At 65.2% G+C, this 55,039-nt stretch carries 60 protein-coding genes and 1 pseudogene (2 of these 61 running past the window's edge); 29 read left to right on the forward strand and 32 right to left on the reverse strand.

Annotated elements, in window-relative coordinates; translation table 11 throughout:
* Positions 1-733, forward strand: the final stretch of a protein-coding gene (gene purL / locus CO669_RS03955; RefSeq protein WP_097658182.1) for a phosphoribosylformylglycinamidine synthase subunit PurL. The gene continues 1,478 nt to the left of window position 1, outside the view; only the last 733 of its 2,211 coding nucleotides appear in the window; its start codon lies off the left edge, out of view; the stop codon is at positions 731-733.
* 116 nt (positions 734-849) lie between these two features.
* Here purL and CO669_RS03960 read toward each other — a convergent pair whose 3' ends face one another.
* Positions 850-2,037 carry an acyltransferase family protein gene (locus CO669_RS03960; RefSeq protein ID WP_097658184.1) on the reverse strand — a complete coding sequence of 396 codons (1,188 nt, stop codon included), beginning with the start codon at positions 2,035-2,037 and terminating at the stop codon, positions 850-852.
* 171 nt (positions 2,038-2,208) lie between these two features.
* Between CO669_RS03960 and CO669_RS03965 the strand changes: the two genes are divergently transcribed.
* Positions 2,209-2,382 (forward strand): DUF1328 domain-containing protein, encoded by a 174-nt coding sequence (locus CO669_RS03965; RefSeq protein WP_097658186.1) that lies wholly within the window; start codon positions 2,209-2,211, stop codon positions 2,380-2,382.
* 164 nt (positions 2,383-2,546) lie between these two features.
* On the opposite strand, the gene CO669_RS03970 is transcribed toward CO669_RS03965, so the two are convergent.
* Positions 2,547-2,906 (reverse strand): DUF427 domain-containing protein, encoded by a 360-nt coding sequence (locus tag CO669_RS03970; RefSeq protein WP_097658188.1) that lies wholly within the window; start codon positions 2,904-2,906, stop codon positions 2,547-2,549.
* A gap of 191 nt (positions 2,907-3,097) precedes the next feature.
* Here CO669_RS03970 and CO669_RS03975 point away from each other — a divergent pair, with 191 nt between their 5' ends.
* Genes CO669_RS03975 through CO669_RS03985 form a run of 3 tightly spaced genes read left to right on the forward strand, consistent with a single transcriptional unit; the run spans position 3,098 to position 4,946 of the window.
* On the forward strand, positions 3,098-3,334 hold the full coding sequence (locus tag CO669_RS03975; protein ID WP_011088461.1) for a BolA family protein: 237 nt from the start codon (positions 3,098-3,100) through the stop codon (positions 3,332-3,334).
* 42 nt (positions 3,335-3,376) lie between these two features.
* A complete protein-coding gene (locus tag CO669_RS03980; RefSeq protein WP_198963871.1) occupies positions 3,377-4,567 on the forward strand; it encodes a low temperature requirement protein A in 1,191 nt (396 codons plus the stop codon).
* Between the two features lie 7 nt (positions 4,568-4,574).
* The gene (locus CO669_RS03985) at positions 4,575-4,946 is read left to right on the forward strand and encodes a hypothetical protein (RefSeq protein ID WP_097658193.1); all 372 of its coding nucleotides are present in this window, start codon (positions 4,575-4,577) and stop codon (positions 4,944-4,946) included.
* 36 nt (positions 4,947-4,982) lie between these two features.
* On the opposite strand, the gene egtD is transcribed toward CO669_RS03985, so the two are convergent.
* Positions 4,983-5,954 carry an L-histidine N(alpha)-methyltransferase gene (egtD, locus tag CO669_RS03990; protein WP_198963819.1) on the reverse strand — a complete coding sequence of 324 codons (972 nt, stop codon included), beginning with the start codon at positions 5,952-5,954 and terminating at the stop codon, positions 4,983-4,985.
* Between the two features lie 51 nt (positions 5,955-6,005).
* Positions 6,006-7,301: an ergothioneine biosynthesis protein EgtB gene (egtB, locus tag CO669_RS03995; RefSeq protein WP_198963820.1), complete on the reverse strand. Its 1,296-nt coding sequence runs from the start codon at positions 7,299-7,301 to the stop codon at positions 6,006-6,008.
* A 240-nt stretch (positions 7,302-7,541) separates the two neighbouring features.
* Here egtB and grxD point away from each other — a divergent pair, with 240 nt between their 5' ends.
* The 4 genes and pseudogenes from grxD (at position 7,542) to CO669_RS04015 (ending at position 11,019) form a co-directional block, all read left to right on the forward strand.
* Positions 7,542-7,868, forward strand: a complete 327-nt coding sequence (gene grxD / locus CO669_RS04000) for a Grx4 family monothiol glutaredoxin (RefSeq protein ID WP_018316580.1) — start codon at positions 7,542-7,544, stop codon at positions 7,866-7,868.
* A 3-nt stretch (positions 7,869-7,871) separates the two neighbouring features.
* Positions 7,872-8,422: pseudogene (locus CO669_RS04005) on the forward strand (O-acetyl-ADP-ribose deacetylase).
* Positions 8,423-8,468: 46 nt separating this feature from the next.
* The gene (locus tag CO669_RS04010; RefSeq protein WP_198963821.1) at positions 8,469-9,755 is read left to right on the forward strand and encodes a serine hydrolase domain-containing protein; all 1,287 of its coding nucleotides are present in this window, start codon (positions 8,469-8,471) and stop codon (positions 9,753-9,755) included.
* Position 9,756: 1 nt separating this feature from the next.
* Positions 9,757-11,019, forward strand: coding sequence for a serine hydrolase domain-containing protein (locus tag CO669_RS04015; RefSeq protein ID WP_198963822.1), 1,263 nt, complete (start codon positions 9,757-9,759; stop codon positions 11,017-11,019).
* Between the two features lie 104 nt (positions 11,020-11,123).
* Here CO669_RS04015 and CO669_RS04020 read toward each other — a convergent pair whose 3' ends face one another.
* The 6 genes from CO669_RS04020 to murI form a co-directional block, all read right to left on the reverse strand.
* A complete protein-coding gene (locus tag CO669_RS04020) occupies positions 11,124-12,191 on the reverse strand; it encodes a threonine aldolase family protein (protein WP_097658201.1) in 1,068 nt (355 codons plus the stop codon).
* Positions 12,192-12,279: 88 nt separating this feature from the next.
* The gene (rpsD, locus tag CO669_RS04025; protein WP_063195345.1) at positions 12,280-12,897 is read right to left on the reverse strand and encodes a 30S ribosomal protein S4; all 618 of its coding nucleotides are present in this window, start codon (positions 12,895-12,897) and stop codon (positions 12,280-12,282) included.
* Between the two features lie 201 nt (positions 12,898-13,098).
* Positions 13,099-13,866, reverse strand: a complete 768-nt coding sequence (locus CO669_RS04030; RefSeq protein WP_097658202.1) for an acyltransferase — start codon at positions 13,864-13,866, stop codon at positions 13,099-13,101.
* A gap of 106 nt (positions 13,867-13,972) precedes the next feature.
* Positions 13,973-14,356 (reverse strand): cupin domain-containing protein, encoded by a 384-nt coding sequence (locus CO669_RS04035; protein ID WP_097658205.1) that lies wholly within the window; start codon positions 14,354-14,356, stop codon positions 13,973-13,975.
* A 67-nt stretch (positions 14,357-14,423) separates the two neighbouring features.
* Positions 14,424-15,197: an HpcH/HpaI aldolase family protein gene (locus CO669_RS04040; protein ID WP_097658207.1), complete on the reverse strand. Its 774-nt coding sequence runs from the start codon at positions 15,195-15,197 to the stop codon at positions 14,424-14,426.
* A 163-nt stretch (positions 15,198-15,360) separates the two neighbouring features.
* Positions 15,361-16,158 (reverse strand): glutamate racemase, encoded by a 798-nt coding sequence (murI, locus tag CO669_RS04045; RefSeq protein ID WP_097658208.1) that lies wholly within the window; start codon positions 16,156-16,158, stop codon positions 15,361-15,363.
* Between the two features lie 210 nt (positions 16,159-16,368).
* Between murI and CO669_RS04050 the strand changes: the two genes are divergently transcribed.
* The gene (locus CO669_RS04050; RefSeq protein WP_097658210.1) at positions 16,369-17,010 is read left to right on the forward strand and encodes a glutathione S-transferase family protein; all 642 of its coding nucleotides are present in this window, start codon (positions 16,369-16,371) and stop codon (positions 17,008-17,010) included.
* 7 nt (positions 17,011-17,017) lie between these two features.
* Here CO669_RS04050 and CO669_RS04055 read toward each other — a convergent pair whose 3' ends face one another.
* Together CO669_RS04055 and CO669_RS04060 are read right to left on the reverse strand one after the other, a co-directional pair.
* Positions 17,018-17,824 carry a Crp/Fnr family transcriptional regulator gene (locus CO669_RS04055; protein WP_198963823.1) on the reverse strand — a complete coding sequence of 269 codons (807 nt, stop codon included), beginning with the start codon at positions 17,822-17,824 and terminating at the stop codon, positions 17,018-17,020.
* 259 nt (positions 17,825-18,083) lie between these two features.
* On the reverse strand, positions 18,084-19,166 hold the full coding sequence (locus tag CO669_RS04060; RefSeq protein WP_097658944.1) for a SecDF P1 head subdomain-containing protein: 1,083 nt from the start codon (positions 19,164-19,166) through the stop codon (positions 18,084-18,086).
* 249 nt (positions 19,167-19,415) lie between these two features.
* On the opposite strand from CO669_RS04060, the gene CO669_RS04065 reads away from it, so the two are divergent.
* Entirely contained in the window at positions 19,416-21,323 is a 1,908-nt protein-coding gene (locus CO669_RS04065) for an acyl-CoA synthetase (RefSeq protein ID WP_097658214.1), read from the forward strand.
* A gap of 76 nt (positions 21,324-21,399) precedes the next feature.
* Entirely contained in the window at positions 21,400-22,725 is a 1,326-nt protein-coding gene (locus CO669_RS04070) for an LVIVD repeat-containing protein (RefSeq protein WP_097658216.1), read from the forward strand.
* Between the two features lie 150 nt (positions 22,726-22,875).
* On the opposite strand, the gene CO669_RS04075 is transcribed toward CO669_RS04070, so the two are convergent.
* Positions 22,876-24,045: a M20 aminoacylase family protein gene (locus tag CO669_RS04075; protein WP_097658218.1), complete on the reverse strand. Its 1,170-nt coding sequence runs from the start codon at positions 24,043-24,045 to the stop codon at positions 22,876-22,878.
* Between the two features lie 149 nt (positions 24,046-24,194).
* On the opposite strand from CO669_RS04075, the gene CO669_RS04080 reads away from it, so the two are divergent.
* Positions 24,195-24,689 carry a hypothetical protein gene (locus CO669_RS04080; RefSeq protein WP_097658220.1) on the forward strand — a complete coding sequence of 165 codons (495 nt, stop codon included), beginning with the start codon at positions 24,195-24,197 and terminating at the stop codon, positions 24,687-24,689.
* A 60-nt stretch (positions 24,690-24,749) separates the two neighbouring features.
* On the opposite strand, the gene purB is transcribed toward CO669_RS04080, so the two are convergent.
* Positions 24,750-26,057 (reverse strand): adenylosuccinate lyase, encoded by a 1,308-nt coding sequence (gene purB / locus CO669_RS04085; protein ID WP_097658222.1) that lies wholly within the window; start codon positions 26,055-26,057, stop codon positions 24,750-24,752.
* Between the two features lie 564 nt (positions 26,058-26,621).
* On the opposite strand from purB, the gene CO669_RS04090 reads away from it, so the two are divergent.
* A complete protein-coding gene (locus CO669_RS04090) occupies positions 26,622-27,209 on the forward strand; it encodes a TetR/AcrR family transcriptional regulator (RefSeq protein ID WP_198963824.1) in 588 nt (195 codons plus the stop codon).
* A gap of 32 nt (positions 27,210-27,241) precedes the next feature.
* On the opposite strand, the gene CO669_RS04095 is transcribed toward CO669_RS04090, so the two are convergent.
* The 3 genes from CO669_RS04095 to CO669_RS04105 all read right to left on the reverse strand — a co-directional run bounded on the left by CO669_RS04095 (position 27,242) and on the right by CO669_RS04105 (position 29,679).
* The gene (locus CO669_RS04095; protein WP_097658226.1) at positions 27,242-27,538 is read right to left on the reverse strand and encodes a hypothetical protein; all 297 of its coding nucleotides are present in this window, start codon (positions 27,536-27,538) and stop codon (positions 27,242-27,244) included.
* A gap of 112 nt (positions 27,539-27,650) precedes the next feature.
* Complete coding sequence (locus CO669_RS04100; RefSeq protein WP_097658227.1) at positions 27,651-28,301, reverse strand: response regulator; 651 nt, start codon at positions 28,299-28,301, stop codon at positions 27,651-27,653.
* Positions 28,302-28,308: 7 nt separating this feature from the next.
* A complete protein-coding gene (locus tag CO669_RS04105; RefSeq protein WP_097658229.1) occupies positions 28,309-29,679 on the reverse strand; it encodes a sensor histidine kinase in 1,371 nt (456 codons plus the stop codon).
* Positions 29,680-29,878: 199 nt separating this feature from the next.
* On the opposite strand from CO669_RS04105, the gene CO669_RS04110 reads away from it, so the two are divergent.
* The 5 genes from CO669_RS04110 (at position 29,879) to CO669_RS04130 (ending at position 34,232) form a co-directional block, all read left to right on the forward strand.
* Complete coding sequence (locus CO669_RS04110; RefSeq protein ID WP_097658232.1) at positions 29,879-30,649, forward strand: MotA/TolQ/ExbB proton channel family protein; 771 nt, start codon at positions 29,879-29,881, stop codon at positions 30,647-30,649.
* A complete protein-coding gene (locus CO669_RS04115; RefSeq protein WP_097658234.1) occupies positions 30,646-31,332 on the forward strand; it encodes a DUF2135 domain-containing protein in 687 nt (228 codons plus the stop codon). The genes CO669_RS04110 and CO669_RS04115 overlap by 4 nt, the downstream gene beginning before the upstream one ends.
* On the forward strand, positions 31,325-31,930 hold the full coding sequence (locus CO669_RS04120; protein WP_097658236.1) for a hypothetical protein: 606 nt from the start codon (positions 31,325-31,327) through the stop codon (positions 31,928-31,930). Before CO669_RS04115 ends, CO669_RS04120 begins: the two co-directional genes overlap by 8 nt.
* Positions 31,931-32,045: 115 nt before the next feature.
* On the forward strand, positions 32,046-32,786 hold the full coding sequence (locus tag CO669_RS04125) for a metallophosphoesterase family protein (protein ID WP_097658238.1): 741 nt from the start codon (positions 32,046-32,048) through the stop codon (positions 32,784-32,786).
* Positions 32,787-32,792: 6 nt separating this feature from the next.
* Complete coding sequence (locus tag CO669_RS04130) at positions 32,793-34,232, forward strand: serine/threonine protein kinase (protein ID WP_097658240.1); 1,440 nt, start codon at positions 32,793-32,795, stop codon at positions 34,230-34,232.
* Positions 34,233-34,257: 25 nt separating this feature from the next.
* On the opposite strand, the gene CO669_RS04135 is transcribed toward CO669_RS04130, so the two are convergent.
* The 4 genes from CO669_RS04135 to rpe form a co-directional block, all read right to left on the reverse strand.
* Positions 34,258-34,449: a hypothetical protein gene (locus CO669_RS04135; RefSeq protein WP_097658242.1), complete on the reverse strand. Its 192-nt coding sequence runs from the start codon at positions 34,447-34,449 to the stop codon at positions 34,258-34,260.
* A gap of 20 nt (positions 34,450-34,469) precedes the next feature.
* Complete coding sequence (locus CO669_RS04140; RefSeq protein WP_097658244.1) at positions 34,470-34,649, reverse strand: hypothetical protein; 180 nt, start codon at positions 34,647-34,649, stop codon at positions 34,470-34,472.
* A gap of 5 nt (positions 34,650-34,654) precedes the next feature.
* A complete protein-coding gene (locus CO669_RS35875; protein ID WP_198963825.1) occupies positions 34,655-34,798 on the reverse strand; it encodes a hypothetical protein in 144 nt (47 codons plus the stop codon).
* A gap of 165 nt (positions 34,799-34,963) precedes the next feature.
* The gene (gene rpe, locus CO669_RS04145) at positions 34,964-35,665 is read right to left on the reverse strand and encodes a ribulose-phosphate 3-epimerase (RefSeq protein WP_097658246.1); all 702 of its coding nucleotides are present in this window, start codon (positions 35,663-35,665) and stop codon (positions 34,964-34,966) included.
* 254 nt (positions 35,666-35,919) lie between these two features.
* On the opposite strand from rpe, the gene CO669_RS04150 reads away from it, so the two are divergent.
* Entirely contained in the window at positions 35,920-36,723 is an 804-nt protein-coding gene (locus CO669_RS04150; RefSeq protein WP_097658248.1) for an EF-hand domain-containing protein, read from the forward strand.
* A gap of 12 nt (positions 36,724-36,735) precedes the next feature.
* Here CO669_RS04150 and CO669_RS04155 read toward each other — a convergent pair whose 3' ends face one another.
* The 3 genes from CO669_RS04155 to CO669_RS04165 are packed head-to-tail and all read right to left on the reverse strand — an operon-like array spanning position 36,736 to position 40,860.
* Entirely contained in the window at positions 36,736-36,948 is a 213-nt protein-coding gene (locus CO669_RS04155; protein WP_097658250.1) for a KTSC domain-containing protein, read from the reverse strand.
* Positions 36,949-36,998: 50 nt separating this feature from the next.
* Complete coding sequence (locus tag CO669_RS04160; protein WP_097658252.1) at positions 36,999-37,994, reverse strand: P1 family peptidase; 996 nt, start codon at positions 37,992-37,994, stop codon at positions 36,999-37,001.
* A 58-nt stretch (positions 37,995-38,052) separates the two neighbouring features.
* A complete protein-coding gene (locus CO669_RS04165) occupies positions 38,053-40,860 on the reverse strand; it encodes a PAS domain S-box protein (protein WP_097658254.1) in 2,808 nt (935 codons plus the stop codon).
* 244 nt (positions 40,861-41,104) lie between these two features.
* Between CO669_RS04165 and CO669_RS04170 the strand changes: the two genes are divergently transcribed.
* Entirely contained in the window at positions 41,105-41,491 is a 387-nt protein-coding gene (locus CO669_RS04170) for a response regulator (RefSeq protein ID WP_198963826.1), read from the forward strand.
* A gap of 81 nt (positions 41,492-41,572) precedes the next feature.
* Here the strand turns inward: CO669_RS04170 and CO669_RS04175 are convergent, their stop codons facing one another.
* The 5 genes from CO669_RS04175 to CO669_RS04195 form a co-directional block, all read right to left on the reverse strand.
* A complete protein-coding gene (locus CO669_RS04175; RefSeq protein WP_097658256.1) occupies positions 41,573-42,691 on the reverse strand; it encodes a branched-chain amino acid ABC transporter substrate-binding protein in 1,119 nt (372 codons plus the stop codon).
* A 160-nt stretch (positions 42,692-42,851) separates the two neighbouring features.
* Positions 42,852-43,595 (reverse strand): ABC transporter ATP-binding protein, encoded by a 744-nt coding sequence (locus CO669_RS04180; protein WP_097658258.1) that lies wholly within the window; start codon positions 43,593-43,595, stop codon positions 42,852-42,854.
* Positions 43,592-44,437: an ABC transporter ATP-binding protein gene (locus CO669_RS04185; protein WP_097658260.1), complete on the reverse strand. Its 846-nt coding sequence runs from the start codon at positions 44,435-44,437 to the stop codon at positions 43,592-43,594. Before CO669_RS04185 ends, CO669_RS04180 begins: the two co-directional genes overlap by 4 nt.
* Positions 44,434-45,753: a high-affinity branched-chain amino acid ABC transporter permease LivM gene (livM, locus tag CO669_RS04190; protein WP_097658262.1), complete on the reverse strand. Its 1,320-nt coding sequence runs from the start codon at positions 45,751-45,753 to the stop codon at positions 44,434-44,436. Before livM ends, CO669_RS04185 begins: the two co-directional genes overlap by 4 nt.
* Positions 45,754-45,764: 11 nt before the next feature.
* Positions 45,765-46,682, reverse strand: a complete 918-nt coding sequence (locus CO669_RS04195) for an ABC transporter permease subunit (RefSeq protein ID WP_097658264.1) — start codon at positions 46,680-46,682, stop codon at positions 45,765-45,767.
* A gap of 281 nt (positions 46,683-46,963) precedes the next feature.
* On the opposite strand from CO669_RS04195, the gene CO669_RS35880 reads away from it, so the two are divergent.
* Positions 46,964-47,140, forward strand: coding sequence for a hypothetical protein (locus CO669_RS35880; protein WP_198963828.1), 177 nt, complete (start codon positions 46,964-46,966; stop codon positions 47,138-47,140).
* Between the two features lie 280 nt (positions 47,141-47,420).
* Positions 47,421-47,975: a hypothetical protein gene (locus CO669_RS04200; protein ID WP_097658266.1), complete on the forward strand. Its 555-nt coding sequence runs from the start codon at positions 47,421-47,423 to the stop codon at positions 47,973-47,975.
* Here CO669_RS04200 and CO669_RS04205 read toward each other — a convergent pair.
* The 3 genes from CO669_RS04205 to CO669_RS04215 form a co-directional block, all read right to left on the reverse strand.
* The gene (locus CO669_RS04205; RefSeq protein ID WP_097658268.1) at positions 47,937-48,329 is read right to left on the reverse strand and encodes a carboxymuconolactone decarboxylase family protein; all 393 of its coding nucleotides are present in this window, start codon (positions 48,327-48,329) and stop codon (positions 47,937-47,939) included. The genes CO669_RS04200 and CO669_RS04205 overlap by 39 nt on opposite strands.
* A gap of 127 nt (positions 48,330-48,456) precedes the next feature.
* Positions 48,457-49,239, reverse strand: a complete 783-nt coding sequence (gene pcaD / locus CO669_RS04210) for a 3-oxoadipate enol-lactonase (RefSeq protein ID WP_097658270.1) — start codon at positions 49,237-49,239, stop codon at positions 48,457-48,459.
* Positions 49,240-49,267: 28 nt separating this feature from the next.
* Positions 49,268-50,623 carry a 3-carboxy-cis,cis-muconate cycloisomerase gene (locus tag CO669_RS04215; protein WP_097658272.1) on the reverse strand — a complete coding sequence of 452 codons (1,356 nt, stop codon included), beginning with the start codon at positions 50,621-50,623 and terminating at the stop codon, positions 49,268-49,270.
* A gap of 172 nt (positions 50,624-50,795) precedes the next feature.
* Between CO669_RS04215 and CO669_RS04220 the strand changes: the two genes are divergently transcribed.
* The 6 genes from CO669_RS04220 to CO669_RS04245 form a co-directional block, all read left to right on the forward strand.
* Positions 50,796-51,242, forward strand: a complete 447-nt coding sequence (locus tag CO669_RS04220) for an SRPBCC family protein (protein ID WP_097658274.1) — start codon at positions 50,796-50,798, stop codon at positions 51,240-51,242.
* 149 nt (positions 51,243-51,391) lie between these two features.
* Positions 51,392-51,877, forward strand: coding sequence for a (2Fe-2S)-binding protein (locus CO669_RS04225; protein ID WP_097658276.1), 486 nt, complete (start codon positions 51,392-51,394; stop codon positions 51,875-51,877).
* A gap of 26 nt (positions 51,878-51,903) precedes the next feature.
* Positions 51,904-52,710: an FAD binding domain-containing protein gene (locus CO669_RS04230; protein WP_097658278.1), complete on the forward strand. Its 807-nt coding sequence runs from the start codon at positions 51,904-51,906 to the stop codon at positions 52,708-52,710.
* A gap of 60 nt (positions 52,711-52,770) precedes the next feature.
* On the forward strand, positions 52,771-53,679 hold the full coding sequence (locus tag CO669_RS04235; protein ID WP_097658280.1) for an AAA family ATPase: 909 nt from the start codon (positions 52,771-52,773) through the stop codon (positions 53,677-53,679).
* A gap of 113 nt (positions 53,680-53,792) precedes the next feature.
* On the forward strand, positions 53,793-54,995 hold the full coding sequence (locus CO669_RS04240) for a vWA domain-containing protein (protein ID WP_097658282.1): 1,203 nt from the start codon (positions 53,793-53,795) through the stop codon (positions 54,993-54,995).
* 10 nt (positions 54,996-55,005) lie between these two features.
* Positions 55,006-55,039, forward strand: partial view of an XdhC family protein gene (locus tag CO669_RS04245; protein WP_097658284.1) — the 5' end (the start) only. The gene runs 290 nt beyond the window's last position; 34 of the gene's 324 nt are visible here — the first part of the coding sequence; it begins with the start codon at positions 55,006-55,008; its stop codon lies off the right edge, out of view.

A 55,039-nucleotide genomic window follows, 5' to 3' on the forward strand; every position in this document is an offset into this window, starting at 1 on the left:
TCTCAATTTCGGCAACCCCGAGCGGCCCGAGATCATGGGCCAGTTCGTCGGCTGCCTGAAGGGCATCTCGGAAGCCTGCCGCACGCTCGACTTCCCGGTCGTCTCCGGCAACGTCTCGCTCTACAACGAGACCAACGGCCGCGCGATCCTCCCCACGCCCTCGATCGGCGGCGTCGGCCTGCTCGACGATTTCACCAAATCGGCGTCGCTCGCCTTCAAGGCCGAGGGCGAGGCGATCCTGCTGGTCGGCGAGACCCATGGCTGGCTCGGGCAGTCGGTGTACCTGCGCGACATCTGCGGTCGCGAGGAGGGGGCCCCGCCGCCGGTCGATCTCGCCGCCGAGAAGCGCAACGGCGACTGCGTGCGCGGCATGATCCATGCGGGCACCGCGACTGCGGTGCACGACCTCTCCGACGGTGGCTTGTTGATTGCGCTCGCCGAGATGGCGATGGCGGGCGGCATCGGCGCAAAGCTGCTGGCCGCGCCGACGTCGCTGGTCTCGCAGGCCTATTGGTTCGGCGAGGACCAGGCGCGCTATCTCGTCACCGTGCCGGAAACGGAAGCCGGCCGCGTGCTCGCCAAGATGCGCGGCTGCGAGGTGCCTTGCGTGCGCATCGGCACCACCGGCGGCGATGCGATTGCGATCGCGGGCGAGACGCCGGTCACGATCGATGCCCTGCGCAAGTCGCACGAGCGCTGGCTGCCGGACTATATGGGCGTCAAGGCGGCGTAAGGCGCCACACACTCAGAGTCGTACCCCGGATGGAGCGAAAGCGTAATCCGGGACCGCTGGCGCTTGTGGCAAGACCCCCGGATTTCGCTGCGCTCCATCCGGGCCACGGATCACGTTTACAACACGTGTGACGCGCCCGGAATCCGCCGCAACGCCGCCGTCAGGCCCCAGCTCAACATCACCGTGAGCACGAAGCCGATCGCGGCCTTCACGATCGCCGGCAGGCTGTAGTCGAACAGCGCATACTGGATCCACAGCGCGATCGGATAGTGCACCAGGAAGATGCCGTAGGCGTCCGCCTGCATGCGGTCGAGCAGGGTCGGCCCCGGCGCCTTCGAATGCAGGAAGAAGGCGAGGATCGCGAGCAGGATCGAGGCCGAGAACAGCACGAAGAACGTGCCGTAGAACAGATGGTACCAGTATGGCAGGTGATCGGGATTACCGAGGATCTCGCGCTTGATGTAGATCATGCACCACATCAGGCAGTACGGGACCAGGGTGATGATCACCCACGACCAGCGGCTCTTGGGCAACTGGCCGTCGGCGCCGAGGATGCCGCGGTCGAAATTCGCCGCACCGACGCTGGCGCCGATGAAGAAATAGCTGAAATAGAGCAGGATGCGGCTCGCCTGTACCGAGAACGGTCCAAACTCGAACCATTTGTTGGTCCCGAAATGGAGCAGCGCCGGCAGATAGACGATGACACTGACGGCGACGAGCATCAGCCAGAACAAGACCGGCTGCTCGAACCCGCGCAGCGACACGCGGTTGCCGGGATCGACCAGATGCGCCGACACGCGGTAGAGCAGGCTCGCCGTCAGGTCGAACGCCAGCAGCACCCACACGAACCAGATCGGGCCGCTCGGCCACGGGCCCGCCGTCACCGTCTTCCACCAGAACGCAGCGAAGGTCAGCTCGGGCTCGGCCCGCAGCGCGATGGCGTAATAGGCGAGCGGAATGACGGTGAGGGCCGCGATCGCGAACGGCAGCCCCAACCGCAGCAGGCGATCGCGCAGGAACACCGAGGGTGCCTTGCGCGCGATGCCGGGCCAGGTGAACAGGCCCGACAGGAAAAAGAACATCGCCATGAAGAAGCTGTCGGTGGCCAGCACGATCATGTCGAAGCCGGCAAACGACGTCGGATCTGTGTGGCCGAAATGGGTGTAGGGGATCACGGCATGATGCAGCAGCACGACAAGCGTCAGGAAGGTGCGGGCGCGGTCGAGCGACAGATTGCGCGCCTTGCTCTTGGGCGCGGCGTGCGCCTCTGCACCGATCGTCGCTGAATGTGACATCGTGGTCATGGCCGCCCCGCGCTCCTTCTCCCGGCGGGACTGTGCCGCCGGGAACCGGATTCAGCAAGGGTCGTTTCGGCGCCGGCAACCGGAGGAACCAGTTCCGCGCAGCAAAGTTAGCATTCGCGAAAAGGGCGTGGAGTGCCGCTGGGCGAGCGGCACTGACTTGCGGAGCTGGCGATGACGATTCTGAAATGGGCGCTGATCTTCCTGCTGATCTCGATCGTGGCCGGCGTGCTCGGCTTCACCGGCCTCTCGGCTGCCTCCGCCGATATCGCCCGCTTCCTGTTCTATGTCTTCGTCGTGATCTTCCTGGTGCTGCTGATATTGGGGCTCACGATCTTCAGGGCGTAGCGACTGCGCCGGCATATCGGTCGTCATGCCCGGCTTGTCCCGCCTGCGCGGCCGAAGCCGCTTCGGCGGCGAAGGCCCGGGCATTCACGAACTCAGTCTCCGCGTTTGGCCTGGGACGAGGATGGCCGGGTCATGCCCGGCCATGACGGAGCAGGGCGGGGAGCCTACCCCACTTCCTCGATCTTCACCTTGTCCGGATAGAAGGCGAGATGGCCGGAAATCTCGGTCATCGCGGGGAAGGGCGTTTCGTAGGTCCAGATGGCGTTGTCGAGCGTCCTGCCGTCGGCCTTGACGCTGTAATAGCTGGCATCGCCCTTGTAGGGGCAGTGGGTGGTGCGCTCGGTACGCTCCAGCAGGGCCATGTTGGTGTCCTCCCGCGGCACATATTGCACTGCCGGATATTTGGCCTCTTTCAGGGTCAGCGCCCTCGTGGTTTCGGCGATCACGATGTCGCCCGCCGTGACGCGGACGCGCCGGGGATTTTGGGTGATGGTGATGGGGTGGTCCGGCCCGGGAAGCTTCATGATTTCACGCCTTTTCGATCGATCTGCCGCGCGCGGCACTTTGTCGTGCCTTTATCCTGATGGGATCAGGGATATAGTGCCTGAGAGCGTGACGTAGAAGGCCGTTCACGCTAAGTTTGGCCATGGCCGGAGAGGGGACCCCGGCGCGTGATTCGATATGGCGATAAGCCGAGACTAGGAGCTAGACCCGAATGCCCATGGACGCCCACGATATCGAGGCGATGATCAAGGCGGCGATCCCCGATGCCGAGGTGACCATCCGTGACCTCGCCGGTGACGGCGATCACTATGCCGCGACCGTGATATCGGAATCCTTCCGCGGCAAGTCCCGCGTCCAGCAGCACCAGATCGTCTATCAGTCCCTGCGCGGCCAGATGGGCGGCGTCCTGCATGCGCTGGCGCTGCAGACCGGCGTACCCGGTACGTGACGAAGCTGCATCTGACCTGACCAGCGCAACGGGGGCACGATGATGGCTGCGGACAATCCGCGCGGCGCGATGTTTCGCGTCATCACGCCTAACCAGCACAGCCGCGTCACCAATGTCGAGTTGTTCTTCGACCTCGTCTTCGTCTTCGCGGTCACGCAGGTCTCGCACACGTTGCTGCACCATTTTACACCGCTCGGTGCCGTGCATGTCACGATGCTCTTCCTCGCGGTGTGGTGGGTGTGGGTCTACACCGCATGGGTCACCAATTGGCTCAATCCCGAACTGACGCCGGTCCGCATCCTGCTGTTTGCGATGATGCTGGGCGGCCTCGTGCTGTCGACGACGATCCCGACGGCTTTCGAGGGGCGCGGCCTGTGGTTCGCGATTGCCTATGCGACCATGCAAGTGGGGCGCACCGCGTTCTGGATGTTCGCAACGCCGCGGCACCGGACGGCGGTCCGGCACAATGCGATCCGCATCCTGGTCTGGCTCTGCATCTCCGCGGTGTTCTGGATCCTCGGCGGCCTCGCCCATGACGAGGCCCGGCTGTGGTTCTGGATCGTCGCCCTGACGATCGAATACATCTCGCCGGCGGTGCGCTTCTGGGTCCCCAGGCTCGGCTTCTCCTCAGTCGAGGCCTGGGCGGTCGAAGGCGGTCACATGGCGGAGCGCTGCTCGCTCTTCGTCATCATTGCGCTCGGCGAGGCCGTCGTCGTCAACGGAGCGACCTTTGCCGAGCTGGAATGGACCGCGGACAACATCCTCGCGTTCGTCTCGGCGCTGGTCGGTGCCATCGCGATGTGGTGGGTCTATTTCCACAAGGGCGCCGAGGCCGGCTCCGAGTGGATCTCGAAGTCCGCCGAGTCCGGCCGGCTGGCGCGGCTTGCCTACACCTACCTGCACCTGCCGATCGTCGCCGGCATCATCCTGACCGCGGTGTCGGACGAGCTGGTGCTGAAGCACCCCTCAGGCCATTCCGACATCCGCACCATCATCAGCACGATCGGCGGCCCGTTGGTGTTCCTGGTCGGCACCATCCTGTTCAAGCACTCGGTGCGCGGCTTCCTCCAGCTCTCGCACGGCATCGGCATCATCGCGCTCGCGGTGCTGTGGTGGTTCGCCGCCGATCTCTCGCCGCTCTGGCTGTCGGTCGCGACGAGCGCGATCATGGTCGTGGTGGCGGTGTGGGAGTCGGTATCGCTCGGGTCGAGGCCGGAAGCGGCTGAGGAGTAGTTGGCGCATGCGACGCCTCATCATCTTCGGCGCCGCTGTTGCAGCCATACTGCTCATCGAGGAAGCCACGAAGGGCTGGGTGCTTGGTCAAGGCCCGGCGGCCTGCCAGGCCATCGGTGGAAAGCCTGCGATTGGTCGCTGTGTGACGCCGGTGTGCTACTGGCAGGGCGATTGCGGGCAGTGGGCGAACCCGACGCAGTGGCTCGATCATATCAAGCCGGGCGACCCGGTCTCGAAGGTGGTGCTCTGGCTGGGCGAGCCGCTCAAGCGTGATGGTGAATCTTTTTCCTGGTCGTGCGGCAAGCCGCATACCGATCGTTTTCGCGCGATCATCCGGGATGAACGGCTGGTGGCGGTGGAGGCCTGCCAGCCCGATTGACGCCCGCCCGATGGCGAGCGTCAGGCGCGAGCATGCTTACTCCGCCACTTCCAGCGCATGCACCGAGAACATCTTCGCCGCATCCGTCCAGCTCTCGCGCACGCGCCAGCCCGCGCCTTGCGCCAGCGCGGCGAAACGCTCGATGCTGTATTTGTAGCTGTTCTCGGTGTGGATGCTCTCGCCGGTCCGGAACGAGAAGGTCGTACCCAAAAGGCGCACCGTCTGGTTCTTCTTGCTGAACAGGTGCATCTCGATGCGGTGCCGCTCGCGGTTATAGATCGCGCGATGGGTGAAGGCGGACAAGTCGAAATTGCCGCCGAGCTCGCGATTGATGCGCACGAGCACATTGAGGTTGAAGCGCGCGGTGACGCCGGCGGCGTCGTTATAGGCGTCGAACAGCACGCGCTCGTCCTTCTCGAGGTCGGCGCCGATGATCATCTGAGCACCCTTGCCAAGGATCTGGCGCGCGCTCTTCAGGAAGGCCTGCGCCTCATGCGGCTCGAAATTGCCGATGGTCGATCCCGGGAAGAAGCCGACCTTGGGCATCGACGCGACCGCCCTCGGCAGCTCGAACGGCGTCGTGAAGTCGGCGGCGACCGGGTAGATGCCGAGCGCGGGGAAGTCCCGCTTCAGGCCGTTGGCCTGCGCCTTCAGGAAGTCGCCGGAGATGTCGACGGGCACATAGGCTGCGAACTTGCATTGGCCCAGCAGCAGGCGGACCTTCGTGGTCGCGCCGGCGCCGAACTCGACCAGCGCCGCATGCTCCGGAATGAGTTTTGCTATCTCGCTGCCGCGCTCCTTCAGGATCGCCAGCTCGGTTCGCGTCGGATAATATTCCGGCAGCTTCGTGATCGCCTCGAACAGCTCCGATCCCGTCGCGTCATAGAAGTATTTCGGCGACAGCTTCTTCGGCTGCTGCGAGAGGTCGTCGATCGCCTCGCGGGCGAAAGCGGTGGTCTGCTCGTCGGGGAGATGGGCTTCGGCCAAAGCGCTGGCGTGCACATTCATGATACTCTCCTGAACGCGCTGTCCGGCGCGCATTTGTCGTCGGATGAGAATTTACGCGTAGTCGGCGAGCCGCAGCCCGGTGAACTGCCACCGGTGGTGCGGGTAGAAGAAGTTACGATAAGTGATACGGCTGTGGCCTTCCGGAGTTGCAAGCGAGGAGCCGCGCAAGACCAGTTGGTTGACCATGAACTTGCCGTTGTACTCGCCGAGCGCGCCTTCGACGGCGCGATAGCCCGGGTAGGGCGAGTAGGAGCTGCGGGTCCATTGCCAGACGATGCCGAAGGCGTCGTTGAGCTGACCTGCGCGCGCGGCGACCTCCCATTCCATTTCGGTCGGCAGGTGCTTTCCGGCCCAGCGTGCATAGGCGTCGGCCTCGTAATAGCTGACGTGGCAGACCGGCGCGGCGGGATCGACCGGCTTGAGGCCGGCCAGCGTCATCACCTGCCATGCGCCATCGACCTCGCGCCAATAGCCCGGGGCCTGCCAGTCCTCTTTGCTGGCTGCGGCAAAGCCGTCCATCAGCCAAAGCGTTGCTTTCGCGTAGCCGCCGTCGCGCATGAAGGCGAGCCACTCGCCGTTGGTGACGAGATTGCGTGCGATCTTGACCGGGCCGACCAGGGCGCGATGGGCCGGCCTCTCGTTGTCGAAATGAAAGCCGTCATCGGCATGACCGACCGTGTGGATGCCTTCGTTCAGCGCCAGCCAGTCCTCGCCGGCGCGCGTTGCCGAGGGGAAGCGCCAGTCCGGGTCGTAGGCCGGATAGACCGGGTTCTGCGCAAAGGCATGCAGGATGTCGGTGAACATCAATTCCTGATGCTGCTGCTCGTGGTTGAGCCCGACCTCGACCAGCGGCGCGATCTCGCGCAGCTTGTCCGCGGCGGCCTCGCCGAAGAATCTGACGACGGCCGCATCGACATAGCGGCGGTAGGCCCCGACCTGATCGGCGCTCGGACGGGTGATGTCGCCGCGATGATTGCGGGCATGGCGCGGGCCGGCGCTGACGTAATAGGAATTGAACAGGAATGCGAAATCGGGGTGGAAGGGCCGATAGCCAGCAACGTGCTCGCCGAGCAGGAATTGCTCCCAGAACCAGGTGGTATGGGCCCGATGCCATTTCGTCGGACTCGCATCCGGCATGGACTGGATCTGCTGGTCCTCCGGCGAGAGCGACGCGGCCCGGCGTTCGGTCTCATCGCGGACGGCGACAAAGGCGTCCCGAAGCCTCTGGGCAAGGCCGCCCTGACCGGACGGTGACGAAAGCGGGGCAGTGGCCGTGGCGGAGGCTTGTTTCGTCACGTTTTTCTCCAGACAGGACAAGAGAACGTTGTTGGCGTTGCCCGGTTCCAAAACCAGGGTTCGTCCTAGATAGGGGCTCCGTTACGGTATGAAAGTCCTCTCCTGCGATGATATTGATGTCATCAGCCTATGGACTTGGCTGGGGTCAAACCCGTTGCCGGGGACCCCGTCGCCGCCATTTTACTTTGGATGCACAACGGTTTGGGCTACATATATGGGCAGGTATCGGGTTAGATCGGCTGAGCCGGCCCGAGATGATTGGTGAGGGCTCCGCCCCGGAAGGACATCGAAATGAGCATTGAGGAATTCATCGCCAACGAAGTGAAGTCGAACGACGTGGTGCTGTTCATGAAGGGCACGCCGCAATTTCCGCAGTGCGGCTTCTCCGGCCAGGTCGTCCAGATCCTCGACCATATCGGCGTCGGTTATAAGGGCCTCAACGTGCTCGAATCCGCCGAACTGCGCAACGGCATCAAGACCTTCTCCAACTGGCCGACCATTCCGCAGCTCTATGTGAAGGGCGAGTTCGTGGGCGGCTGCGACATCGTCCGCGAGATGTTCCAGGCTGGCGAATTGCAGCAGCTCTTCACCGAGAAGGGCGTCGTCGTCGCGGCCTGATACGTGACCGTGCTGACGCGCCGGATTGGCGGCGCCGAGCTCGAGGTCATTGTCGCAGACATCACCACGCTGAGCGTTGACGCCATCGTCAACGCCGCCAACACGTCGCTCCTTGGCGGGGGCGGCGTGGACGGGCGATCCATCGGGCCGCCGGGCCCGATCTGGTCGCCGAGTGCCGCATGCTACACGGCTGCAAGACGGGCGACGCCAAGATCACCAAAGGCTACCGGCTCAAGGCCGCCCATGTGATCCACACCGTCGGACCGGTCTGGAACGGCGGCACACTGGGCGAGGACGATCTGCTCGCCTCCTGCTATCGCCGTTCGATGGAGCTGTGCGGGAAGCACGGACTGACCTCGGTGGCATTCCCTGCGATTTCGACCGGCATTTTCCGCTTCCCCGCCGACCGAGCCGCCGACATCGCCGTGCGCACGACGATCGAAGGGCTCTCCGCCGCGCCGTCCGTTACGCGCGTGGTGTTCTGCTGCTTCGCCGAGCCCAGCGCCAGGCTGCATGCCGAGGCGATGGAGCGATACAGCGGCCCTTGTGCCTGATCCAGCGGCCGGTACACTCGACCGGACCATGTTCCGGGGAGGGGATATGATTTTTCAGTTTGGACTGCGCTCATTTATGTGCGGTGCATTGCTATCGCTCAGCGCGATATCGCTGGCACGAGCGGAGGGCACTTACGAGATTCCAGCCGGCGCGCACTTCAATCAGGACAAGCTCGCCAAGGTGAGCGAGTTCTTCAAGAACGAGGTTGCGACCGGCAAGATCGCCGGTGCGACCGTGCTGATCCAGCAGCACGGCAAGCCGGTCTATCACGAAGCCTTCGGCGTACAGGACGTGGTCAGCAAGGCGCCGATCACGGACAAGACCATCTTCCGCCTGTTCTCGATGACCAAGGCCATCACCTCGGTGGTCGCAATGCAGTTGATCGAGGACGGCAAGATCAAGCTGGATGACCCCCTCTCGAAATACATTCCGTCCTTCGCCAATGTGAAGGTCGGCGTTGAGAAGAAGACCGAGGACGGCACCAAGGCGCTCGAGCTGGTGCCGCCGAACCGGCCGATCACGGTGCACGATCTGATGACGCACACCTCGGGCATCACCTATGGCTTCTATGGCGACAGCCTGGTCCGCAAGGCCTATCGCGAGGCCAACATCTATGCCGGCGATTTCGACCTCGCCGAGTTCGCCGAGCGCATCGCAAAACTGCCGCTTCACAACCAGCCGGGCGCGCTCTGGCAGTACGGTCATTCTACCGACGTGCTGGCGCGGGTGATGGAGATCGCGGCGGGCAAGCCGTTGATCGACATCATGCGCGAGAAGCTGCTCGATCCGCTCGGCATGGTCGACACCGGCTTTTTCGTCACCGCCCCCGAGAAACAGAAACTGCTGGCGCAGCCGGTTCCGAACGATGCGGATTTCCGGGTCGGCCGGATCAACGACCCCACCGTGGTCAAGAAGATCCAGTTCGCCAGCGGCGGCATGGTGACGACCATGGCGGATTACCAGCGCTTCGCGCAGATGCTGCTCAACGGCGGCAGCCTCGACGGCAAGACCATCCTCAAGCCCGAGACGTTCAAGCTGATGACGACCGATCAGATCGGACCGGGCTCGGGCGTCGACCGCGACTATTTCTATTTCCCCGGCGACGGTTTTGGCTTCGGTCTCGGCCTTGCCGTCCGCACCGATCCCGGCAATGCAAAACCGCCGCCGCCCGGCGATCTCGGCGAACTGAAATGGGACGGCGCTTCCGGCTGCTATTTCGTGATCGATCCCAAGCAGGACATGTTCTTCGTCCTGTTGGAGCAGACCCCGACCGAGCGCCAGCGCGTGCAGCGGACGCTGAAACTGCTGGTCTATGACGCCATGGAGAAGTGACATGAGCGGGCGCCGCGCGCTCATCTTGGTGCTCGTTCTTCTGCTCGGAGTGGCCGGCGCGAAGGCCGGCTCCGAAGCCCGCAGTGTCCGTACGCTCTCGGCCGATGGGCTGGCGAAGGTTGCCGACTACATCGGCAATGAGGTCGCGACCGGGAAGATTCCCGGGGCCATCCTGCTGCTCCAGCAGCACGGCAAGCTGGTCTATTATGCGAATTTCGGCGTCCGCGACGTCGCCACCGGGAAGCCGATGAGCGCGGACACGATCTTCCGCCTCTATTCGATGTCGAAGCCGATCACGTCAGCCATGGCGATGATGCTGGTCGAAGACGGCAAGCTTGCCCTCGACGATCCCGTCGCAAAGTACATTCCGGCCTTTGCCGATATGAAAGTTGCCGTCGAGAGGAGGGGCGAGGGAGGTAAGGTCACGCTCTCGCTGGAGCCGCAGCAGCGTCCCGTCACGATCAAGGACCTGTTGCGTCATACCGCGGGTCTGCCTTACGGCGCCACCGGCGGCAGGGGGGTGCGCGAGCTCTATGCTGCGGCCGATCTCTTCAACAGCGACCTGTCCAACGCCGACTTCGTCGCGAAGCTCGCAACGCTGCCGCTTGCCGAGCAGCCGGGCACCGTGTGGGATTACGGCTTTGCCACCGACGTGCTCGGCCGCGTCGTCGAGGTGATCTCGGGAAAGTCGCTGCTCCAGTTCGAAAAGGAAAGGCTGCTCGATCCCCTCGGCATGAGCGAGACGGCGTTCTTCGTCGCCGATCCCGCCAAGTTTCCGCGCATTGCCGAGCCGATGCCGGAGGACCGCAGCATCAGCACGACGACGCAGGTGCGTGACGTCAGGCGGCCCGTGAGATGGGAATCGGGCGGCGCCGGCATGGTCGGCACGGTCGGCGACTATGCCCGTTTCGCCCAGATGCTGCTGAACGGCGGCACCTATGAAGGACGCCGCTATCTCAAGCCCGAGACGGTTGCGCTGATGGCGTCGGATCATGTCGGGCCGGAAACCGGCATCGCACGTGACCAGACCTATTATCCGGGCGCAAGTTCCGGCTTCGGCCTCGGCTTCGCCGTGCGCACGTCAGTGCCGCCTGCGACCTCATGGCCGCTGGGTGAATATCGCTGGGACGGCGTCGGCGGCACGTTCTTCTTCATCGATCCCGAAGACGATCTGTTCGGGATCTTCATGGTGCAGACGCCCTCGCAGCGCGGGCGCATTCAGCTGGCGCTGAAGACGCTGATCTATCAGGCGATGGGGCGGTAGATGGCCGCGTTCGTAGCCTGAATGGAGCGAGGCGCAATCCGGGAAGATCTTTCCGCGAAGTGAGAGCCCCGGATTTCGCTTGCGCTCCTTCCGGGCTACGGGACTTACGCCCCGCGCACGATCTCTCTGACGTAGCCGATCGTCTCCTCGACCTGCGCTGCATTGACGTCGAGATGGGTGCAGGCGCGGATGCGGCCGTCCATCATCGCGAGCGTGACGCCGCGCTGGCGCAGCGCCGCGACCATCTTGTCGCCGGCAACGCCGGCGCCGTCGGGCTTGAAGAACACGAGGTTGGTCTCGGGCTCCTGCACCTCGATGCCTGCAATCTGCGACAGCCCGCGCGCCAAGGCGCGCGCATTGGCGTGGTCGTCGGCGAGGCGATCGACGTGATGGTCGAGCGCGTAGATGCAGGCGGCGGCGCAGACACCGGCCTGCCGCATCGAGCCGCCGAGGCGCTGCTTCCACTGCCAGACCGCGTCGATGAAGGCGCGCGAGCCCGCAAGCACGCCGCCGATCGGCGCGCCCAGGCCTTTGGAGAAATCGATCCAGGCCGAATCCCAGCCCGCGGTCATGTCGCGCGGGGAGATGCCGCTGGCGACGGTCGCATTGAGCAGGCGGGCGCCGTCCATGTGGGTGACGAGGCCGTGCTGCTTGGCGATCGCCACGATCTCGTCGAGGGCTGCCTTCTTCCAGATCGTGCCGCCGCCGATATTGGCGGTCTGCTCGACGCTGACGACGGTCTGCGGCGGCTGGTAGCGCGTGCGCGGGTGCAGCGCTTTGCGGAACGTCTCCGGCGTGAACTGGCCGTCGGGGCCTTTGAGCTGCGTCACCTGGAAACCGCCGATCGCAGCATGCGCACCGCCTTCGCGGGCGATGATATGCGCGGTCTCATGCGCCAAAATCTCGTCGCCGGGACGGCAATGCACCAGTGTCGCGGTCACGTTGCACATCGTGCCGGAGGGCATGTAGACAGCGGCCTCCTTGCCGAGCAGATCGGCCACGCGCTCGCACAGCGCATTCACGGTCGGATCGTCGCCGACCTGCTCGTCGCCGACCTCCGCCCGCGCCATCGCCTCGCGCATTGCTGCCGTCGGTTTCGTCTGCGTGTCCGAGAGCAGATTGATGCGCACCGGCGGCGCCTTGGAATCGATCGGGGGAGGGGTGTAGAGCATGCGACGGCTCCTAAAGCATTGCGGCCACTGAAATGTGGCTCTTAAGCAAAAAGGCCCCGGCGAACCGGGGCCTTTCGATATTCAGATCTTAGCGCGAATAGAATTCGACGACCAGATGCGGCTCCATCTGCACCGGGAACGGCACGTCGGAGAGGGCTGGGATGCGGATGTATTTCGCGGTCATCTTGCCATGGTCGACTTCGAGATAGTCGGGCGTGTCGCGCTCGGGGAGCTGGCTGGCTTCGAGCACGTGGGCGAGCTGCTTGGAGGCTTCCTTGACCTCGATCACGTCGCCGACCTTGAGCTGGTAGCTCGAGATGTTGACCTTGCGGCCGTTCACCTTGATGTGGCCGTGGTTGATGAACTGGCGCGCGGCGAAGATCGTCGAGACGAACTTGGCGCGGTACACGACCGCGTCGAGACGACGCTCGAGCAGGCCGATCAGGTTCTCGCCGGTGTCACCCTTGAGGCGGCTGGCCTCGACATAGATGCCGTGGAACTGGCGCTCGCTGATGTTGGCGTAGTAGCCCTTCAGCTTCTGCTTGGCGCGCAGCTGCACGCCGAAGTCGGAGAGCTTGCCCTTGCGGCGCTGGCCGTGCTGGCCGGGGCCGTATTCGCGGCGGTTCACGGGGCTCTTCGGGCGGCCCCAGATGTTCTGGCCCATACGGCGGTCGAGCTTGTACTTGGCTTCACTGCGCTTAGTCATCGCGTCCTCTGTGGGTTCACGGTTTGAGGAAACGCGCCCTCCTGTGTGACAGACCTTGAGGTCCGGCACCGACAGGTCCTATCCCCAAAGCATAGGGGGCGGGACCACGGGTCGCGAAACGCTTCGCGGGCCGAAATCGGCCCGCGAGCAGGCGGCTTTTAGGGGAGTTTGGGGTTCGCTGTCAATGCGGATGGCCCGCAATCAGGTCCCGACCGCGCGGATCGGCTTCGCGCCGGTCGCCCGCAATTCGGCAGCGATTTCAGTGTTCAGGACCTGTTCCAGCCGGGTCAGGACCCGGGCGATGGGGGCGGCGTCGGTGACCCGGTGATCCCACCGGATCACGACATGGATGGTCTGGTCGCCCTCGACCACCCCGTAGCTGACGATGAACGGGCCCGGTGTGACCGGGTGGAGTTCGCCACCGCCATAGGCGGCCACCGAACTCACCGCAAAGCTGCCGAACCAGTTGCCGCGTTGCCGGCCGAAATTGAGGCCAATCGCCCAGGACAGGCGCCGCAGCGGCCATGGCAGGCGGGTTGCCCGCATGATCTTGCGAAACATCGGGACGTCCTCGATCGGCGCGGTCTTGCCGCGCCGGATCTCGGCGTCGACCGCCGCCAGCGCCATGGTCTCGGGAGCCGCGATTCGCTGCGGCATGACGCATTCCTCCCCGTCCTCGACCCGGGCAATGGCCACCAGCGCCACGCTCCTCGGCAGCTCGTAGAGCGTGGGACGGGGCCATTTGGCGTAGACGGTGCGCAGGATCGGCTCGTCCCTGGCGACGAGGGCGAAAGCCTTGACGAACATCGCCGCCCAGCCGGCTGGCGCGGCCGCCGCGGCACGGGCCTCCAGCAGGGGGCGGATATGGAGCGAACGCGACAGCGACACGAACGGCACGTCCATCGACGCGCGCATGAGGTCGCAGATCAGGCGACGCGGCAACGAAATGGTTTTTGGCGTCCCGCGCATCGCTCGCTTGGTTCCCGCGGATGAAAAAATGTGCAGCGAGCGGGTTCCCGCTCGCCGCCTGCCTTTAGCACGAACCAACCCGCTTGGGGCCGGTCGGTTCGCCGTATCAGGGCGCTGGGGAGGCCAGCGGCTTGGTCTTGTCGACGACGTAAACTCCGAGCACTTTCATGGCCTTGTCGCCGTGCGCCTTGGCGTCGTGCACGACGCCGGCCGGGATCTGGTAGGAATCGCCGGCTTTCAGGGTCTTCTCGGGCTGGCCATCGATCAGGAGATTGAGCTCACCTTCGAGCACGTAGCCGGTCTCGATACCCGGATGGGTATGGCGTCCGGCGGCGCCGCCTGCCGGGACTTCCGCGATGGCGGTGATGGTATTATAGCCCTCCGGAAACTCGACTTTCTGAAGCGGGGTGCGTTTGATGCCGGGCTGCTGGGCGAAGGCGGCAACGGCAAGTCCTGCAAAGGACAGAGCGAGCAAAGTCTTCTTGAGCATGGTTGTTTTCCTCCCGGGAACGACCCTAGCAGCGCGCCAGTTCCCGGCAAGGTGGTCGTCGGCTCGTTTAGCGCCTGATCCCGTCGAACGCGGCCATGATGCCGCGCTGGAATAGCGACCAGTCGAAGCCGAGCGCGATCGCGCGGTAGCCGCGGTCGACGAGGGCGTTGGCTTGATCGGCGGTGCGGGCGACGCCGCCGATCGGCACGCCGCTTCTGAGGATGCCGGCCTCGGCCCGTGCGACCAGCTCCAGCAGCTCCGGATCGTCCATCTGGCCGCGCTTGTTGATGGACGTCGCGAGATCGCCGGGGCCGATCACCGCGACATCGATTCCGGGTGTGGCCATGATCTCGTCGATGCGGTTGACGGCCTCGATATGCTCGATGGTGACCATGCAGATCATCTCGTCATCGGCACCGGCCATGTAATCCGGCATCGACTGGCCCCAGCGGAACGGGGCGTGGAACGGACCCCAGAGACGATCGCCGCGCGGCGGATAGCGTACGCTGCGCACCGCCTTCTCCGCTTCAGCGCGGTTCGTGATCATCGGAAAGTTGATGCCGAAGGCGCCGATGTCCATCGGGGCCTTCGCGAGCCACGGCTCGTTGGCCGCGATCCGCACCAGGGGCGTGCACGGTGTGCCCGTCGTCGCGGCGATCATCGCATGCGCTTCGGTGAGACCGATCGGTCCGTGCTCGAGATCGACGATGATCCAGTCGAGCGAGCGCGCCATGATCTGCACCATCTGCACGCTCGGGATGGTCGCGATCGCGCCGAAGGCGGGACGGCCTTCGCGCCAGAGCTGGCGGAGACGGTTGAGCGGCGTGGACGGGACTGGCATCGGAAGGCCTGCGGCGAGGTGGCGACGGCGAAACCTAGAGCCTTTTCCGTTCCGATGGAATCGGAACGGGGCTCTCGACTCTTGTTTTGACGCGTTTTCTTGACGCGAACCGGGATCCACTTCGCTCGAAAACGCTCTAGCAGCGCGCCGTCGCAGCGCAAGCTCAGGCCAGCACGCGGCCGCCGAAGAACGGCGTCAGCGTGGCCGAAAGGCCGTGCACGCGGTTCGAGGTGAAGATCATCTCGGCGCCGGCCTGCGCGATGTCGCCGCTGCGCGCACCCAGCAGATCCGAGACGCGGCGGGCGATCGCCGGTGCCGGATCGATCCAGTCGACGGGCCAGGGTGCCAGCTTCTTCATCCGGTCGAGCAGCAGCGGATAATGGGTGCAGGCGAGCACGACCGTGTCGGTGCGCGCGCCGGCGTCTTCGGCATCGCCGACGAAGCAGGGAGCGAGCTCGGCAAGGATGTCGTTATCGCTGATCGGATTGCCGCCAAGCGCGGCTTCGGCGAGCGAGGCGAGCTCGGGCGAGCCGACCAGCGTCACCTCGCATCCTTGCGCGAAATCGCGGATCAGCGCCTTGGTGTACTCGCGCTTCACCGTGCCCTTGGTGCCGAGCACCGAGACGCGGCGGGTCCGCGACTGGGCGCAGGCCGGCTTGATCGCCGGCACGGTGCCGACGAAAGGCACCGAATAAGCGGCGCGCAGGTGAGACAGGACCAGGGTGGACGCCGTGTTGCAGGCGATGACGACGAGGTCGGGGTCATGCGTGCCGATCAGCTCCCCCATCAGCGGCACGACGCGGGCGATGATCTCGTCCTCGCTGTGGTGGCCGTAAGGGAAGAAGGCGTCGTCGGCGACGTAGACGAAATGGGCATCGGCGCGCGCCGCCACGACCTCGCGCAGCACCGTGAGCCCGCCAAGGCCGGAATCGAATACCAGGATCGTCGGAGAATTGGTCACACGGTCACCCTAGCCCTGCATGGTTACCATTCGGTTTTTGGGGCGGTTTTGCGGCGAGGGCACCCAGAACGCGTTGGGCCCGGTTGATTTCTTGCTTGGCCCGTCATATCCGCAAATTTCCGGGGGGACAGGGAGGCGCGCGCGCGCTTTCCTGGCGCGAGGCGGTAGGATGCCTTCCGGCTGGTCCGATTTGCGCGCACAGGAGGCGTCATGCTCACCGTCCATCATCTTGGCAGGTCGCAGTCCGAGCGCATCGTCTGGCTCTGCGAGGAGCTTGGAATTCCCTACGAGCTGAAGTGCTACGCTCGCGATCCCGCCACCATGCTTGCGCCGCCCGACTACAAGGCGCTGCATCCGATCGGGGCGGCGCCGGTGATCACCGACGGCGACCTGGTGCTCGCCGAGTCCGGTGCGATCGTCGACTACATCTTGGCCAGATACGGCAATGGCCGGCTCGTGCTCCGCCCCGACGATCCTGATTTCGCGCAATTTCTGTACTGGTTTCACTTCGCCAACGGCACGCTGCAGGCCGGCATGGGGCGCCTGATGATCCTGAGCCGGCTCAAGCTCGCCGAGGACAATCCGATGCTGGTCGCGACCAGGGGGCGCGTCGACCGCGCCTTCGACCTCGTCGATGCGCGCGTCCGCGATGCCGAATATCTCGCCGGCAGCACCTTCACCACCGCCGATATCATGATCGGGTTCTCGCTCACCACGATGCGCTACTTCCAGCCTTATGATCTGGCGCGCTGCCCCAACGTGGTGACATATCTCGGCCGCATCGGGGCGCGGCCGGCCTACCGGCGCGCGATGGAGAAGGCCGATCCTGGCATGGCGCTGCTCTTGAGCTGAGCCGCGGTCACGCGATCCGGTTCGTCGTGGCGGCCCGCGCTGCGTTCAGCTGGTTCTGCAGCCGATCGATGTTCTGCAGCAGGCGCTGGCTGGTCAGCACCAGGAAATAGTAACCGAACTGCGGATCCTGAAAATAGATCTCGAGCAGCCGGTCGTAGGTGATCGTGAGCACCTGTCCGTCCTCGATGCATTCGATCGTTCCGGTGCGCCGGTTGTCCGGCGTAAGGAAGCCGAGCTCCCCCATCAGCGCGCCAGGCCCGATCTCGACATTGATCTCCTTCACCAGGAACTTGCCGGTGACGGTGAGGAGCATTTCCTTGGCGGGATCGCCGAGCTTGAACAGCGTGTCGCCGCGGCGATATTTGCGTTCGGTCATGAACGGCTTGAGCCACTCGATCGACATGTCGCCCTCGGCCGCATGGCGCGCCTTCTTGACCAGCTTGAGCATCTGCCGCAGGCGCAGGGCGTTGATCGGGAGCATCAGGAGATAGAGCAGGAACGTCGCGACATTGGCGGAGAGCGCGCCGAAGATGGCAAAGAACGCGCAGCCGATCATGTTGGCGACGCGCAGCGGCACCATCGTCCGCATCAGGATGGTGGCGACGAAGAAGCCGGCCCCGACCGCGGCGAACATATTGGCGAGGGTGATGTTGTGGACGAAGATCTCCAGTAGCCGGTTGAAAATCGCATCCCAGGTGACGTCGTTGGGATCGAGCCCCATCTGGACCAGGATCTTCGCGATCCTGAGATTGTCCGTGGCCGCTTCGAGAATGCGGTCGAGGATCGAGGAAATGTCTGCGCTGCCGGACGGCATGGTACTAACCCCGCGTAAGGCCTTCAGTCCTGGTCCGTATTGGTATAGCCGAAATCGAATGACGACCGCTTGAATGACGCCTTCGGCCGTCATGCCGCAAGAGGCAAATTTTAGCCTGATCGGGCGTTTCGGCAATTGCCCGTTGGTTGTGCGTATGACCTTGCAACGCCCCGTGATTCGGAACTGGCGGCACCGGTTCGGGTCTTGAATGAACCTTGCATGCCCCCGGACGAGCCTGGGGCTTGGGCCGATCGTCGCCCTACGGCTTGACGGCAGGCTGCACGACCCGCTGTTCGACGAGGCCAAGGTGGCCGGGGAGCGAGCCGGCGCGCAGCAACATGGCGACGCTGCTCGCTTCCTCCAGGGTGAAGTTGCCGGAGATCTGACCCGAGCCGCCGGTGATGGGTTCGCGGATGACGGGGGCGGAAATGACCTTGTCGTCGAGCACGATGGCGAAGGGCCTTCCGACGTTCTCTGCGGTGACGTGGGCGAAGCGCCGCGTGCCGCGGCCGTTGAAACGGAACGAGGCGATCGGCTCCTTCGTGCCGGTCGCAAAGCCCGGGCCCGCATGGCTGATGTCGTCACCCTCGAGCGCGCTGTCCTTGGCGACGAGATAAGGCTTGTTGTCCTTGAAGCCGAACAGGACTTCGGTGCCTTCGGGTGGCGTGCCGGATCGCGCCTGCTCGCCCGGCATCGAAAGGTCGACGAGGCGGAAGCTGACCTTGACCTTCCGGGCAAAGATCGCAGTCGTCTGCTCCGGATTCATTTCGCCCGGCATGAAGATGCGGATTCGGTCGGCCCCGTCGGGCTGGACGCTGGCGAGCCTGATGCCCGAATCCTTGAGGCGTTGTTCGATCATGGCGACGGAATCGTCAACGAGATCGCGCAGCTGCGCCGCGGAAGCGGCCTCGGTCGGCGCCAGCCGGACCAGTCCGTCGCCGCCATCTGTCACGGTGAGCGCATGCGACGGCAATCCCTCCGCGGCTGAGGCGAGCTTGCGCGCGAACAGGTCGCGGGCCCTTGCGTCTGCGATCTTCAGCTCGACGCCGCCATCGCGGATCGCAAGTCCGGAGAAGGCAATCCTGTTCTCGCGCAGGGTTTTGTAGACGTCGTCGCGCAAATCCGAGATCACGCTCTCGCGCAGGCCGTCGGTATCGACCTTGTAGACGATGCGCGAGCCGCCGAGCTTTTCCATCTTGTCGCCGACGAAGGCTGCGATCTTGGCGCGCATCTTGTCGAGCTGACTGTCCTCGGCGAGCGCTGCCCGGGGCAGGGCGATCGCGGCCGCAGCGGCGAGCGCGACGATCAGCGCTGTCTTGCGGTTTCGCGGGGGCCTCGTCATGATCACCTCGAGTCTTGCGGCAGGACGCTGGCAGGCGAAGCTGATGCCTGTTCTTGGTCCCCAAACCGGGCGCGGAGGTTCAACGACCTCTCAGGCAAGTTTGATCGCCACGGCCGCTGGGCCATGGACGAACGCTCGATCATCCATCATTCTGTTCCCGCTCGACCGGCCATCGGTCGAGCCCTCGCCGAACCAAAATGTCAAAAGACAGGGCGGCCGGGGCATGCATCTGAGGGAGGACGGAATTCCATGGCGGGTATCCACGCGCTCGATCGGCTCATCGGCAACGACTATCCGGATCTGTTGACGGACGCGGAAGTCCGCGCTTTCGAGCAGGTCCCTTACGCGGAGCGCGTTGCGGCCGAGAGCACCTACGAGGCGATCACATTGGGTGCGGCGCGCAATCCTGACGGGGCGGCGATCCAGTTTCTGCAGAACGCCGATCCCGCCGACACGCCGCAGGTTGTCACATACCGCGATTTCATCGCGCGCGTCACGCAGGCCGCCAACATGTTTCACGCACTCGGCGTGGAGAAGGGCGACGTCATCAGCTTCATGCTGCCGCTGGTGCCCGACGCCTTCGTGACGCTGTTCGGCGCGGAGGCGGCGGGCATCGCCAATCCCGTCAATCCGCTGCTGGAGCCGCACCAGATCGCGGAGATCCTGGAGGCTGCGAACACCAGGATCCTGGTCGCGCTCGGGCCAATGCCCGGCACCGACATCTGGCAGAAGGTCGAGCAGATCCGTCCGCAATTGAAGCACCTCAAGGCAATCGTGCAGGTGTTCGGCGGCGGCGATCCGGACAAGGGCGTCTTCGCCTTCAATGACCTGATCAAGCAGCAGCCGTCGGACCGGCTTATCAGCGGGCGCAAGATTCTTGGCAGCGACATCGCCGCCTATTTCCACACCGGCGGCACCACCGGCACGCCGAAGCTGGTGCGGCATACTCACACCAATCAGGTTTACCAGGCCTGGGCGCTCAATCTGCTGCTGAAGTCCAAGCCCGGTTCGAACCTGCTGTTCGGCATGCCGCTGTTTCACGTCGGGGGATCGCTGACGCAGGTGCTGCTGACGCTGTCGAGCGGCGGCTCACTGGTTGTGCTGTCGCCGAGCGGCTGGCGCAATCCGAATGCGGTGAAGAACATCTGGAGGCTGGTCGAGCGCTTCAAGCCCGAGGCTCTGTCGAGCGTGCCGACGGTGCTGGCCGCGACGCTCGCGGTGCCGCCTGATAATGCCGACATCTCCAGCCTGAAATACGCCGCCGGCGGCGGCTCGGCGATCCCGGTCGCCGTCGGCTCCGCCATCCAGGACAAGTTGAAGCTGCCGGTGGTCGAGGTCTACGGCATGACCGAGACCTCGAGCGTACACACGCTGGCCTATCCGTCACGGCCGATCCGGCTCGGCTCGGTCGGCCTTCCCATGCCTTACGCGCGCGTGCGCATCGTGCAGCTCGATGCCGACGGCCGCCTGATCCGCGACTGCAAGCCGGACGAAATCGGCGTCGTCATCATGGCCGGGCCCGGCGTGTTCAGCGGCTACCTCAACGACGAGCACAACAAGGGTGCCTTCGTCGACGACGTCTGGGTCAATTCCGGCGATCTCGGCCGCCTCGATGCCGACGGCTATCTCTGGATCACCGGCCGCGCCAAGGACCTTGTGATCCGCGGCGGCCACAACATCGACCCGGCGCCGATCGAGGAGATCATGTTCCGCCACCCCGCGGTCGGCTTCGCGGCCGTGGTCGGCCAGCCCGACGCCTATGCCGGCGAACTGCCGGTTGGTTACGTGCAGTTGAAACCCGGCGCGACCGTCGAGCCGGGCGAATTGGAGGCGTGGGTGCGCGAGCGTACGCCGGAGCGCGCCGCTGTTCCGGTGCAGGTCATTCCGATCGACCCGATGCCGGTGACGGGCGTCGGCAAGGTGTTCAAGCCGCAGCTGCGCTGGGATGCGGCCGAGCGCGTGTTCACCAAGGTGCTCACGCCGCTGGTCGAGCGCGGCATCGATTGCAAGGTGAAGGTCGGTGCTCACGGCAGCCACGGGTCGATCGCGACAGTGACGCTTGCGGGCTTGCCGCCGGAGCAGCGCGATGCGGTTGCCGGCGAGGTGCACACGCTGCTCGCACCCTTCGTGATGCGGCACGAGGTGGTGCAGGCGTAAGGCGAGGGCGGCGACGCGCGGCTTGCATGCCTCGCGGCAAGCGCGCATCATCTCTCAAAAAAACAGGGGGAAATCGATGCGTCATGTCTCTCGCCGTCGTCACCTTCAACACTTGTCGGCCGCGCTGGGCTCGGCCGCATTGTCGGGATGGTCGAGGTCCGCATCGGCTGCAGATGCCGACATTCCGCCGGAAGGCATCGGCAAGGGCATCAAGCACGTCTCCTATAACGATATCGGAGGCCGGCCCGACAGCGTGCAGGTGATGTTCAACCGCCAGCACGTTTATGTCGGACACATGTTCAGCGACGGCGTGACGATCCTGGACGCGTCCGATCCGCGCGTGCTGAAGCCGGTCAATTTCTTCACCGCAGGGCAATACACCCGCACCCACCATCTGCAGGTGGCGGAAGACATGCTGCTGCTCGCCAACGGCGCCAATATCGTTGCGATGCAGTCATATGACAGTATGCGCGGCTATTTCGAGAACACGCTGGCCGACAGCATTACCAAGGCGAAGAAATTCCGCTCCGGCCTCTCGATCCACGACATCTCGAAGCCCGGCGAGATGCGCGAGATCGCGTTTCTCGAGATGCCGGGTTTCGGCATCAACCGGCTGTGGTGGCCGGGCGGTCGCTATGCCTATGTGTCGGCGCATTTCGACGGCTTCACCGACCACATTCTCTGCGTGGTCGATCTGAACACCATCACCAAGCCGGAGATCGTTGCGAAATGGTGGCTGCCGGGCATGAACCGTGCAGCCGGCGAGCCGGCCACGCCGAAAGGCAAGCGCTTTGCGCTCCACCACATGATCACGGCGGGCGATCGCGGCTATGCCGCCTGGCGCGATGGCGGCTTCACCGTCCACGACATCAGCGATCCCGCCAATCCAAAGCTGCTCTCGCACATCAATTGGTCACCGCCCTTCGCCGGCGGCACGCACACGCCACTGCCGCTCCCGAAGAGGCAACTTGCGATCGTCGCGGACGAGGCGAATGCCGATCAATGTGCCAAAGGCCTGTTCCACACCTTCGTGCTCGACGTGCGCGCGCCGGAAAATCCGGTGCCGATCGCGACGTTGCCGACGCCTCGCGATCGCGATTTCTGCACGAGGGGCACGTTCGGGCCGCATAATCTGCACGAGAACCGTCCCGGCTCGTTCCAGAGCGAGGAGACGATCTTTGCCACCTACAACAATGCCGGCGTCAGGGTGTTCGACGTCAGGGACGCCTTCGCGCCCAAGGAGATCGCCTATTGGGTGCCGCCGACACCGAAGAAGCTGATCGATCCCCGCCCGAACGTCGCGCTCGCAGCCAAGACCTGTGATGCCTATGTGCGGCCCGACGGGCTGATGTTCGTCTCCGACTGGAACGCCGGCATGCACGTGCTGCAGTACGAGGGGTAAGTGCGGCACAGGTGACGCTGCCGTACGGCGGGCAAAGGCGCAAAGCGCCGTGCCCGCCATTGGCAAGGTGGGCACGCTTCCGCCTGCGCTCCTTGAGCTAGGGCGGACGAGTCGCCTTGTCCACCCCGCGGGTCGCAATTGCTGTGTCGGTTACGCCGGCATCCGGGTCTCGACAAGGCGCGCCCAGAACGAGGCGCCGTGACCCAGGATGTTGTCGTTGAAGACGTAGGCCGGGTGATGGCACTCGTTGCCGTCGCCCATGCCGACCAGCACCATCGCGCCGGGGCGTGCTTCCAGCATGAAGGAGAAATCCTCGGCGCCCATCATCGGGATGAACTTGTCGTTGACGCGCTCAGTGCCGACGATGTCGCGGGCGACGTCGGCGGCAAGGCCGGCCTCACGTGCATGGTTCATCGTCACCGGATACATCCGCGTGTACTTCGTCTCGGCGGAGCCGCCATAGGCGCGGGCCACGCTCTCGGCGACTTCGCCGATGCGGCGCTCGACGAGATCGCGCACCTCAGGATCGAGCGTGCGCACGGTGCCGCCGAGCTCGGCGACTTCAGGGATGATGTTGAAGGCCGTGCCGGAGTGGAATTGCGTGATCGAGATCACCGCCGACTTCAGCGGATCGACGTTGCGCGCCACGATCGATTGCAACGCATTCACGATCTGCGAGCCGATCAGCACGCTGTCGACGGATTTGTGCGGGCCCGCGCCGGCGTGGCCGCCCTTGCCGTGGACCGTGATCTGGATGTTATCGGAGGAGGCGAGCATCGCGCCGGGCGTGGTTGCGAAATGACCTTCGGGCAGGCCGGGCATGTTGTGCATGCCGTAGACCTCCTGGATGTTCCAGCGCGTCATCAACCCGTCCTCGACCATCGCCTTGCCACCGCCGCCGCCTTCCTCGGCGGGCTGGAAGATCATGATCGCCGTGCCGTCGAAATTGCGGGTCTCGGCGAGATATTTGGCCGCGCCCAGCAGCATCGCGGTGTGGCCGTCATGGCCGCAGGCGTGCATCTTGCCGGGGACTTTCGAGGCGTAAGGCACGCCCGACGTCTCCATGATCGGCAGCGCGTCCATGTCGGCGCGGAGCCCGATGGTCTTGCCGGAGGCGGATTTACGGCCGCGGATCACCCCGACCACGCCGGTCTTGCCGATGCCCGTCACCACCTCGTCGCAGCCGAACTCGCGCAACTTGTCGGCGACGATGCCGGCAGTGCGGTGGACTTCGTAGAGCAATTCCGGATTCTCGTGGAAGTCATGGCGCCAGGCGGCCATTTCGTCGGAGAGGGCGGCAACGCGGTTGACGATGGGCATGGGAAGGGTCCGTTTCTTCTGTGTTTGCAGGGGGCGACGACGGCAAGCGTACTCCGCGGCATCGCAGTCCGCAAATGGTCGCAGGGCTTTCATCGTGACGTTCGGCGACTATAAGATGAGGCCGCAATCGGCGGGGGACGGGGCAAGCCATGAAGTTTGGACGCGATAGTCTCGTGCTGGCGGCCTGCCTTGCGATCATGACCAGCCCGGCCTTCGCCTGCGATATCGGCTCCGCCGCGGCGGCGATCGCATCGATCGGTCAGAAGATCCAGGCAGGCCAGATCAAGCGGATCGATCTTCTGAAAATCTCCGATCGTCTGCTCGCCAGCATTCCGATCTCGCCGGAGCATTTTTCGAGCTACGCCAGCGAACGCAAGACGCTGGTTCTGACCGAACGCGACGCGACCGAACTTGCGGCGGCCGTCAAAGCGCTGGCGCCGGCCCAATTGTCCTACCAGCCCGATCTGCGCTGGCAGCTCGTTTTCATCGATGACGCCGGAAACAAGCCGCACGCCTTCTTCTTCAGCAAGCGCTACGTGCAGGGGCGCGGCCGCGCGGGCTATGTCGACGGCAACATGTGCGCCTTCGGCACTGCCGCCATCGGCAGCCCCGCGCTGGTGAAATGGCTGCAGAAGCGACTATAGACCGCCATCGCGCGTGCCCCGGCGGCCGCATGCGCGGCGCCCGGGCGACGCAAGCGCTGCTCAGCTCTCGCCGAACACGCGCTTGAAGATCGTGTCGACGTGCTTGAGGTGATAGCCGAGGTCGAACAGCTCCTCGAGTTCGGCATCCGAGAGATACTTCTTCACCTCGGCGTCCTTCTTCAGGAGCTGGAGGAAGTCGCCTTCGCCGCGCCAGACGGGCATCGCGTTGCGCTGCACGAGCTTGTAGGAATCCTCGCGGCTCGCGCCCTTCTGCGTCAGCGCCAGCAGCACGCGCTGGGAGTGCACGAGGCCGCCGAGGCGGTCGAGGTTCTTCTGCATGTTGGCGGGGTACACCAGCAGCTTGTCGATCAGGCCGGCCAGGCGCACCAGCGCGAAGTCGAGCGTCACGGTCGCGTCCGGGCCCATCATGCGCTCGGCCGAGGAGTGCGAGATGTCGCGCTCGTGCCAGAGCACGACGTTCTCCAGCGCCGGCGTCACATAGGCGCGCACCATGCGGGAGAGGCCGGTGAGGTTTTCCGACAGCACCGGATTGCGCTTGTGCGGCATGGCGGAGGAGCCCTTCTGGCCCTCCGAGAAGAACTCTTCGGCCTCCAGCACCTCGGTGCGCTGCATGTGGCGGATTTCCACCGCGATGCGCTCGACCGAGGAGGCGATCACGCCCAGCGTCGAGAAATACATGGCGTGGCGGTCGCGCGGGATCACCTGGGTCGAGATCGGCTCGGGAACGAGGCCCATGGCTTTCGCCACGTGCTCTTCGACGCGCGGATCGATCTGGGCAAAGGTGCCGACGGCGCCGGATATGGCGCAGGTCGCGACTTCCTTCCGCGCTGCGATCAGGCGCTCCTTGGCGCGCGTGAACTCCGCATAGGCATAAGCGAGCTTGAGACCGAAGGTGACGGGCTCGGCATGGATGCCGTGGCTGCGGCCGATGGTCGGCGTCATCTTGTGCTCGAAGGCGCGCTTTTTCAGGGCGGCCAGCACCTTGTCGAGGTCGGCCAGCAGCAGGTCGGCAGCGCGGGTGAGCTGGACGTTGAGGCAGGTATCGAGCACGTCGGAGGAGGTCATTCCCTGGTGCACGAAACGCGCCTCGGGACCGACGATCTCGGCGAGGTGGGTGAGGAAGGCGATGACGTCATGCTTGGTCTCGCGCTCGATCTCGTCGATGCGGGCGACGTCGAAGGTGGCGTCCTTGGCCTTGGCCCAGACCGTCTTGGCGGCCTCCTTGGGGATGGTCCCGAGCTCGGCGAGGGCGTCCGCCGCATGCGCCTCGATCTCGAACCAGATCTTGAACCGGGTCTGCGGCTCCCAGATCGAGGCCATTTCCGGGCGAGTATAGCGGGGAATCATCTGACGGCTCCAGGAAGGTGGGCGGGCGGTCCGAAAGGGGGCAGCGCCGGCCAAAATGCTTTTTACGCCGTGATTTAACAGAGCGGACAGGGCGAAACAAACGGTCTGGGCCCCGGGAGAGGAGGATCGCCGAGCTATCCACCGGCCGGCTGGCAAGGGAGGCATGGGCCGGCCGCAAATATTAACTGTCAATCACGGATCATTGACTGACAGATATTGAAATCTGTCAGCGAGACGTGTATATCCGTTCTCGGACGCTTCGATTGGGCGTCCCGCGACAAGCCCCGGGGAGCCCGACATCCGAGCCAAGCTCGGATCGACGGGCGGAGTGAAGAACGGGGACCCGCGGACGAATGGAGACTTAAGACGATGACGACCGAAATCCTCAATTTGACCGGCGTGATTGGGCATTGGCTCAATTTGCTGGTGGCGCGCCAGATCGCGTCGCAGGCTGCAAAACTGCCTCATTAAGGCATAGGCTTTCCGAACCGGCCGGCTACGGGCGCTTCGGAAGCAGCCCTACTGCCGGAGTAACTGAGCCCTGAACGGGAACATGGTGCTGGCATGAATGAAGCCGTTGTCTTGACGCCGGAGCGGATCCTCGAAGTGACCGAGGACGTGCTGAGGCGCTTTGGGCTTGCCAAGGCCACCGTGGTCGACGTGGCCCGTGCGCTCGATGTCAGCCACGGCAGCGTCTATCGCCATTTCCCGAGCAAGGCCTCGCTGCGCGAGGCCGTTGCCAAACGCTGGCTGGACCGCATCGACGCGCCGCTGCGCCAGATTGCCGAGGAGAAGGGCCCGGCGCCGGCGAGGCTGGAGCGCTGGCTGCGCACGCTGTTCGCGGCCAAGCGGTCGCGCGTGCTCGACGACCCCGAGATGTTCGAGACCTATCTGACGCTGGCGCGCGAGGCCTGCGCGGCCGTCAAATGCCACAAGGATACCCTGACCGACCAGGTGGTGGCGATCCTGTCCGACGGTGTGGCGCAGGGCGTCTTCGCCATGGACGACGTCAAGGCCACCGCGCGCGCGATCTACGATGCCACCAGCCGCTTCCACCATCCGGCGCATGCCGACGAGTGGAAGGATGCCGATCTTCCCGCACGCGTCGATGCGACGCTCACGCTGCTGCTGCGCGGGTTGAAGACCTCTTAAGCCGCCGCTGCTGTCCAATACGGCGCGACGGATCAGCCTCTCGCCTTGTGGAGAAGTGCGCCATTGCCAAGCGATGGCGACGACGATCGCGTGCGGAAAGCGCCGTCGGATGACGGTAGGACCGGCGATCTCTCCGGATAGACATTGATCGCGATCTCGACGTCGTCCTTCGACCGCTTTCGAAGACGCTCGAAAGCCAGCTCCTGACCGAGCATGGAGCAGCGGAAATGGACGATCGCGGTATCCGGCAGGCGGCAGAGTTGATCGATGAGCTCGCCGACGGTGATGATCGAGGGAGCCGCAACGACCTTGTGGTGACCCTTACTCATGACCTTCTACTCCTTCACTCCGCTGCTAACCGGAACGGAACAGACTCTGTTCCAATCCGCTCGGCAGAATGAGAAATTTCACGTCATTCGAGGCAATGCGGCTGTCCCGCTGCTAAATCCTCGTCAGCCCGCAGGTCGCGGCGAGCCGCACCAGTTGCGCATCGGTGCGCGCGCCGGTCTTGGTCTTGATCAGGTAGTGATAGTTCTGCACCGTCTTCACACTGAGATTGAGGTGCGCTGCGATCTGCTCGGTGGTGGCGCCGCCTGCGAACTGGCGCAGAATTTCGATTTCGCGTTCGCCCAACTGGTCCAGCGCTGAGCCCGCCGACAAACTGTCCTCGGCCAGAATATGCGCGATGTCGTCGCTCATGGCGCGCTCGCCGCGCGCGACGGCGCGGATGGCGCCGACCACGGCGGACGGCTCGCTGCTCTTGGTGACGAAGCCGCTGGCGCCGGCGCTGAACGCGGCCTTCACCAGCACGGCCTCGTTGTGCATGGTGAAGACGAGGATCCGCGCCCGCGGGCTGCGCGCGCGGATGTTGCGGATCGCCTCCAGCCCGCTCGCGCCGGGCATCGAAATATCGAGCACGACGACGTCAGGATCATGCGCCTTGAAGGCGCCGTAGGCGTCCGCGGCATTGTCGGCTTCCGCCACGACATGGAGGTCGCCCTGGCTCTCCAGCACGCGGCGATAGCCCTGCCTGACGATCGGATGGTCGTCGACCAGCAGCACGGAGATGCCTGTTGCTGCCACCTCGCTCATGCCGGCCTCATGCGGCGAGCGGGATGGTGGCGGCGACGCTGAGGCCGCCGCGGGCCGGCAGGATCGATAGCGATCCGCCGACGGCCGCGACGCGCTCGCGGATGCCGGTAAGGCCGAACCCGGCCGACTGTGCGACGCGTTCCGCATCGCCGCCGCCGTCGTCCTCGACCCGGATCAGCAGCGCGTCGTCCTCGCCGGCGCAGCGCTCGACGCGCAAGGAGATCTCGCGCGCCGAACTGTGGCGCAGCGCATTGGTCAGGCATTCCTGGGCGACGCGATAAGCGGTGGTGGCGGCCGGCCCGCTGATGTCGGTGAGATCGCCCCTGAGGTCGAGCTGGATGGTCGGCTGCGCCGCGCTCTGCGAGCGCCAGCTGTCGACGAGATTGACGAGGCTGGCCTCGAGCCCGAGTTCCTCGGGCAGGGGATTGCGCAGCCGCTTCAGCGCATCGCGCAGCGAGGCCATCAGGTGATGGGTGGCTTGCGAGATCATGCGGGCATCCTGAGCGATGTCATCGTCCTTGCCGTCCTTCGCGCTCGCGGTCTCGATCGTGTTGGCGAAAGCGAGGATGGCCGACAGATTTTGCCCGAATTCGTCGTGCAGCTCGCGGGCGAGGGCACGACGCTCGTCGTCGCGGATCTCGATCAGGCGCCGCGTCAGCGCGGCGCGCTGCTCGGTGGCTTCCTCCAGCCGGCCGCCGAGCTCGCCGACGGCGTTGCCGATCATTGCCAGCTCCATCGAACGGAACTTTGGCAGCTTGCTGCGATAATGGCCGCGCGCCATGCGCTGCAGGGCGGTCACGATCGCCCGCGCCGGTGCCAGCGCATGCGCGATCGCCAGCGAAGCCAGCAGCGCGATGGCCGCCGCCATCAACAGCGCGACGTCGATCACGTTCAGGATGTACTCCCAGGCGAGCGAAATCGCGGCCGCGGCGTCCGGCGTTGCGACCACAGTTCCGGCCGAGGCGGCGCGGGGGCTGACCGGCCGCACCACTTCGGCGTGGCTGCCGAGGAAGATCGGTACGATCGACGCGAACCAGCGCGGCGGGGGCTTGCCCAGCCCCTCGCTCTGGCCGCAGAGCGGCTTTTCAAATGCGATGGCCGGCTGGAACTCGACGCAGACGCCCGGGGAAATCAGCTTCATCGTCTCCAGCGTGCGCCATTCCGGAACCGGCAAGAGCTGCTCGCGCGTTCTGCTGCTGCGCAGCAAGAACTCATGCCAATACAAGGCCTGCAGCGCCTGCGTGACCCGCTGCGCGGAGGCTGCGGTCGCCCGGTCGACGCTGCGATAGGCGTCGAAGGTGGCCCATACGGTCGCAGCTCCCAGGCACAGAGCCACGATGAGCAGCAGACGGGCGACAAGCTGAAGCACGAGGCGCATGCGATCACCCTCAACGTTTGATAGGCTCAGCCTAACAACGCCGCCGCGCCTTGCCAATTGCGGGGTTTGGCAGGATTGCAGCTCGGGCAAATTTCCCAAGCCGGATTGGGCATGGGTCTTTGGACCGGGCGCGATGGCTTTGATCTAATTGGGCAGGAATCTTGATAGGCTAAACGTTGCGAGCGAGGAGCGGTGCAGCATGAGTTCGATGACGATTGGACCGATCGCGCCTGTAACGACCGACCCGTCCGAGCGCAGCGCGCTGCTGTTCTGGATGATCTTCACCGGTCTGTCGATCTTCGCCGCCGTGCTGCTGTGGCGGTTCGGCTTGATTCACCTGATGCTGACCTCGGACCGGACCTACATCTCGAGCGTCATCGCCGTGCTCTACGTCCTGACCTGCGGCCACTGCTTCCTGCGCACCCGGGCGATCGCGCGGGAGGGGGCCGCGGCGCGGCGCTGCCGGGCGGCGCTCGCCGCGCCTGACGGCGGCAAGGTGCTCGACGCGCGTGCGACGGCGCTGCCGCGCGGCCTGGTGCGCGATCACATCGAGAGCCTGGTGACCAAGGCTGCCGCGCAGGATTATCGTCCGGTCAACCAGACCCTGCTGCTGCGCACGCTTGCCGATCGTCTGCGCGGCTCCAACGGGTTCGGCGCCTTCGTCTCGGATACGCTGATGAAGCTCGGGCTGCTCGGCACCATCGTCGGCTTCATCATCATGCTGGCGCCGATCGCGGGGCTGGATGCCGCCGACAAGGTGGCGATGCGCTCCTCGATGGGGCTGATGAGCGACGGCATGGCGGTCGCGATGTACACGACCCTCGCCGGTCTCGTCGGCTCGATCCTGGTCCGCATCCAGTATTACATGCTGGATGCCGCGACCCAGCGGGTGTTCTCGGATGCGGTGGTGCTGACCGAGACCTATGTGACGCCGGTGCTGGAGCGCAAGGGCGCCGGGACCTCGTCATGATGGATGATTTCGGTCTCTATCCGCGCGAGGAGCCGTTCGATCCGCTGGGCGTGATGCTGTTCAAGGCGCTCCAGGTGATCGCGTTCCTGTTCTTCCTGGCGCTGCTCGCGGTCTCCCCGGACGCCAAGGAAGGCAAGATCGACTCCAAGGCCGAGTTCATCATCACGCTGGACTGGCCGGACAACCACCCCGACGATCTCGACCTGTTCGTGCAGGATCCCGCCGGAAACATCGCCTGGTATCGCCACCGCGAGGCCGGCTTCCTCACCCTCGACCGCGACGATCGCGGCGGAGCCAACGACTTCATCATGGTCGCCGGCAAGAAGATCGCCTCGCCCATCCGTGAGGAGATCGTCACGCTGCGCGGCATCGTCCCCGGCGAATACACGGTGAACGTCTCCCATTTCGTCGCCACGACCGGCGAGCCGGTGACGGCAAATGTGAAGGTTCAGAAGCTCAATCCGACCGCGCAGGTGGTCTTCGACAACAAGTTCACGCTCGACCACTCCGGCGACGAGAAGACGGCCGTGCGGTTCCGGCTCGACGCCGAGGGCAAGGTCGTCAATGTCGACCAGCGGCCGAAATCGCTGCTCGAGACGTTCCGCAGCAGCTGGCGCAACGGCGCCGATCTCGACCCGAGGACCGGTGTGAGCAAGAACCCCGTGAGGATACGCCGTGATTAACCTGCAGACGGTCATCCTCACGCTGTCGGTGGCCTACGCTGTGATCGGGGCACTGCTGCTGGTGGTGCTGGTCTATGCGCGGTTGCACTGGTCGCTGAAGGCGGTCGCGGTGGTCGTGACCAGCGCCTTCTATGTCGTCAGCTTCTCCGAGATGCGCGGCCTGCTCGGCTGGGCCAGTTCCGACCGGCTGCCGACCACCTTCAAGCTGCTGAAGTCCCGTATCGTCGAGCCGCATTCGCTTCAGGGCGACCCCGGCTCGATCTATCTGTGGGTCGAGCAGCTCGACGAGGACAATCGTCCGAGCGGTATCCCGCGGGCGTTCCGCGTGCCCTACAACGATGCACTCGCTGACAAGACCCATGCCGCGGAGAACGAGATCGCCCTGGGACATCCGCAAGGCGGCCGCGCGGCGGATTTCGGCGGCGGCGACGGCAGCCTGATCGACATGGTCCGCGAATATGTGACGCCCAAGACGATCATGGAGACGACCGGCGGCGATTCCTCGACCGGCGAGTTCATGGCCCCACCGGCCGGCGCGCAAGGCGCCGTGTTCACGCCGATACCGCCGCCCCGGATGCCCCCGAAAGACGAGCAATAGGCTCTGCACCATCGTGCCGCCGGCGCTGGTCAACTGCCCGGCGCTGGCGCATCTTGTTGACATCCCTCAATTTGGCCTTATCGGCCTTCAATAAGAATTGGAGGGTGGAGGGTGCGTGCTTCTCGCTGTCTTTTCAGATATCCACGGCAACCGGCAAGCCTTCGAGGCCTGCCTGAAGGTCGCCCGTGCGAAGGGCGCGGAGCGGTTTGTCCTGCTCGGTGATTTCGTCGGTTATGGCGCCGATCCCGAATGGGTGGTGGATACCGCGATGGAGCTCGTCGCGAAGGGGGCGATCGCCGTGCGCGGCAATCACGATCAGGCGGTCAATTCATCGGCGGAGACGATGAACGCCGAGGCCCAGGTCGCGATCGAATGGACCCGTGGCCGCCTCGACACCGCGCAGCGCCGGTTCCTGAGCGAATTGCCGATGCTGGTCGAGGACAGCGATCGCCTCTTCGTGCATTCGGAAGCGTCGAGCCCCCAGCGCTGGCACTATGTCCGCTCGACGGTGGACGCTGCCAAGAGCCTGATCGCAACACCCGCCCATGTCACGTTCTGCGGCCATATCCATCGTCCCGCACTCTATTCGATGTCGGTGACGGCGAAGATGACGAGCTTCGTACCGAAGACCGACGTCCCGGTGCAGCTGCTGCGCGGACGGCAATGGCTCGCGGTCATGGGCTCGGTCGGCCAGCCCCGCGACGGCGATCCCTCGGCAGCCTTCGTGTTGTTCGACACCGAATCGTGCCAGATCATCTATTGCCGTGCGCCCTATGACATCGCGGCCGCGGCGGATAGGATCCGCGACAATGGCCTGCCGCATTGGCTCGCCGACCGGCTGTCGCAGGGGCGCTAGGGGCCGATGCCGAAATCACTGGTCAAATCCGGTGCGGTGATCGACGGTTACACCATCGGCGAATGCGTCCACGCCGGCGGCATGGCGACGCTGTGGACGGTCACCCATCCCGGCATCGACGTGCCCCTGCTGATGAAGATACCGCGGGTGTCGGAGGGTGAGGACCCCGCCGCGATCGTCTCCTTCGAGATGGAGATGATGATCCTGCCGCGACTGGCAGGGCCGCACGTCCCGACCTGTTTTGGCACCGGCGATTTCGCGCACCAGGCCTATGTCGTGATCGAGCGGATCTCCGGGACCACGCTCTACAAGCGGCTGTCTGATCTGCCGCTGCCGTATGACGAGGCGCGGCAGCTCGTGGCCAGGATCGCGACCGCGCTCGCCGATCTGCACCGGCAGAACGTGATCCATCACGACATCAAGCCGAGCAGCATCATGTTCCGCGAAAGCGGCGAGGCGGTGCTGATCGACTACGGTCTGTCGCATCACAACCATTTGCCTGATCTGTTGCAGGAGGAGTTCCGCCTGCCTTACGGCACCGCGCCTTACATGGCGCCCGAGCGGCTGTCGGGGGTGCGCGATGATCCGCGCAGCGATCTGTTTTCGCTTGGCGTGCTGCTCTACTTCTTCACGACCGGCGAGCGGCCGTTCGGCGAGGGCGAGACGCTGCGCGCGATGCGGCGCCGGCTGTGGCGCGATCCGCATCCGCCGCGAAGCCTGCGCGCCGACTACCCGACCTGGCTTCAGGAAATAGTCTTGCGTTGTCTCGAGATCGAGCCGGTGTGGCGCTATCCGACGGCGTCCCAGCTCGCCTTCGATCTCGCCCATCCGGATCAGGTCAAGCTCACCAAACGTGCGGAGCGGGTGAAGCGCGATCCGCTCAGCGTCGCCTGGCGCCGCCGCTTCAATCTGGGCGTCATGGCGCCGCGCGCGAAATCGGATGTCGCGGCCCAGATCGCGTCGAGCCCGATCCTCGCTGTCGCACTCGATACCGTGGAAGGTGCAGCCGAGCTGAACGAGGCGTTGCGCGTGACCACCGAGCGCATCCTCGCCACCTTGCCGTCAGCGCGGCTTGCCTGCGTCAACGTGCTCAAGCTCAACCGCATCGCGATCGACCGGACCCTGGACGAGCAGGGCTCCAACAAGCATATCGACCGCCTCGTCGCGCTCAGGCATTGGGCGACGCCGCTCAAGCTGGATGAGAGTCGGCTGTCGGTTCACGTGCTGGAAGCCGTCGATCCCGCCGCCGCGCTGCTGGAGTTTGCCGAGGTCAACCACGTCGACCATGTCATCATCGGCGCGCGGCAGAGCTCGTTCCGCCGCACGCTGCTCGGCAGCGTCTCGGCCAAGGTGGCCTCGGAGGCAAGCTGCACGGTCACCGTGGTACGGCCGCCGCGGATGGCTGGGGATGCGGACGAGGCCGATACCGGCAAGGCGTCGGAATAGGCTGCCGGGCGGCCTCGAAGCGGGATCAGGCGGCGTGAGCGCTGTGGGCGACGCGCTTGCGGCGGATCGGCCAGGAGAATTGCGGACCGGGCTCGCCGTGATCCGCGCCGCCGCCGAAATACTGGATGATCTCGCGGCAGGGCTCGCAATTGAACAGGTTACGCGAGGCGGACGCCTTGGTCATTTCCTTCAGGCAGTTCGGGCAGTGCGGTTTCATGGGCGGTCCGGAAAGTAATCTTAGTGTCGGCGTTGTGAGGGAAAGGTTTGGTCGAGGTCCGTCGTGTCGAGCCCCGCATCGTCCTCTACCCTGCCATCGGTGCGCTCGAGGCGGCCGAAGAAGTAATCGAGGCCCGGATGCGGGCGGCGCGGAATGCGGCACCTGCGTTTCGGCTGACGTTTCACGAGAGCGATCTGCATGATGCTCAGCCCCGGCGGCGATGAAGGTGGACGATGCGGGCGGAGGCCGCGATCTTCACCGGTTGCGCCACGTAGAGGCTGCGCGCTGCAACCGCCACATTGAACCCGAGCCACAACGCCACGCCAGTCCAAATCAGGGTCGTTGCCATGAGGTGCTCCCGTCAAAGCAGGCAGGAGTCACTTGCGGTGATTTGCGCGAATCAGTGAAGTCCGGATGAGTACGGATCAAGGTTGCAATTTTAGGCATTGCGCGTCGCAACACCCGTAAAAGCCGCGACAAAACTCCTGTCGTTCGCGAGCGCGTTTGATCCAGGTCAAATCGCTTCGCCGCGCGCTCCCAGCGCCGCGTTGCGGATCGCGGCGATGTTGGTCTTGTACGCATCCAGCGTGCCGCCTCTGAACACGGACGTGCCGGCGACGAAGGCGTTGGCGCCCGCCGCCGCGAGCGCGCCCGCAACATCGGGGCCGACACCGCCGTCGACCTCGATGTCGATCGGGCGGCCCGCCGTCATCGCGCGGATGTCGCGGATCTTGGAGATCGCGGAGGGGATGAAGGCCTGACCGCCGAAGCCGGGATTGACCGACATCACCAGCACGAGGTCGACGAGATCGAGGACGTATTCGAGCACGCTGATCGGCGTGCCCGGGTTGAGCGAGACGCCGGCCTTCTTGCCGAGCGCGCGGATCGCCTGGAGCGATCGGTGCAAATGCGGACCGGCCTCCGCATGCACGGTGATGTGGTCGCAGCCGGCTTTCGCGAAGGCCTCGAGATAGGGATCGCAAGGCGAGATCATCAGATGCGCATCGAACACCTTCTTGGTGTGCGGGCGCATCGCCTTGATCACGTCGGGGCCGTAGGAAATGTTGGGAACGAAGTGGCCGTCCATCACGTCGAGATGGATCCAGTCGGCGCCGGCGGCGTCGACGCTGCGCACCTCCTCGCCGAGCCTGGAGAAATCCGAGGCCAGGATCGAGGGTGCGATGGCCAGGGGGCGGGGGGCGAAGGCTTGGGTCATGGCGCGGTTTCCCGGAAGGCAGCCGTGAAAGATGGGCCTCGCCTAACATGGGCCTCCGTGGTGGGCAATGCAGGGAGGGCGTGCTTTCTGTGGGCGGAAATTTCTGCCGCGACCGGCACGAATTGCCGAGGTTTCCGGACCATCCAAGGCGCGGCAGCGGCGGATTTCATTGAGCTTTTCGCGCTGGCACGACGCTTGCTGACATCACCTGCAGAACATTGACCGCGGCATGCCGCATGGGTTGGAGTTGTGCAATGTTGTTCGCCCTTGGTGCCGTCTCGAGCGCCCTCGATGCGATCCAGTCGCTGACGAACTCGAAATCGTCCTCCTCGACGCACAAGACGGGGGCCGCGCAGGGCGCGACCAATCCGTTTGCGATCAATGGCGGCGGCAGCAGCACGACCAGCGCTGCGACATCCTCCGTCAACTCGGGCAATTGCGCACAGATTTCGCCGGAAACGATGAGCGCGCTGATCGCCGCGCAGAGCCAATCGTCTGATGGCGCCAGCAGTGCGGCGACCTCGACCTCTGCGAGCTCGACCTCCTCGACGTCGAAGAGCCGGGATGCCGCCCTCAAGGACCTGTTCTCGCAGATCGATGCGGACGGCGACGGCAGCATCACCAAATCCGAGTTCGAGGACGCGCTGGGCGCCGGCGGGACCAACCTCGCGCAGGCTGACGACGTGTTCTCCAAGCTGGACTCGAATGCGGACGGCAATGTGAGCCTCGACGAGATGTCGAAGGCGCTGAAGAGCGGGCACCACGGCCACCATGCCCATGGCGCGAGCGGCTCGGGCGATGCGTCCGGCAGCGGCTCGGATTCCTCCTCGTCGTCGTCGAGCGGCGGTTCGACCTCGACCACGACGACGGCCGCGGACGGCTCGACCACCACCACCGTCACCTATGCAGACGGCTTCAAGATGTCGACGACGGTGCCGGGCGCGAACACTCCCCGTAGTTCGGCTTACGATCTGTTCGCGCAGTTGATGCAGCAGCAAGGCGGGCAGGGCCAGGGCGCGTCGGCGGCTGCCGGCTCGTCCATGTCGATGAGCGTGTGAGCGGCATCTGAATTAGCCGGCATGCTCGTGCGTGATGTCACGACAGGCATAGCGGTCGCGGATCTCGTGATTGAAGAACACGCCCTTTGAGCGTGCCTCCCTGAACGCGGCGGCCACCTCGGACGGGACGTCCTCGTAGACATAGAGGCGTCCGTTGACGAAGGTCACCTTCAGCTCGCGCGTGTCGGGCGCATAGCGAAAGAAGCGGATCACCGAAGACGGCATGGTGTTACACCCTGGTCCGCCAAGGTAACGCTGTGCTCGCCGTTTCGTTTCTAGCCGAAGCTGTCCTTCCACGCCGCTTGCGCACCTGTAAACGGCAGCGCGGTTGCGTTGTAAACGCCCCGCGCAATGGCGCGCGCGACCACGTTGGCGGCGACGGTGCCGAGCTCGGTGAGGCCGACCAGCGGCTCGATCGGCTTTTCACCGGTCGCAGCCGCGAACAGCACGTCGCCGTCGGTCGGGGCATGCACCGGATAGATCGCGCGAGCCATTCCGGTATGCGCGATCATCGCGAGCCGCTTGGCCTGGGCCTTGGTCAGTGTCGCATCGGTGACGACCGCACCGATCGTGGTGTTCTCGCGCGCGCTCGCGGCGGGGCCGCCCTTGATGCGCATCGCCAGCATGTCCGGCGTGAATTTGGGCGGCAGGCCGCGCCCGCCGAACTCGCCGTTCTCCTCGAACGGCGCCGCCCAGAACCAGGGCCCTTCGCCGACGGTTGTGCTGCCGACCGCGTTGACGACCATGATCGCGGCGACCTTGATGCCGTTGGCGAGAACCGCCGAAGCCGAACCGAGCCCGCCCTTGAAGGTCGCGGTGGTGGCTCCCAGGCCCGCGCCGGCGCTGCCGAGTGCGAAGTCGTCACCTGCGGCCGCCGCCGCGGCGTAGCCGAGATCGCGATACGGCGCGAAGCGGCCCCAGGACTTGTTGCCGCCGTTGAGCAGGTCGAACATGATCGCACCCGGCACCAGCGGGATCACCGCACCGCGCACATTGAGACCGCGGCCCTGCTCGGCGAGCCAGGCCTGCACGCCGCCGCCGGCCTCGATCCCGAAGGCAGAGCCGCCGGACAGCGCGATCGCATCGACGCGTTCCTGCGTGCTGGCAAGATCGAGCAGCGCATCCTCCCGCGTGCCGGGGGCTCCGCCGCGCACATCGATGGCGGCGACCGCCGGCTGGTCGAAGATGATCGCGGTCGTGCCGGAAGCGACCTTGGGATCCTCGGCATGGCCGACGCGGACGCCGGCGATATCGGTGAGAAGGTTCTTCAAGGCGGCTCCGTCGGCTGAAGGCGTTGCGCTTCAGCGATAGCGCAGGGATGCCGCAGGCTCAACTGGCGAGGGCGGTCCTCAGCATCTTGGCGAGCTCGGACTTGCGGTAGGGCTTGGCCAGCAGCAGCACGCCGGAATCGAGCCGGCCGTGATGGACGATGGCATTCTCGGTATAGCCCGAGGTGAACAGCGTCTTGAGGTCGGGGCGGCGCCGGGCGGCTTCGTCGGCCAGCTGACGACCGTTCATGTTGCCCGGCATGATGATGTCGGTGAAGAGCAGGTCGATGGTCTTGTCGCCGTCGATGATGGTGAGGGCCTCCGCGCCGTTGGCGGCCTCGAGCGCGGTATAGCCGAGGCTCCTGACCTGGGTCACCACATATTGCCGCACCAACGCATCGTCTTCGACGATCAGGATCTTCTCGTTGCCGCCGGTGATGGGCGCGTTCTGCAGCGCCTCCATCTCGGTCTCCTGCACGCCGCTCGAGCGCGGCAGGTAGATCTTCACGCTCGTGCCGTGGCCCTGCTCGCTGTAGATCTTAATGTGCCCGCCGGACTGCTTGACGAAGCCGAACACCATGCTGAGTCCGAGCCCGGTGCCCTTGCCGACCTCCTTGGTGGTGAAGAAGGGGTCGAACACGCGGTCGATCAGCTCCGGCGGGATTCCGGAGCCGGTGTCGCTGACGGCGATCATCACGTAATTGCCGGCAACGACGTCCGGGTTCATGCTGGCATAGCCGTCGTCGAGGAATATGTTGCGGGTCTCCAGCACCAGGGTGCCGCCCTCGGGCATGGCGTCCCGGGCGTTCAGCGCGAGATTGAGGATCGCCGTGGAAAGCTGGCCGGGGTCGACCAGCGTCGGCCATGCATCCTCGGTGAGCTGCGGCACGATGGTGATCTGCTCGCCCAGGGTGGGGTGCAGCAGCTTGGCCGCTTCGAGCGCCAGCGCGTTGACGTCGATCTCGCGCGGCTGGAGCGGTTGCTTGCGGGCGAAGGCGAGCAGATGCTTGGTCAGCTGCGCGCCGCGCTCGGCGGCATCGTCGATCAGCTTGGTGATGGCAGCGAGCTCGGGGCGGTCGGCGACGGCGTCGGCCAGGATGCCGATCGTGCCGGTGATGACGGTCAGCACGTTGTTGAAGTCGTGAGCGACACCGCCGGTCAACTGGCCGATGGAGTCCATCTTCTGCACCTGGCGGAACTGGGCCTCGGCGGCCTGCTTCTCCGTCAGATCTCGTCCGATGAAGAAATGACGCTTCACGGGCTCCGACCAGGTGCCCATCCAGTTCAGCGTGACCTCGTGACCGTCGTAGTGATAGTAGCGCGCCTCGAAGCTGCGCTTGACCGCACCGCGCCGCGCCGCGCGCATTTCCTCCCGCGTCTTGTCGAGATCGTCGGGGTGGATGAACTCGGTTGCGCTGTGCCCGATCAGGTCTTCCGGGCTGAAGCCGAGGATGGTCTTCACGCTCGGGCTGACCTGGACGAAATTGCCGAAGCTGTCGGTGACCAGGATCAGGTCCTGCGAGGTCTCGAAGATGCGCTGGCGCTCCTCGATCTCCCGGCGAAGCTTTTCCCTGGATTGCTTCTCCTCGGTGATGTCGTGGGCAATCTTGGAGGCGCCGATGATTTGCCCATTCTCCGCCCTCAGTGGCGAGACATTGAGGACGACCTCGATCTCGCGACCGTCTTTTCTGATTCGGACCGTCTCGTGCTGGGCGATCGATTCGTTGCCGCTGATGCGGTTGAGAATGCTCCTGATTTCCGACTTGCGATCGTTCGGTACGATGATGTCGATCGGCTTGCCGATGGCCTCCGCCGCGGAATAGCCGAACAGGTGCTCGGCGGCGCGGTTCCAGCCGGTGACCTCGCCGTTGAGCGACTGGGTGATGATGGCATCGTTGGAGGATTCGACGACGGCGCCATAGAGCGCCAGCCGCTTACCGTAGAAGTCCCGATCCGATGCCGATTGCTCGCGCAGTCTGCCGACGAGACCCACCGTCCGGGCCTGAAGGCGAACGTTCTCGATCAGCAGCACCGCGAGCACGAAGCTCGACGCGCCGAGGCCGTAGAGACGGCCGGCGTAGAAACCGAGATCGAAACGCGCGACGTTGACGATCGCGGACAGCGCGATGTCGAACAGCCATACGCACATCACGACCATGAGCCAGATGTCGATCACCGAATGCGGTCGCCGGAACCACAGCGAAACCAGGGCGGCAAAGCTCAGCGACCACACGAAGGACACGACCCCGATCATGGTCGCCGTGTAACGGCCGTCGCGGAGCAGCACCGGCAACAGATCGTGCTGGCTGGTGACGATCCAGGTGAAGACCCCCATGGCCGCGACCACGCCGAGCACGATGGCGTAAATCGCGTTGCGCGGCGCGCCTCTGACCCTGGGGCCACCGTCCCTTTCCTTCAGCCAGGCATAGCCGAGGACGAAGAGCGGAAAGCCGCCATGCCAGATCATGTAAAGCCAGACGGTGGTTTGGCTGCCCGCACCAAACAGCCCGGTCGGCGTGAACAGGCCGGGGAAGGTGAGGGCGTGCACCAGCGCCGCCGCGGCAGTGAACAGGTAGCCGGTCGACAGCCACAACAGCGCGCGGGTCCGCAACACCGAAAACTGCGACAGCAGCAGCACGGCGGTGACGATGTCGCTGACCGCCAGGGCCGATTGATAACTCGCGACGAAAGCCGGGACTGGGAGTAACGGGGTACCCGCGAACGGAACGGCCAGGGCGAACAGAACCGAGGAAATGCCGACGATCCATAAGGCCGCGGTTCGATCGGCCGACGTGGCCGGCAGGGTTGAAAGGAAGGTGCTTCGGTCGATCGCAGGCGCATTCATCTCGTGCAGACCCGTTTTGAGCATCTCCGCAGTCCAAGATACGGCAGTCTTGACCTCCACGACCCCCAAGGTAGCCCGTTCCGGGCGCCTGTCGTGAACTGTTGCAGCGACGACTCAACCGAAGGTTACAGCTTACTTAATTTGGGTGGGAACGCGGAATAGGGATCAGGTAAGATGCGCTTTACTGGGCGGTGTCATAATGCCCTGCCAGTGTGCCGGGTTCCAGGTTTGAATCATATCATTTGATCGATCCGCGGGAGTTGTTCCCATGCCTCGTATTCTCATCATCGACGACCAGAAGGACGTGCGCGCCATGGTCGCGATCGTGCTCCGGGTCAATCATTACGAGGTTGCCGAGGCCGACAGTGGCGCGGCAGGGCTGAAAACGTTCGCGGAAAGCCCGTTTGACGCGGCGATTGTCGATATCTTCCTCGGTGACATCAGCGGCGTCGACGTCATCGCGGCCCTGCGGGAGCGCGCCCCGGGGCTTCCCATCGTTGCGGTGTCCGGAATGACGGCGCTGGATTTCATGGAACAGTCGCCCCACCTCGCCAACGTGATTTGCCTGCAAAAACCGTTTCGACCGAACGATCTCCTGCAGGCGCTTCGCAAGGCCCAGACCGCGGCCGCCGGCGAGCTGCCCGCAGCCGTCTGATCCTGCCGCGAAAGAAAACGCCCCGGGCAAGCCGGGGCGTTGACAAGGTTCGGGTGACGGGCGCGAGGCCCGGCGCCGCGCTCAGGTGCCGTTGCCGCTGATCTCGGCGTAGCCGCCCTTGGCGTCCCACTTGTAGACGACGTAGTCGATCTGCTTGATGTCGCCCTTGGCGTCATACTCGATCGGGCCGATCACGGTGTCCCACTTGCCGGCCTTCATCGCTTCCATGACCTTCTTGGCGTCGGTGGTGCCGGCCTTCTTGGCCGCCTGCGACCACACCTGCATCGCCGCGTAGGTGTAGAGGGTGTAGCCCTCGGGATCGATGTTCTTGGCCTTGAAGGCCTCGACGATCTTCTTCGCGGTCGGCTTGTTGCGCGGATCGGGGCCGAAGGTGAACAGCGTGCCTTCGCCGGCGGGGCCGGTGATGGAGGCATACTCCTTGTCGGCGAGCGCGTCGCCGGCCATCAGCACGGTCTTGAGACCCTGGTCGCGCATCTGACGCAGGATCAGGCCGCTCTCCTGATGGTAACCGCCGACATAGACGAGGTCGATGTTGTCACGCTTCAGGCGCGAGACGATCGCGTTGAAGTCCTTGTCGCCCTTGTTATAGGACTCGTACATCTTCTCGGTGACGCCGGCCTTGTTGAGCGCCTTCTTGGTCTCGTCGGCAAGACCCTTGCCGTAGGTGGTCTTGTCGTTGAGGATCGCGATGTTCTTGCCCTTGTAGTTCTTGGCGATGTATTGCGCCGCGATCAGTCCCTGCTGATCGTCACGGCCGCAGACGCGCGCCACGTTCCAGAGCTTGCGCTCGGTGAACAACGGGTTGGTCGAGGCCGGCGTGATCTGGAGCACGTTGCCGTCGGCATAGGCTTCAGAAGCGGGGATCGACGACGAGGAGCAATAGTGCCCGGCCACGAACGGGATTTTTGCGCCGGCGATCTTTTCGGCGATCGAGCGCGCCTGCTTCGGATCGCAGGCGTCGTCCTCGACGGAAAGCGCGAGCTTCTTGCCGTTGACGCCGCCGGCGGCATTGATATCGGCCACGGCCATCTCGGCGCCGTTCTTCATCTGGCGGCCGAAGGCGGACTCGCCGCCGGTCATCGGACCTGCGACTGCGACGGTGACATCCTGCGCGAATGCCGCGCTCGAGAGCGCGATCGATACGCCGAATGCCAGACCGATGAGCTTCAGTGATTTCATGAGATACCTCGCGGGTGGTCGCCTGTGGACGTTGCCGGGCATGCCCGGTTCAAACCGGCGCCATTCTTGAATGAATTCGAGGAGAAGTCACCGGCAAAATACGGGCATTGGCGCAGATATCTCGCCACATTCGGCCGCGCGCGGGCGCCCCGCGGCGCGGTCAGCCGTGCCGGCCGCCTTCCAGATAGGCGGCCCGAATTTCCGGGCGCTGCAACAATTCGGCCCCGGTGCCGGCCAGCGTGATCAGGCCATTGACCATGACATAGCCGCGATGGGCGAGCTTGAGGGCGTGGTTGGCGTTCTGCTCGACGATCAGCACGGTCAGCCCGTCCTGCCGGTTCAGGGTGCGGATCGCATCGAAGATCTGGCGCGCGATCAGCGGGGCGAGACCCAGCGAGGGCTCGTCCAGCAGGAGCAGGCGGGGACGGCTCATCAAGGCACGGCCGATCGCCAGCATCTGCTGCTCGCCGCCGGACAGGGTTCCGCCGCGCTGGGCATAGCGTTCCTTCAGTCGCGGAAACAGCGAGAAGACACGCTGCAGGGTCGCCTCGCGTTCGCCCTCGGTGCACGCGGTGGCATCCGCCCCCATCTGGAGGTTTTCCGCCACGCTCATGCGCGGGAAGATGCGGCGGCCTTCCGGCGATTGCGCGATGCGCAGATGCGCAATCTCGTGGGTCGGCACGTCGGTGATGTCGCGGCCTTCGTACAGGATCTGGCCGGCGCGGGCGCGCGGCTTGCCGAAGATCGTCATCATCAGCGTCGACTTGCCGGCGCCGTTGGCACCGATCAGCGCCACGATCTCGCCGGAGTTGATCTCGACGTCGACGCCCTTCAGCGCCTCGATCTTGCCGTAGGCGGCGCGCAAGCCCCGGATCGCGAGCAGAGGGGAGGGTGCCGGCGTCACGAGCCGCCCTCCATCACCGCCGCGGCCTCTTCCTCGTCGGCGCCGAGATAGGCGGCGATCACCTTGGGATCGTCGCGGATCTCGCGCGGCGTGCCTTCCGCGATCTTGACGCCGTGGTCCATCACCACGATGTGGTCGGAGATTTCCATCACCACCGACATGTCGTGCTCGATCAGGAGGATCGAGGTGCCGAGTTCGTCGCGGATCGAGAGCAGGAGCTCGCTCAAGGCCGCGCTCTCGCGCGCATTGAGGCCGGCGGCGGGTTCGTCCAGGCACAGCAGCGCGGGCTCGGTGCACATCGCGCGCGCGATCTCGAGCCGGCGCTGGTCGCCATAGGCGAAATTGCCGGCGGCGTCGTCGGCGCGGTCGAGCAAATTGACCCGCTTGAGCCAGTCGGTGGCCAGTTCGATCGCGCGCTTCTCGGCGACGCGATAGCCGGGCGCACCGATGAGGCCGAGGAAGGTGAAGCCGGAGGCGCGCATCAGGGCGTTGTGCTGCGCCACCATCAGGTTTTCCAGCGCGGTCATACCGGGAAACAACCGGATGTTCTGGAAGGTGCGGGCGACCTTGGCCTGCTTGGCAATGCGGAAATCGTTCAGGCGCTCCAGCGCGACCGTTTTGCCGTCGTCGTGGGTGAGGCGAATGGCGCCGCCGCTCGGCTTGTAGAAGCCGGTGATGCAGTTGAACACCGTGGTCTTGCCGGCGCCGTTCGGCCCGATCAGCGCGGTGATCTTCTTGCGCGCCGCCGAGAATGACAGGTCCTGCACGGCGACGATGCCGCCGAAGCGCATGGTGAGCCGGTCGACGCCAAGAATCCTATCGCTCATCTTGTCGCCGCTCATCCGTGACCTTCCTTGACGAGGTCGGAGGAGATCGCCTTCGCCTTGGTCAGATACACGGTGGGCGCGCGATGGCCGATCAGCCCGCGCGGCCGCCAGATCATGATCAGCACCATCGCCATGCCGAACACCAGCATGCGATAGGTCTCAAGGCTCCGGAACAGCTCGAAGCCGCCGATCATGGCGAGCGCGGACAGCGCCACGCCGAGCTGCGAGCCCATGCCGCCGAGGACGACGATGGCGAGCACCAGCGCCGATTCCTGGAAGGTGAAGGATTCCGGGCTGATGAAGCCTTGACGGGTGGCGAAGAACGCGCCGGCAAAGCCGCCGAACATCGCCCCCGTCGCGAACGCCGTGAGCTTGGTGGTCGTGGTGTTGATGCCGAGCGCGCGGCAGGCGACCTCGTCCTCGCGCAAGGCTTCCCAGGCCCGCCCGATCGGCAGGCGGCGCAGGCGGATCGTCGCCCAGTTGGTGAGCAGCGCGAGCGCCAGGATCAGATAGAACAGGAAGATGATTCGGTGGGTCGGCGAATACTCGATGCCGAGCCTGGCGGCGAGGCCGTCGTCGCTGTTGTCGAGCGGGATGCCGAAGAAGGACGGGCGGGGAATGCCGGAGACGCCGTTGGGGCCGCCGGTCAGATCCTGCCAGTTGATGATGACAAGACGGATGATCTCGCCGAAGGCGAGCGTCACGATGGCGAGATAGTCGCCACGCAGGCGAAGCACCGGGAAGCCGAGCAGGACGCCCCAGAACGCGGCGAGGATGCCGGCGAGCGGCAGGCAGATCCAGAACGACCAGCCGAAATTCGTGGCGAGCAGTCCATAGGAATAGGCGCCGACCGCATAGAAGGCGACGTAACCGAGATCGAGCAGGCCGGCGAGGCCGACCACGACGTTGAGGCCCCAGCCCAGCATCACATAGGTGAGCACGAGGATCGCGAGGTCGAGAATGTAGCGCTGGTTATAAAAGATCACCGGCACCAGCAGCGTGAAGATCAGGAGCGCGGGCGCAAGGTAGCGGCCGATGAACGACACGCCGCTCTTCACCGCGGGCGGCACCAGGTTCTCGGCGCCGGTCGGGCCGATCCATTGCCGCAGCAGCTCGATCACGATCGAGCCGCCGAACACCGCAGCGACGAGGGAGGCGAGGTCGCCGAAGCGGGTCCAATAGGTGAGCTGGCCGGAGGCGCCCGCTTCGGTGCGGATGCCGACCATCAACGAGAACAGCACCAGCGCGACGAGGGCGTTGATGAAGGCGGTCTTGAGGAGGGCGGCGATGCCCGTTGCAGTTTTGGCGGTATGGGGCGAGGGAGCTTTCACGCGTGCGTCCGTCAGACTTTTTCGACTTCGGGACGACCGAGCAGGCCGGTCGGCATGAAAATCAGCACGACGATCAGGATCGAGAACGCCGCGACGTCCTTGTACTCGACCGAGAAATAGGCCGACCAGAACGTCTCGATCAGGCCGATCGCAAGGCCGCCGAGCATGGCGCCGGGCAGCGAGCCGATGCCGCCGAGCACGGCGGCGGTGAACGCCTTGATGCCGGCGACGAAGCCCATGAAGAAATCGACCAGGCCGTAATAGAGCAGGTACATCAGGCCGGCGACCGCGGCGAGCGCGGCGCCGATCACGAAGGTCATGGAGATGGTGCGGTCGACGTCGACGCCGAGCAGCGCCGCCATGGTCTGGTCCTGCTCGCAGGCGCGCATGTCGCGTCCGAGCCGGGTCTTGGACACCAGCCAGGTGAAGAGGGCGAGCAGCACGATCGTGGTGACGACCACCATGATCTGGATGTTGGAGAGCTGGATGACGAAGCCGTCGGCGCTCTCGTGCAGCGTGTAGCCGCCGGTGATGAAGGGCGGGATCGGCTTGACGCGCGCGCCCTGTGCGACTTGGGAATAGTTGGTCAGCACGAAGGACATGCCGATCGCCGACAGCATCGGGGCGAGACGGAAGGAATGGCGCAGCGGCCGGTAGGCGATGCGCTCGATGGTCCAGCCATAGAGCGCGGTGATCGCCATCGAGACCAGCAGCACCACGAGCAGGATCAGCGGGATCGCGGTCAGCCCAAGCGAGATCAGGATCAGGAAGGTGATCAGGGCGATGAAGCCGCCGATCATGAAGACGTCGCCATGGGCGAAGTTGATCATGCCGACGATGCCGTAGACCATCGTATAGCCGATCGCGATCAGGCCGTAGATGGAGCCGAGCACGAGGCCGTTGATGAGCTGCTGGGTGAAATAATCCATGGGCTGCCGTACCAAACCTGACGCGGGCTCAAAGGAAGAGCTCTTAGGAGAGTGGGTTTATTGGGCCGTTTCTTGGGCCCCGGCAGCCCCTAAGCATTCTTGCGGTTTTGTAACAGGAGGGAACTGGCGGCTGCAACAGGTCAACGCCTCGGCAGAAGGTCTTGTACAGAGGTCATTTGGTGCTTTCGGTTCCGCACCCGCGAGGAACTGGGTTCCCGGGGCAACCAATCCGGAGGGCGGCAGTTGTCTCGTCTCTGACGTCCAACAAGGGAGTTCCCCGAATGACGAAGCAGCAGAACCAGAATCCGGGCCAGCAGAGTCAGAACCCCGGCCAGCAGCGCCCCGGGCAGCAGCAGGGCGGCGGTCAGAAACCCGGACAGCAGCAGCAGAACGACCCGATGCGCCAGGGCGACAAGCCCGGCCAGCAGCAGGGTGGCCAGCGCGATCAGGACAATTAGTCTGGGAGCCCAGGCGTAATGAGGATGACGAGGGCCCCGCCGAAACGCGGGGCCTTTTTCTTTTGCGTCTCACTGCGTCATTTCGGGCCGACTCGAAGAGCCGCCCCCGGGAAACTCGAGAATCCGGAGGCTGACGCACCATCCCGGAATGATGACGCCCCCGGGGGCCGGTTAAGGTAAACAAAGGGTTTAAATTGCCGCCACAGTCTGATGCGAGTTAGCTCCGGCGAAGCCGCTGCCTTCCGTCGAAGGCCTGCGGCCAGATCAAGCGGGAAGCGGCATGTTCAGGAATTGGCGGATCGGCTCGGTCAACGGCGTGCTGCTGGCAGCCTATTTCATTCCAGTCTGGACCCTCGTCGCCTTCAACATCATCGTGGCACCGGTGCACGGGCTCTACGAGCGGCCGAGCGTCGCCGTTGCGCTGTACCTCAGCGATCATCTCCAGATGGCCGGGATGGACACGGTGCGCGCCGCGTGGCTGCTGGCCCTGGGACGGCTGACCGCGGTGGCGTTCTTCGTGATTTATCTCGCGCTGCTCTGCATTCCCCGCACGCGGAAGAATGGCGGCAGCGACGAGGCGCTCGGCATTGCGGTGGCGATCGGGAGCCTGCTCTCGTTTGCCAGCATGGTGATGGCCTCGAAGGTCGGCGAGTTGGCTGCGCTCCGGCTGCATGCCACCGAGCTGTTGCTGCTGCTCGGCGCCGCAATCGTGCTCGTGATCGAGAAGCCGGTGGCGACGCCGAAGACCGTCGAAGCCGCTGCGCCGGCCAACCTTCAGCCGGCAAGTCTTCAGCCGCTAGCTCTTGAGCAGGCCGAGCTCCTGCACAATCGCTGAGGCTTCCTTCACGGCGTGGTTGGCCGCCGGCACGCCGCAATAGATCGCCTGCTGGAGCAGGATTTCCTTGATGTCCTCGGGCGTGAAGCCGCCCTCGGCGAGGGCCGCGCGCACATGCAGGCGGAATTCGTCCCATTGCCCGAGCGCGACCATGGTGCCGATCACCAGCACCCGTCGCGTGCGCTCGTCGAAATGGGGGCGGGTCCAGATCTCGCCCCAGGCATAGCGCGTGATCAGATCCTGGAAGTCGGTGTTGAACGCGTTGCGGTTCGCGATCGACTTGTCGACCCAGGCATTGCCCAGCACCTTGCGGCGAACGTTCATGCCGGCATCGCGGCGCTTCTGGTCGTCCATTGTATTTCTCCGGATCGGTCATTCCGGGTCGCCTCGAAGAGGCGAACCCGGAATCTCGAGGTGATGAATGCGGATCGAGATTCCGGGTTCGATGCTTCGCATCGTTCCGGAATGACGGTGACGGTGATTAGCGCTGCGTCAGGAAGCCGACCACCGCATCGGTGAACGCGTGCGGCTGCTCGACGTTGGAAATGTGGGCGGCGTCGATGATGGTCATGCTGGCGCCGGGAATGTTGGAGCGGATCAGTTCGCCCGCCGAGATCGGCGTCGCCTGATCGTGGCGGCCCGCGATCACCAGCGTCGGGCTCTTGATCCTGGGCAGCAGCGCGCGCTGGTCGAGCGTCGACAGTGCCTCGCAGCAGGCGAGATAACCTTCGATCGGCGAGGCGAGCAGCATCGATTTCATCCTCGCGGTGATGTCGGGCTCGCGCTCGCGGAAATCCTGGGTCAGCCAGCCCGCGATCACGGCGTCGGCGACCGCGGCGATGCCGCCCTTCTTCACCGCGTCGATGCGCTCCAGCCATTTCGTCGGCTCGGCATAGTAGCAGGAGGTGTTGGCGAGGATGAGCTTGCCGAAGCGTTCCGGCGCGTTGGCGCCCAGCCATTGCCCGACCATGCCGCCCATCGACAGGCCGCACCAGTGCACCTTCTCGATGTTGAGGTCGTCGAGGATCGCGAGCACGTCGCGGCCGAGGCGCTCCATCGTATAGGGGCCGGGCGGTACGTTGGACCTGCCGTGGCCGCGGCGGTCGTAGCGAATGACGCGGAACACCTGCGTCAGCGCCTTCATCTGGGGCTCCCACATCTGAAGCGTGCAGCCGAGCGAGTTGGACAGCATCAAGGTCGGCCCGCCGTCGCGGCCCTCGACGGAGACGTTGATCAGGCATCCGTCGGCATCGATCATGGGCATGCGGCGTCTCCGTCGTCTTGTGCGGTTCTTATTCGCGGTCGAGGCTGTCGAGCAGCCGGTCGATCAGGGCTTGGGAAGCCCCTTGATAGGCCATCGGCTCGAACAATGCCGCAATTTTTTCCGGCGAGAGATGCACGGTGACCTGCGAATCAGCCGACAGGACTTCGCGCAGGTGCTTCTTCTCGGCAACCGCGCGCTTGCTGGCGGCTTCGACGAGATGATGCGCATCGCTCTTGCCGATCCTCTCCGCCAGCGCAAAGGTGACGGCTTCTGCCATGATCAGGCCATGCGTCGCATCGAGATTGCTGCGCATGCGCGCGGCATCGACGTCCAGGCCCTCCGCGATGTCGACAATGGCGGCCAGCGCGCCGGAGGCGACCAGCATCAATTGCGGCAGCGTCGGCCATTCCGCGTGCCAGGGGCCGGCGCTGCGCTCGTGGTCCTGCACCTGGGCCGCGAAGATCGTCGCCGCAAGCTGCGGAGCCATCGTGGCAGCGCCGAGCGCGCTTGCGGCAGCGACCGGGTTGCGCTTGTGCGGCATCGTCGAGGAGCCGCCGCGGCCTTCGCCGGCGGGCTCGAACGCTTCGGCGACGTCGGTCTGCATCAGCAGCGAGACGTCGCGCGCGATCTTGCCGCAGCTGCCGGCCAGAATGGCGAGGCACGAGGCGGCCTCGGCGATCCGGTCGCGATGGGTGTGCCAGGGCGCTTCCGGCAGCGGCAAGTCGAGCTCCTGCGCGAGGCGTTCCGCCACGGCAAGGCCCTTGTCGCCGAGGGCGGCGAGCGTGCCGGCGGCGCCGCCGAACTGCAGGGCGAGGCCCTCGCGGCGCAGCCGCCGCAGGCGGCAGCGGGAACGGGCGAGGCTTGAGGCATATTCGGCGGCCTTGAGGCCGAACGGCATCGGCAGCGCGTGCTGGAGCCAGGTCCGTGCCACCATCGCAGTGTTGCGATGGCTGCGCGCCAGCGCCGCAAAGCCCTTGATGGCGCGGCTGAGGTCGGCGTCCAGTGCATCGATGCCGGCGCGGAGCATGAGCATGGTCGCGGTGTCGATGACATCCTGGCTGGTGGCGCCCCAATGCACGTAACGCGCGGCCTCCTTGTCGGCCGAGCCGACAGCGGCGGTCAGCATCTTGACCAGGGGAATGGCGAGATTGCCCGATCGTGTCGCGGCCTCGGCCAGCGCGGCCATGTCGAGGCGATCGGCCTTGCATGCGGTCGCGATCGGCCCCACGGCCGAGGCGGGAATCACATCCGTGGCGGCCTCGGCGCGGGCCAGGGCTGCCTCGAAATCGAGCATGTTCTGCAGGGTGGACCGGTCGTCGCAGATCGCCCGCATGGCGGCGCTCGACAGCATCGGTGCGAGCAGGGCGGAGAGGGAGGTGCTCATGTTGCGCGCGACCTAATCATCATGGTCCGGCCATGCCAATCCCCCAGTGTCCGCAAACGTCTTTTTGCAGTTGCGAATATGCATTGCACGTGACCGGGCGCCGCCCTTTCCTTTGCCGCGTCCCTGCGTTACTTGATCAGCACTATAGTTACGCGATCCGGGAGGCACCCTCATGGCCATGACGATGAACGGCGAAGTCCAGCTTGCAGCGCCGCGCGAGGCCGTGTGGGCCAAGCTCAACGATCCCGAGGTGCTGAAGGCCTGCATCCCCGGCTGCGAGGAGCTCGAGAAGACCGATGATGGCGGCTTTCGGGCGACGGCGAAAATGAAGGTCGGCCCGGTGTCGGCACGCTTCAAGGGCAAGGTCACGCTCAGCGATCTCGACCCGCCGAATGGCTACAAGATCTCCGGTGAGGGCGAGGGCGGGGTCGCCGGCTTCGCCAAGGGCGGCGCGGTGGTCAAGCTCGCGGAGAAGGACGGCGGCACGTTGCTCTCCTACGAGGTCGAGGCGCAGATCGGCGGCAAGTTGGCGCAGCTCGGCCAGCGCCTCATCAACGGCGCCGCCAAGAAGCTGGCCGACGAGTTTTTCACGAACTTCGCCAAGGCGGTACAGAGCTGAAGGTCCAATACCTTTAGCAAGGCGCCTTCGGCATGGCGCCTTGCGTCCGGGGCGATGTTGCCCCGGGGCATAATGGCCCATATGATGGGTTGGAATAATTATAAGAACCGCTTCGACGGGACCCGTCGGGGCGCTGATAGAGAGTGCTTATGGCAAAGATCTCCCTCATCGTGAACGGCAATCCTGTCACGGCCAATGTCGATCCCCGCACGCTTCTGGTGCAGTTTCTGCGCGAGAATCTGCACCTGACCGGCACCCATGTCGGCTGCGACACCTCGCAGTGCGGCGCCTGTGTCGTGCATCTCGACGGCAAGGCCGTGAAGTCCTGCACCACGCTTGCCGTGATGGCCGACGGCCACGAGGTCAAGACGATCGAGGGGCTGGCCGCCGACGGCGCACCGCTGCATCCGATGCAGGAGGCCTTCCGCGAGCACCACGGCCTGCAGTGCGGCTTCTGCACGCCCGGCATGATCATGACCGCGATCGACATCGTGCACCGCAAGGGCCACGAGCTGGACGACCATACGATCCGGGAAGAGCTGGAAGGCAATCTCTGCCGCTGCACCGGCTACCAGAACATCGTCACCTCGATCTCCGCCGGCGCCAAGGCGATGGCGAAATCCGATCTCGCTTAACGCGCCTCCGCGACCAGGACATTCAGATGTACGAATTCAAATATCATCGCCCCGGGACCGTGCGGCAGGCCGCCAACCTGCTGGTGAAGAACGAAGACGCCAAGGTGATCGCCGGCGGCCACACGCTGATTCCCGTGATGAAGCAGCGTCTCGCCAGCCCCCCGCATCTGGTCGACCTCTCCCATATCGAGGGGCTCAACACGATCGAGATGAAAGGCCGTTCGCTCGTGATCGGCGCCACGGCCAAGCACGCCGAGGTCGCGAGCTCCGCGATTGTCGGTGAGGCGATCCCGGCGCTGGCGAATCTCGCGAGCCAGATCGGCGATCCGGCGGTGCGCCACAAGGGCACGATCGGCGGCTCGCTCGCCAACAACGACCCGACCGCGGATTACCCGGCGGCCGTGCTCGCGCTGGGCGCGACCATCGTCACCAACAAGCGCCGCCTCAAGGCCGAGGAATATTTCCAGGGCCTGTTCTCGACCGCGCTGGAAGCCGACGAGATCATCACCAAGGTGATGTTCCCGCTGCCGAAGAAGGCGGCTTACATCAAGTTCCGCAACCAGGCCTCGCGCTATGCGCTGGTCGGCGTGTTCGTGGCGCGGCGTCCGTCGGACGTTCGGGTTGCCGTGACCGGCGCCGGCTCCGAGGGCGTGTTCCGCGTCGAGGCGTTCGAGGAAGCCCTCAAGAAGCGTTTCGCGTCGAAGGCGATCGAGGGCATCGACGTGCCGGCGGAGGGTCTCAACAGCGACATCCACGGCAGCGCCGAATACCGCGCGCATCTCATCGGGGTGCTGACGCGGCGCGCCCTCGACGCCGCCAACGCCAAGGAATAAGCGGGCCACCGACTGGCCCGACACTTGCCCCTGTGAGGGCGTAACCGAGACTGGCCTTTCATGACTTCAGTGGCCTTGCCGGCATCGGTCGATGCGATGCTCGAACTCTTGACGTCGCGCGGCTATCTCGCCGAGCGATCGCTGGCGACGGTGACGTACCTCTCGCTGCGAATGGGCCGGCCGCTGTTCCTCGAAGGCGAGGCCGGCGTCGGCAAGACCGAGATCGCCAAGGTGCTCTCGGCGGCGCTGGGGCGGAAGCTGATCCGCCTGCAGTGCTACGAGGGCCTCGACGTCTCCTCCGCCGTCTATGAGTGGAATAGCGCGGCGCAGATGATCGCGATCCGGATGGCGGAAGCCGCCGGCGACACCGATCGAGACCAGCTCTCCTCCGACATCTTCGCCGACCGCTACATGATCAAGCGGCCGCTGCTGCAGGCGCTCGAGCCCGACGTCGCGGGACCGCCGGTGCTGCTGATCGACGAGCTCGACCGTGCCGACGAGGCCTTCGAGGCCTACTTGCTCGAAATCCTCAGCGACTTCCAAGTGACTATCCCTGAATTCGGTACCGTGAAGGCGCCGGCCCCGCCGATCGTCATCATCACGTCGAATCGCACCCGCGAGATTCACGACGCGCTGAAGCGGCGCTGTCTCTATCATTGGGTCGATTACCCCGCGGCCGAGCGCGAGCTTGCGATCGTCAAGACGCGCGTGCCCGGCATCTCCGCAAAGCTGTCGCAGCAGGTCGTGCGCTTCGTGCAGGCGCTGCGCAACCAGGACTTCTACAAGTCGCCCGGCGTTGCCGAGACCATCGACTGGGCGACCGCCTTGTCGGAGCTGGACGCCCGCTCGCTGACCCCGCAAGTGGTCGGCGACACGCTGGGCGCACTGCTCAAGTACCAGGACGACATCACCCGCATGCAGGGCGACACCCTGCAGAAGGTGCTGAAGGAAGCGACCAGCGAGATTTGATTTTCCGTCATTCCGGGGCGCGCGTAGCGCGAACCCGGAATCTCGCGCCACAACTTCTGGATTCCGGGTTCGTCGCTCCGCGCCGCCCCGGAATGACGGAGCTGGGATAGACCATGGCCATCAACCACCTTGCCCCGGAGCAAACCGAGCAGTTCGCCGACAACATCGTCGGCTTCGCCCGTGCGCTGCGTTCGGCGGGCATGCCGGTCGGGCCGGGCGCTGTCATCGACGCCATGAGCGCGCTGCAGGTGATCGACATCGGCAACCGCGCCGACGTCTTCGCCACGCTGGAGGCGATCTTCGTCAAGCGCCACGAGCACGCGCTGATCTTCAGGCAGGCCTTCAACCTGTTCTTCCGCGCCTCGGAAGAGTGGAAGCACATGCTGGATTCGGTGCCGCTGCCGGAGGAGGCCAAGAAGAAGCCGCAAGCCGGCTCGCGCCGCGTGCAGGAGGCGATGTCGCAGCCGCGCATGACCGAGACGCCGCAGCACCAGGAGCAGGATCTGCGCCTGTCGGTCTCCGACAAGGAGATCCTTCAGAAGAAGGATTTTGCGCAGATGAGCGCGGCCGAGATCACCGAGGCGCTGCGTGCCATCGAGCGGATGCGGCTGCCGCAGGCCGAGCTCCTGACGCGCCGGCACCGGCCTGACGCTCGCGGCCTGCGCCTCGACCTGCGCCGCACGCTGCGCGCCTCCTTGCGCACCGGCGGCGACATCATCGACATCCATCGCCTCGGCCGGATCGAGAAGCCGGCGCCGATCGTGGCGCTGCTCGATATTTCGGGCTCGATGAGCGAATATACCCGCCTGTTCCTGCATTTCCTCCACGCCATCGGCGACGCCCGAAAGCGCGTCTCGGTATTCCTGTTCGGAACCCGTCTCACCAATGTCACCCGCGCACTGCGCCAGCGCGATCCCGACGAGGCGCTGGCGAGCTGCTCGGCCTCGGTCGAGGACTGGGCCGGCGGCACGCGGATCTCGGCCTCGCTGCACAACTTCAACAAATTGTGGGCGCGGCGGGTGCTGAGCCAGGGCGCCATCGTGCTCCTCATCTCCGACGGGTTGGAGCGGGAGGCCGATTCCAAGCTCGCCTTCGAGATGGACCGGCTGCACCGCTCCTGCCGCCGGCTGATCTGGCTCAACCCGCTGCTCCGGTTCGGGGGCTTCGAGGCCAAGGCCCAGGGCATCAAAATGATGCTCCCGCACGTTGACGAATTCCGCCCCGTGCATAATTTGGGTTCAATCCAGGAGCTGATCACGACGCTCTCCCGGCCGCTGCCGCCGCATCACCGCAGCCTGATCCGCTCCGCAGCTTGAGAGGCCACCGATGCTCGATCGCGACGAGGATATCCTGAAGGCGG

It is taken from the genome of Bradyrhizobium sp. Y36, assembly GCF_002531575.1.
Lineage (GTDB): Bacteria > Pseudomonadota > Alphaproteobacteria > Rhizobiales > Xanthobacteraceae > Bradyrhizobium.

Coding starts and splice junctions, on each gene's coding strand:
- CO669_RS03960 (WP_097658184.1), bottom strand. CDS start 2,037: ATGACCACGATGTCACATTCAGCGACGATCGGTGCAGAGGCGCACGCC.
- CO669_RS03965 (WP_097658186.1), top strand. CDS start 2,209: ATGACGATTCTGAAATGGGCGCTGATCTTCCTGCTGATCTCGATCGTG.
- CO669_RS03970 (WP_097658188.1), bottom strand. CDS start 2,906: ATGAAGCTTCCCGGGCCGGACCACCCCATCACCATCACCCAAAATCCC.
- CO669_RS03975 (WP_011088461.1), top strand. CDS start 3,098: ATGCCCATGGACGCCCACGATATCGAGGCGATGATCAAGGCGGCGATC.
- CO669_RS03980 (WP_198963871.1), top strand. CDS start 3,377: ATGGCTGCGGACAATCCGCGCGGCGCGATGTTTCGCGTCATCACGCCT.
- CO669_RS03985 (WP_097658193.1), top strand. CDS start 4,575: ATGCGACGCCTCATCATCTTCGGCGCCGCTGTTGCAGCCATACTGCTC.
- egtD (WP_198963819.1), bottom strand. CDS start 5,954: ATGAATGTGCACGCCAGCGCTTTGGCCGAAGCCCATCTCCCCGACGAG.
- grxD (WP_018316580.1), top strand. CDS start 7,542: ATGAGCATTGAGGAATTCATCGCCAACGAAGTGAAGTCGAACGACGTG.
- CO669_RS04010 (WP_198963821.1), top strand. CDS start 8,469: ATGATTTTTCAGTTTGGACTGCGCTCATTTATGTGCGGTGCATTGCTA.
- CO669_RS04015 (WP_198963822.1), top strand. CDS start 9,757: ATGAGCGGGCGCCGCGCGCTCATCTTGGTGCTCGTTCTTCTGCTCGGA.
- CO669_RS04020 (WP_097658201.1), bottom strand. CDS start 12,191: ATGCTCTACACCCCTCCCCCGATCGATTCCAAGGCGCCGCCGGTGCGC.
- rpsD (WP_063195345.1), bottom strand. CDS start 12,897: ATGACTAAGCGCAGTGAAGCCAAGTACAAGCTCGACCGCCGTATGGGC.
- CO669_RS04030 (WP_097658202.1), bottom strand. CDS start 13,866: ATGCGCGGGACGCCAAAAACCATTTCGTTGCCGCGTCGCCTGATCTGC.
- CO669_RS04035 (WP_097658205.1), bottom strand. CDS start 14,356: ATGCTCAAGAAGACTTTGCTCGCTCTGTCCTTTGCAGGACTTGCCGTT.
- CO669_RS04040 (WP_097658207.1), bottom strand. CDS start 15,197: ATGCCAGTCCCGTCCACGCCGCTCAACCGTCTCCGCCAGCTCTGGCGC.
- CO669_RS04050 (WP_097658210.1), top strand. CDS start 16,369: ATGCTCACCGTCCATCATCTTGGCAGGTCGCAGTCCGAGCGCATCGTC.
- CO669_RS04055 (WP_198963823.1), bottom strand. CDS start 17,824: ATGCCGTCCGGCAGCGCAGACATTTCCTCGATCCTCGACCGCATTCTC.
- CO669_RS04060 (WP_097658944.1), bottom strand. CDS start 19,166: ATGACGAGGCCCCCGCGAAACCGCAAGACAGCGCTGATCGTCGCGCTC.
- CO669_RS04065 (WP_097658214.1), top strand. CDS start 19,416: ATGGCGGGTATCCACGCGCTCGATCGGCTCATCGGCAACGACTATCCG.
- CO669_RS04070 (WP_097658216.1), top strand. CDS start 21,400: ATGCGTCATGTCTCTCGCCGTCGTCACCTTCAACACTTGTCGGCCGCG.
- CO669_RS04075 (WP_097658218.1), bottom strand. CDS start 24,045: ATGCCCATCGTCAACCGCGTTGCCGCCCTCTCCGACGAAATGGCCGCC.
- CO669_RS04080 (WP_097658220.1), top strand. CDS start 24,195: ATGAAGTTTGGACGCGATAGTCTCGTGCTGGCGGCCTGCCTTGCGATC.
- purB (WP_097658222.1), bottom strand. CDS start 26,057: ATGATTCCCCGCTATACTCGCCCGGAAATGGCCTCGATCTGGGAGCCG.
- CO669_RS04090 (WP_198963824.1), top strand. CDS start 26,622: ATGAATGAAGCCGTTGTCTTGACGCCGGAGCGGATCCTCGAAGTGACC.
- CO669_RS04095 (WP_097658226.1), bottom strand. CDS start 27,538: ATGAGTAAGGGTCACCACAAGGTCGTTGCGGCTCCCTCGATCATCACC.
- CO669_RS04100 (WP_097658227.1), bottom strand. CDS start 28,301: ATGAGCGAGGTGGCAGCAACAGGCATCTCCGTGCTGCTGGTCGACGAC.
- CO669_RS04105 (WP_097658229.1), bottom strand. CDS start 29,679: ATGCGCCTCGTGCTTCAGCTTGTCGCCCGTCTGCTGCTCATCGTGGCT.
- CO669_RS04110 (WP_097658232.1), top strand. CDS start 29,879: ATGAGTTCGATGACGATTGGACCGATCGCGCCTGTAACGACCGACCCG.
- CO669_RS04115 (WP_097658234.1), top strand. CDS start 30,646: ATGATGGATGATTTCGGTCTCTATCCGCGCGAGGAGCCGTTCGATCCG.
- CO669_RS04130 (WP_097658240.1), top strand. CDS start 32,793: ATGCCGAAATCACTGGTCAAATCCGGTGCGGTGATCGACGGTTACACC.
- CO669_RS04135 (WP_097658242.1), bottom strand. CDS start 34,449: ATGAAACCGCACTGCCCGAACTGCCTGAAGGAAATGACCAAGGCGTCC.
- CO669_RS04140 (WP_097658244.1), bottom strand. CDS start 34,649: ATGCAGATCGCTCTCGTGAAACGTCAGCCGAAACGCAGGTGCCGCATT.
- CO669_RS35875 (WP_198963825.1), bottom strand. CDS start 34,798: ATGGCAACGACCCTGATTTGGACTGGCGTGGCGTTGTGGCTCGGGTTC.
- rpe (WP_097658246.1), bottom strand. CDS start 35,665: ATGACCCAAGCCTTCGCCCCCCGCCCCCTGGCCATCGCACCCTCGATC.
- CO669_RS04150 (WP_097658248.1), top strand. CDS start 35,920: ATGTTGTTCGCCCTTGGTGCCGTCTCGAGCGCCCTCGATGCGATCCAG.
- CO669_RS04155 (WP_097658250.1), bottom strand. CDS start 36,948: ATGCCGTCTTCGGTGATCCGCTTCTTTCGCTATGCGCCCGACACGCGC.
- CO669_RS04165 (WP_097658254.1), bottom strand. CDS start 40,860: ATGCTCAAAACGGGTCTGCACGAGATGAATGCGCCTGCGATCGACCGA.
- CO669_RS04170 (WP_198963826.1), top strand. CDS start 41,105: ATGCCTCGTATTCTCATCATCGACGACCAGAAGGACGTGCGCGCCATG.
- CO669_RS04175 (WP_097658256.1), bottom strand. CDS start 42,691: ATGAAATCACTGAAGCTCATCGGTCTGGCATTCGGCGTATCGATCGCG.
- CO669_RS04185 (WP_097658260.1), bottom strand. CDS start 44,437: ATGAGCGGCGACAAGATGAGCGATAGGATTCTTGGCGTCGACCGGCTC.
- CO669_RS04195 (WP_097658264.1), bottom strand. CDS start 46,682: ATGGATTATTTCACCCAGCAGCTCATCAACGGCCTCGTGCTCGGCTCC.
- CO669_RS35880 (WP_198963828.1), top strand. CDS start 46,964: ATGACGAAGCAGCAGAACCAGAATCCGGGCCAGCAGAGTCAGAACCCC.
- CO669_RS04200 (WP_097658266.1), top strand. CDS start 47,421: ATGTTCAGGAATTGGCGGATCGGCTCGGTCAACGGCGTGCTGCTGGCA.
- CO669_RS04205 (WP_097658268.1), bottom strand. CDS start 48,329: ATGGACGACCAGAAGCGCCGCGATGCCGGCATGAACGTTCGCCGCAAG.
- pcaD (WP_097658270.1), bottom strand. CDS start 49,239: ATGCCCATGATCGATGCCGACGGATGCCTGATCAACGTCTCCGTCGAG.
- CO669_RS04215 (WP_097658272.1), bottom strand. CDS start 50,623: ATGAGCACCTCCCTCTCCGCCCTGCTCGCACCGATGCTGTCGAGCGCC.
- CO669_RS04220 (WP_097658274.1), top strand. CDS start 50,796: ATGGCCATGACGATGAACGGCGAAGTCCAGCTTGCAGCGCCGCGCGAG.
- CO669_RS04225 (WP_097658276.1), top strand. CDS start 51,392: ATGGCAAAGATCTCCCTCATCGTGAACGGCAATCCTGTCACGGCCAAT.
- CO669_RS04230 (WP_097658278.1), top strand. CDS start 51,904: ATGTACGAATTCAAATATCATCGCCCCGGGACCGTGCGGCAGGCCGCC.
- CO669_RS04235 (WP_097658280.1), top strand. CDS start 52,771: ATGACTTCAGTGGCCTTGCCGGCATCGGTCGATGCGATGCTCGAACTC.
- CO669_RS04240 (WP_097658282.1), top strand. CDS start 53,793: ATGGCCATCAACCACCTTGCCCCGGAGCAAACCGAGCAGTTCGCCGAC.